At 71.1% G+C, this 57,671-nt stretch carries 49 protein-coding genes and 1 pseudogene (1 of these 50 running past the window's edge); 16 read left to right on the top strand and 34 right to left on the bottom strand.

The window, feature by feature from the left end:
* Positions 1–687, top strand: a 687-nt coding sequence (locus tag PLJ28_RS03565) for a 2-oxo acid dehydrogenase subunit E2 (RefSeq protein ID WP_324589885.1), incomplete at its 5' end; no start/stop codon positions are given.
* Between the two features lie 3 nt (positions 688–690).
* Entirely contained in the window at positions 691–1,053 is a 363-nt protein-coding gene (locus PLJ28_RS03570; RefSeq protein WP_298044796.1) for a hypothetical protein, read from the top strand.
* Positions 1,054–1,150: 97 nt separating this feature from the next.
* Here PLJ28_RS03570 and PLJ28_RS03575 read toward each other — a convergent pair whose 3' ends face one another.
* Complete coding sequence (locus PLJ28_RS03575; protein ID WP_298044797.1) at positions 1,151–2,653, bottom strand: serine/threonine-protein kinase; 1,503 nt, start codon at positions 2,651–2,653, stop codon at positions 1,151–1,153.
* Positions 2,654–2,800: 147 nt separating this feature from the next.
* Between PLJ28_RS03575 and lipB the strand changes: the two genes are divergently transcribed.
* The 3 genes from lipB to PLJ28_RS03590 are packed head-to-tail and all read left to right on the top strand — an operon-like array spanning position 2,801 to position 5,380.
* Positions 2,801–3,544, top strand: a complete 744-nt coding sequence (gene lipB, locus PLJ28_RS03580) for a lipoyl(octanoyl) transferase LipB (protein ID WP_298044798.1) — start codon at positions 2,801–2,803, stop codon at positions 3,542–3,544.
* Positions 3,541–4,545 carry a lipoyl synthase gene (gene lipA, locus PLJ28_RS03585; RefSeq protein ID WP_183526510.1) on the top strand — a complete coding sequence of 335 codons (1,005 nt, stop codon included), beginning with the start codon at positions 3,541–3,543 and terminating at the stop codon, positions 4,543–4,545. Before lipB ends, lipA begins: the two co-directional genes overlap by 4 nt.
* Before the next feature lie 13 nt (positions 4,546–4,558).
* Positions 4,559–5,380 carry a DUF4191 domain-containing protein gene (locus tag PLJ28_RS03590; RefSeq protein WP_298044800.1) on the top strand — a complete coding sequence of 274 codons (822 nt, stop codon included), beginning with the start codon at positions 4,559–4,561 and terminating at the stop codon, positions 5,378–5,380.
* Positions 5,381–5,493: 113 nt separating this feature from the next.
* Here PLJ28_RS03590 and PLJ28_RS03595 read toward each other — a convergent pair whose 3' ends face one another.
* Positions 5,494–6,051, bottom strand: a complete 558-nt coding sequence (locus tag PLJ28_RS03595) for an RDD family protein (protein ID WP_298044801.1) — start codon at positions 6,049–6,051, stop codon at positions 5,494–5,496.
* Between the two features lie 173 nt (positions 6,052–6,224).
* Between PLJ28_RS03595 and glnA the strand changes: the two genes are divergently transcribed.
* Positions 6,225–7,649: a type I glutamate--ammonia ligase gene (gene glnA, locus PLJ28_RS03600; RefSeq protein WP_298044803.1), complete on the top strand. Its 1,425-nt coding sequence runs from the start codon at positions 6,225–6,227 to the stop codon at positions 7,647–7,649.
* Positions 7,650–7,855: 206 nt separating this feature from the next.
* Positions 7,856–8,842, top strand: a complete 987-nt coding sequence (locus tag PLJ28_RS03605) for an LLM class flavin-dependent oxidoreductase (protein ID WP_298044804.1) — start codon at positions 7,856–7,858, stop codon at positions 8,840–8,842.
* Positions 8,843–8,868: 26 nt separating this feature from the next.
* Here the strand turns inward: PLJ28_RS03605 and PLJ28_RS03610 are convergent, their stop codons facing one another.
* Together PLJ28_RS03610 and PLJ28_RS03615 are read right to left on the bottom strand one after the other, a co-directional pair.
* On the bottom strand, positions 8,869–12,018 hold the full coding sequence (locus PLJ28_RS03610) for a bifunctional [glutamine synthetase] adenylyltransferase/[glutamine synthetase]-adenylyl-L-tyrosine phosphorylase (RefSeq protein ID WP_324589886.1): 3,150 nt from the start codon (positions 12,016–12,018) through the stop codon (positions 8,869–8,871).
* 6 nt (positions 12,019–12,024) lie between these two features.
* On the bottom strand, positions 12,025–13,365 hold the full coding sequence (locus PLJ28_RS03615) for a glutamine synthetase family protein (RefSeq protein ID WP_010143363.1): 1,341 nt from the start codon (positions 13,363–13,365) through the stop codon (positions 12,025–12,027).
* Between the two features lie 121 nt (positions 13,366–13,486).
* Here PLJ28_RS03615 and panB point away from each other — a divergent pair, with 121 nt between their 5' ends.
* Positions 13,487–14,329: a 3-methyl-2-oxobutanoate hydroxymethyltransferase gene (gene panB / locus PLJ28_RS03620; protein ID WP_183526525.1), complete on the top strand. Its 843-nt coding sequence runs from the start codon at positions 13,487–13,489 to the stop codon at positions 14,327–14,329.
* Between the two features lie 85 nt (positions 14,330–14,414).
* Here panB and PLJ28_RS03625 read toward each other — a convergent pair whose 3' ends face one another.
* On the bottom strand, positions 14,415–14,618 hold the full coding sequence (locus tag PLJ28_RS03625; protein WP_183526528.1) for an SPOR domain-containing protein: 204 nt from the start codon (positions 14,616–14,618) through the stop codon (positions 14,415–14,417).
* Between the two features lie 77 nt (positions 14,619–14,695).
* On the opposite strand from PLJ28_RS03625, the gene map reads away from it, so the two are divergent.
* Positions 14,696–15,652 (top strand): type I methionyl aminopeptidase, encoded by a 957-nt coding sequence (gene map / locus PLJ28_RS03630; RefSeq protein WP_255459442.1) that lies wholly within the window; start codon positions 14,696–14,698, stop codon positions 15,650–15,652.
* Between the two features lie 35 nt (positions 15,653–15,687).
* Positions 15,688–16,479: pseudogene (gene ppgK, locus PLJ28_RS03635) on the top strand (polyphosphate--glucose phosphotransferase); the annotation flags it as partial.
* Between the two features lie 545 nt (positions 16,480–17,024).
* Here ppgK and nrdR read toward each other — a convergent pair.
* The 24 genes from nrdR to dinB all read right to left on the bottom strand — a co-directional run bounded on the left by nrdR (position 17,025) and on the right by dinB (position 45,353).
* Positions 17,025–17,519: a transcriptional regulator NrdR gene (gene nrdR, locus PLJ28_RS03640; RefSeq protein ID WP_029139032.1), complete on the bottom strand. Its 495-nt coding sequence runs from the start codon at positions 17,517–17,519 to the stop codon at positions 17,025–17,027.
* Positions 17,520–17,697: 178 nt separating this feature from the next.
* Positions 17,698–21,291, bottom strand: a complete 3,594-nt coding sequence (dnaE, locus tag PLJ28_RS03645; RefSeq protein ID WP_183526537.1) for a DNA polymerase III subunit alpha — start codon at positions 21,289–21,291, stop codon at positions 17,698–17,700.
* Positions 21,292–21,354: 63 nt separating this feature from the next.
* On the bottom strand, positions 21,355–22,302 hold the full coding sequence (locus PLJ28_RS03650) for an RluA family pseudouridine synthase (RefSeq protein ID WP_183528406.1): 948 nt from the start codon (positions 22,300–22,302) through the stop codon (positions 21,355–21,357).
* A 16-nt stretch (positions 22,303–22,318) separates the two neighbouring features.
* Positions 22,319–22,897: a signal peptidase II gene (gene lspA, locus PLJ28_RS03655; RefSeq protein WP_010143373.1), complete on the bottom strand. Its 579-nt coding sequence runs from the start codon at positions 22,895–22,897 to the stop codon at positions 22,319–22,321.
* A 152-nt stretch (positions 22,898–23,049) separates the two neighbouring features.
* Positions 23,050–23,844, bottom strand: a complete 795-nt coding sequence (locus tag PLJ28_RS03660) for a DivIVA domain-containing protein (protein WP_183526540.1) — start codon at positions 23,842–23,844, stop codon at positions 23,050–23,052.
* A gap of 168 nt (positions 23,845–24,012) precedes the next feature.
* The gene (locus PLJ28_RS03665) at positions 24,013–24,315 is read right to left on the bottom strand and encodes a YggT family protein (RefSeq protein ID WP_183526543.1); all 303 of its coding nucleotides are present in this window, start codon (positions 24,313–24,315) and stop codon (positions 24,013–24,015) included.
* Positions 24,316–24,369: 54 nt separating this feature from the next.
* The gene (locus tag PLJ28_RS03670; RefSeq protein ID WP_183526546.1) at positions 24,370–24,951 is read right to left on the bottom strand and encodes a cell division protein SepF; all 582 of its coding nucleotides are present in this window, start codon (positions 24,949–24,951) and stop codon (positions 24,370–24,372) included.
* Positions 24,952–25,031: 80 nt separating this feature from the next.
* Entirely contained in the window at positions 25,032–25,856 is an 825-nt protein-coding gene (locus PLJ28_RS03675) for a YggS family pyridoxal phosphate enzyme (protein WP_324589887.1), read from the bottom strand.
* Complete coding sequence (locus PLJ28_RS03680; RefSeq protein WP_298044813.1) at positions 25,853–26,620, bottom strand: purine nucleoside phosphorylase YfiH/LACC1 family protein; 768 nt, start codon at positions 26,618–26,620, stop codon at positions 25,853–25,855. The genes PLJ28_RS03675 and PLJ28_RS03680 overlap by 4 nt, the downstream gene beginning before the upstream one ends.
* Positions 26,621–26,634: 14 nt before the next feature.
* A complete protein-coding gene (gene ftsZ, locus PLJ28_RS03685) occupies positions 26,635–27,834 on the bottom strand; it encodes a cell division protein FtsZ (RefSeq protein WP_010143379.1) in 1,200 nt (399 codons plus the stop codon).
* Between the two features lie 227 nt (positions 27,835–28,061).
* On the bottom strand, positions 28,062–28,868 hold the full coding sequence (locus PLJ28_RS03690; protein ID WP_183526554.1) for a cell division protein FtsQ/DivIB: 807 nt from the start codon (positions 28,866–28,868) through the stop codon (positions 28,062–28,064).
* A complete protein-coding gene (murC, locus tag PLJ28_RS03695) occupies positions 28,855–30,378 on the bottom strand; it encodes a UDP-N-acetylmuramate--L-alanine ligase (RefSeq protein ID WP_324589888.1) in 1,524 nt (507 codons plus the stop codon). Before murC ends, PLJ28_RS03690 begins: the two co-directional genes overlap by 14 nt.
* The gene (gene murG, locus PLJ28_RS03700) at positions 30,375–31,496 is read right to left on the bottom strand and encodes an undecaprenyldiphospho-muramoylpentapeptide beta-N-acetylglucosaminyltransferase (protein ID WP_183526560.1); all 1,122 of its coding nucleotides are present in this window, start codon (positions 31,494–31,496) and stop codon (positions 30,375–30,377) included. The genes murC and murG overlap by 4 nt, the downstream gene beginning before the upstream one ends.
* A complete protein-coding gene (ftsW, locus tag PLJ28_RS03705; RefSeq protein WP_183528408.1) occupies positions 31,496–32,680 on the bottom strand; it encodes a putative lipid II flippase FtsW in 1,185 nt (394 codons plus the stop codon). The genes murG and ftsW overlap by 1 nt, the downstream gene beginning before the upstream one ends.
* Before the next feature lie 227 nt (positions 32,681–32,907).
* A complete protein-coding gene (gene murD / locus PLJ28_RS03710; RefSeq protein WP_183526563.1) occupies positions 32,908–34,440 on the bottom strand; it encodes a UDP-N-acetylmuramoyl-L-alanine--D-glutamate ligase in 1,533 nt (510 codons plus the stop codon).
* Positions 34,437–35,540 carry a phospho-N-acetylmuramoyl-pentapeptide-transferase gene (mraY, locus tag PLJ28_RS03715; RefSeq protein ID WP_183526565.1) on the bottom strand — a complete coding sequence of 368 codons (1,104 nt, stop codon included), beginning with the start codon at positions 35,538–35,540 and terminating at the stop codon, positions 34,437–34,439. The genes murD and mraY overlap by 4 nt, the downstream gene beginning before the upstream one ends.
* A complete protein-coding gene (locus PLJ28_RS03720; protein ID WP_298044817.1) occupies positions 35,537–37,051 on the bottom strand; it encodes a UDP-N-acetylmuramoyl-tripeptide--D-alanyl-D-alanine ligase in 1,515 nt (504 codons plus the stop codon). Before PLJ28_RS03720 ends, mraY begins: the two co-directional genes overlap by 4 nt.
* On the bottom strand, positions 37,048–38,781 hold the full coding sequence (locus PLJ28_RS03725; protein ID WP_183526570.1) for a Mur ligase family protein: 1,734 nt from the start codon (positions 38,779–38,781) through the stop codon (positions 37,048–37,050). The genes PLJ28_RS03720 and PLJ28_RS03725 overlap by 4 nt, the downstream gene beginning before the upstream one ends.
* Positions 38,782–38,788: 7 nt before the next feature.
* Complete coding sequence (locus PLJ28_RS03730; protein WP_183526573.1) at positions 38,789–40,582, bottom strand: peptidoglycan D,D-transpeptidase FtsI family protein; 1,794 nt, start codon at positions 40,580–40,582, stop codon at positions 38,789–38,791.
* 102 nt (positions 40,583–40,684) lie between these two features.
* Entirely contained in the window at positions 40,685–41,491 is an 807-nt protein-coding gene (gene ftsL, locus PLJ28_RS03735) for a cell division protein FtsL (RefSeq protein WP_183526577.1), read from the bottom strand.
* A complete protein-coding gene (rsmH, locus tag PLJ28_RS03740; protein WP_183526580.1) occupies positions 41,488–42,438 on the bottom strand; it encodes a 16S rRNA (cytosine(1402)-N(4))-methyltransferase RsmH in 951 nt (316 codons plus the stop codon). Before rsmH ends, ftsL begins: the two co-directional genes overlap by 4 nt.
* A gap of 343 nt (positions 42,439–42,781) precedes the next feature.
* Positions 42,782–43,213 (bottom strand): division/cell wall cluster transcriptional repressor MraZ, encoded by a 432-nt coding sequence (gene mraZ / locus PLJ28_RS03745; protein WP_010143394.1) that lies wholly within the window; start codon positions 43,211–43,213, stop codon positions 42,782–42,784.
* Between the two features lie 402 nt (positions 43,214–43,615).
* On the bottom strand, positions 43,616–43,984 hold the full coding sequence (locus PLJ28_RS03750; protein WP_183526584.1) for an SCO2097 family morphological protein: 369 nt from the start codon (positions 43,982–43,984) through the stop codon (positions 43,616–43,618).
* A 112-nt stretch (positions 43,985–44,096) separates the two neighbouring features.
* A complete protein-coding gene (dinB, locus tag PLJ28_RS03755) occupies positions 44,097–45,353 on the bottom strand; it encodes a DNA polymerase IV (protein WP_183526601.1) in 1,257 nt (418 codons plus the stop codon).
* Between the two features lie 120 nt (positions 45,354–45,473).
* On the opposite strand from dinB, the gene PLJ28_RS03760 reads away from it, so the two are divergent.
* Positions 45,474–46,505: a polyprenyl synthetase family protein gene (locus tag PLJ28_RS03760; protein WP_221243627.1), complete on the top strand. Its 1,032-nt coding sequence runs from the start codon at positions 45,474–45,476 to the stop codon at positions 46,503–46,505.
* Between the two features lie 9 nt (positions 46,506–46,514).
* Here PLJ28_RS03760 and PLJ28_RS03765 read toward each other — a convergent pair whose 3' ends face one another.
* The gene (locus PLJ28_RS03765) at positions 46,515–46,904 is read right to left on the bottom strand and encodes an Rv2175c family DNA-binding protein (RefSeq protein ID WP_298044821.1); all 390 of its coding nucleotides are present in this window, start codon (positions 46,902–46,904) and stop codon (positions 46,515–46,517) included.
* Positions 46,905–47,152: 248 nt separating this feature from the next.
* Here PLJ28_RS03765 and PLJ28_RS03770 point away from each other — a divergent pair, with 248 nt between their 5' ends.
* Complete coding sequence (locus PLJ28_RS03770; RefSeq protein ID WP_324589889.1) at positions 47,153–48,430, top strand: LysM peptidoglycan-binding domain-containing protein; 1,278 nt, start codon at positions 47,153–47,155, stop codon at positions 48,428–48,430.
* A gap of 43 nt (positions 48,431–48,473) precedes the next feature.
* Entirely contained in the window at positions 48,474–50,594 is a 2,121-nt protein-coding gene (locus PLJ28_RS03775; RefSeq protein WP_183526611.1) for a protein kinase domain-containing protein, read from the top strand.
* Positions 50,595–50,653: 59 nt separating this feature from the next.
* On the opposite strand, the gene PLJ28_RS03780 is transcribed toward PLJ28_RS03775, so the two are convergent.
* Both PLJ28_RS03780 and PLJ28_RS03785 read right to left on the bottom strand, forming a co-directional pair.
* A complete protein-coding gene (locus tag PLJ28_RS03780; protein ID WP_183526615.1) occupies positions 50,654–52,057 on the bottom strand; it encodes a class II 3-deoxy-7-phosphoheptulonate synthase in 1,404 nt (467 codons plus the stop codon).
* A 99-nt stretch (positions 52,058–52,156) separates the two neighbouring features.
* Positions 52,157–52,855 carry a lysophospholipid acyltransferase family protein gene (locus PLJ28_RS03785; protein WP_183526616.1) on the bottom strand — a complete coding sequence of 233 codons (699 nt, stop codon included), beginning with the start codon at positions 52,853–52,855 and terminating at the stop codon, positions 52,157–52,159.
* 82 nt (positions 52,856–52,937) lie between these two features.
* Between PLJ28_RS03785 and PLJ28_RS03790 the strand changes: the two genes are divergently transcribed.
* Positions 52,938–53,729, top strand: a complete 792-nt coding sequence (locus PLJ28_RS03790; RefSeq protein WP_183526618.1) for an alpha/beta hydrolase — start codon at positions 52,938–52,940, stop codon at positions 53,727–53,729.
* Positions 53,722–54,219, top strand: a complete 498-nt coding sequence (locus tag PLJ28_RS03795) for a hypothetical protein (RefSeq protein WP_298044318.1) — start codon at positions 53,722–53,724, stop codon at positions 54,217–54,219. Before PLJ28_RS03790 ends, PLJ28_RS03795 begins: the two co-directional genes overlap by 8 nt.
* Positions 54,220–54,232: 13 nt before the next feature.
* Here PLJ28_RS03795 and PLJ28_RS03800 read toward each other — a convergent pair whose 3' ends face one another.
* A complete protein-coding gene (locus PLJ28_RS03800) occupies positions 54,233–55,309 on the bottom strand; it encodes an ROK family protein (protein ID WP_183526623.1) in 1,077 nt (358 codons plus the stop codon).
* Positions 55,310–55,522: 213 nt separating this feature from the next.
* Between PLJ28_RS03800 and PLJ28_RS03805 the strand changes: the two genes are divergently transcribed.
* Positions 55,523–57,346: an AMP-dependent synthetase/ligase gene (locus PLJ28_RS03805; RefSeq protein WP_183526625.1), complete on the top strand. Its 1,824-nt coding sequence runs from the start codon at positions 55,523–55,525 to the stop codon at positions 57,344–57,346.
* Here PLJ28_RS03805 and PLJ28_RS03810 read toward each other — a convergent pair.
* A protein-coding gene (locus tag PLJ28_RS03810) for a mycothione reductase (protein ID WP_183526627.1) crosses the window boundary here: on the bottom strand, positions 57,343–57,671 show its 3' end. Its footprint extends 1,093 nt past the window's final position; the window shows 329 of its 1,422 coding nt (coding positions 1,094–1,422); its start codon lies beyond the right edge, outside the window; the stop codon is at positions 57,343–57,345. The two genes, PLJ28_RS03805 and PLJ28_RS03810, sit on opposite strands and share 4 nt — an antisense overlap.

A 57,671-nucleotide genomic window follows, 5' to 3' on the forward strand; every position in this document is an offset into this window, starting at 1 on the left:
CAGACCATCGCCCGGCGCATGCGCGAGTCCCTGGACGTGTCCGCCCAGCTCACGCAGGTGCACGAGATCGACATGACCCGGATCGTGGCGCTGCGCAACCGGGCCAAGGGCAGCTTCCAGCAGAAGAACGGCGTGAAGCTGACCTTCCTGCCGTTCATCACCCAGGCGGTGGCGGAGGCGCTGAAGCAGCACCCGAAGCTCAACGCGGAGTACAACGCGGAGACCTCGGAGATCACCTACCACGACTCCGAGGACATCGCGATCGCCGTGGACACCGACAAGGGCCTGTTCGTCCCGGTGATCTCGGATGCCGGTGCGCTGAACCTCTCCGGTCTCGCCAGCAAGATCGCCGACCTGGCCGATCGCACCCGGAGCAACAAGATCTCACCCGACGAGTTGTCCGGCGGCACGTTCTCCATCACCAACTTCGGTTCGGTGGGAGCGCTGTTCGACACCCCGATCATCAACCAGCCGAACGTGGCCATCCTGGGCGTCGGCACCATCGTGAAGCGCCCCATGGTCATCACCGACCAGGACGGCAACGATGTCATCGCCATCCGCCACATGATGTACCTGTCCCTGACCTACGACCACCGCCTGGTGGACGGCGCGGACGCCGGACGGTTCCTGCAGACGATCAAGGCACGCCTTGAGGAGGGCGAGTTCGCCCACGAGCTGGGGCTGTAGGGGGTGGAGGTCCTCACCGCGATCATCGTCGCCATCCACATCATCTCCGCGGCGGCCATCGTCGGCGGCTGGCTGGCCCACTTCAAGAACCCGACCATCACGACGTCGCAGTGGTGGGGTTCACTGGGCATGATCGTCTCCGGCCTGCTGCTGTTCGGGTTCGCCGAGATGGGTGACGGTCCCGTCGACCGGATCAAGCTCACCGTGAAGCTGGTCATCGGCCTGGCCGTGTTCGTCGCCGCCCTGCTGGGCCGCCGCAAGGAGAACAGGGGTGAGCCGGTGCCCACCGGTCTGGCCCATGCCGTGGGTGGCCTCGGACTGATCAACATCCTCGTGGCCGTGCTGTGGCAGGACTACTCCGTCTGACCACCCGTCGTGCGTTCGCTGCGCCCGTCGCAGCGGACGCACCACCTCGACCAGGGCGCCTGTCCGGGATCTCCCGGGCAGGCGCCCTCGTCGTCGGTCACCGCTCCGGGCCCCGTCCCTCGACGATCCGCTCGACGCGCCAGCCGGGGCCCGTCCGGACCAGTTCGGCCGTGAACCGTTCCTCGGTGGAGCGCGTCACCTCGTCGACGGTCCGTCCGGCGGTCGTCACCGTCCGGTAGGGACTGATCGTCAGCGTCAGGGGTACCCGGGCCTCGTCCGGGCCGGTGCGGTCGACCGGCCCGGAGACGGCCGTCCGCAGCGCCAGGTCCTCATACCGCAGGCCGCGGCTGTCCAATTCGTCGAGCAGCCTCAGGTCCGCCTCGTAGGCCGGTGAGTCCGGCAGGCTGTAGGCGCGGACATCCTCCCGGTCCAGCGAGGCCAGAGCCCGCGCCCGGGCCGGTCCCAGGGTGCGCGCCGCCTCCGCCACGTCGCTCGTACCCCCGCCGTCCCGAGGGCCCGTCGTGCCGGAGGGGCCGGTGATCGAGGGGCCGGGGGGCGAGGGGGACGGCGTCCCCCTCAGGCCAGTCGTCGCGGGATCGCTGGCCGCTGCCCCGGCGGGGCCGGGCGTCGGGGCGGACACCGGGGGATCTGCCCCGATCCCGACCACGCCGGTGGCCAGGACACCGCCGGCCACCGCCAGCGCCGCGCCGGTACCCGCGGCCCACAGGACGGGCCGTCGCCGCCGTCGTGCGGGCTCGGTGCGATGGCGCGTGGGCAGCTCCATGGCCACGTCCGGGCTGGCCGACGGGTACAGGTCCACCGGTTCGGCGGTGGCCCAGCGATAGCAGGCCAGGGCGAAACGTTCGGCGCTGGGCCTGACCCCCGGGTCCTCGGCCAGCCCTGCCTCCAGGAGCGAGACGACCTCGTCCGGGATGTCCGGGACCACCAGCGGCAGCGGGGCGCGGGACGAGGTGCGGGCCGGGGCCCGTCCGGTCAGGGCATACCATCCGACGGCCGCCAGCGAGTAGACGTCCGCGGCCGGGTCGAGCCCACCGTGCCCGTCGTCGGGACCGTCCGCGATCTCCGGGGCGCAGAAACCCGGAGTGCCGGTCCGGACAGATGCCCCGCCCAGCAACCGGGACGACCCGAGGTCCGAGACCGCCGGACGTCCCTGGACGGTGAAGAGGATGTTTCCCGGCGAGAGGTCACCGTGGACCACACCGAGCCCGTGCAGGGCCTGGAGGGCCTGCGCCACGGGCACCAGGACGGTCACCACCTGGCCCACCGGCAACGGGCCCGCGGCCCGGACCAGGGAACCCAGGGAACCGCCGGCGTGGTACTCGCTCAGCAGTCCCGGTCCCCGGTCGGTGGACACGACCCCCAGCGGTCGCACCACGTGCTCGTGCCTCAGCTCGCCCAGCGCCCGCAACTCGACGTCGAGCGAGGCCGCGGGCGCCTCGGCCGATCGGTCCGGGAGCTTCAGGGCGGCCTGCCCGCCCCGGCCGTCCTCCACCAGCCAGACCGTCGAGCTGCCTCCACGGCCCAGTTCACGCCGCACCTGCCACCCCGGGACCGTGGGGGTGTCCCCTGGTGTGCCCATGCTGTCCGGTCCCCTTCCCGTTCCATCCGCCCCGCCGTCCGGTGCGCTTCCGTGCACTCCCGTGCGCCGTCCTTCCATCGTGCCGCGTTACCCCGCATGGCGTGGCGGGTTATCCACAGGTCCGGGGTGCGAGGCTAGAGTGGACGCATGTCCGCGTCGACCTACCCGCCGTTCCGCGTCCTGGGCCTGTCCCCGGACACCGTTGACTACCAACGGGCGTGGGACCTGCAACAGTCGTTGCACGCCGACGTCGTGGACGGTTCCTCGGCCGGCGCCGTGCTGCTGCTGGAACACACCGCGGTCTACACCGCCGGCAAGCGCACCGAGCCCGCGGACATGCCCGATGACGGCTCGTCCGTGGTCCACGTGGACCGCGGTGGCAAGCTGACCTGGCACGGCCCCGGCCAACTGGTCTGCTACCCCGTGGTCCGGCTCGCCGACCCCTCCGCCGTCCGGGAGTACGTCTGGTTCCTGGAGGAGGTCCTCATCCGGACGCTGGCCGGTTACGGACTGACGGGTGAACGGGTCGACGGCCGGTCCGGGGTGTGGATCCGGGGCGGGACCGACGCCGACGGCAGGCCCCTGCCCGATCGCAAGATCGCGGCCATCGGGCTGCGGGTCAACCACGGGGTCTCCATGCACGGGTTCGCCCTGAACTGCGACAACGACCTGACCCCCTACGACCACATCATCGCCTGCGGCATCACCGACGCAGGATCCACCACCATCGCGGCCGAGACCGGACAGGACGTGTCCCCCGCCGACGTCGTGACCGCCGTGATGGAGCACTTCACCGCCCTGGCCCCGGAGCACCTCGCCCCCGTGTCCTCGGCCCTCCTCGCCGCGGGCGAGGGAATCGACTCCCCCCTGCTGGAAGGAACATCCAAGTGAGCGCATCCCCCGACGGCCGCCGACTGCTGCGCGTCGAGGCCCGGAACTCCGAGGTCCCCGTGGAACGCAAGCCCGACTGGATCAAGGCGAAGGTCGAGATCGGGCCGGAGTACATCCAGCTCAAGAACAAGGTCAAGTCCTCCGGCCTGCACACCGTGTGTGAGGAGGCCGGCTGCCCGAACATCTTCGAGTGCTGGGAGGACCGGGAGGCCACCTTCCTGATCGGCGGTGACGTCTGCACCCGTCGCTGTGACTTCTGCGACATCGCCACCGGCCGCCCCAACCCGCTGGACCTGGACGAGCCCCGCCGGGTGGCGGAGAACATCCGCGAGATGAACCTGCGCTACACCACGGTCACCGGCGTGGCCCGGGACGACCAGAAGGACGGTGCGGCCTGGCTCTACGCCGAGACGATCCGGAAGATCCACGAGCTGAACCCGAACACGGGCGTGGAGATCCTGCCCCCGGACTTCGGGGCCGACCCGGACCTCGTCCAGGTCGTCTTCGACGCCCGGCCGGAGGTCTTCGCCCACAACCTGGAGACGGTGCCGCGGATCTTCAAGCGCATCCGCCCGGCGTTCACCTACGAGAAGTCCCTGCGCGTGCTGACCATGGCCAAGGCGGACGGGCTCCTCACCAAGTCCAACCTCATCCTGGGCATGGGTGAGGAGGACCACGAGATCGACCAGGCGCTGCTGGACCTGCACGAGGCCGGTTGCGACATCATCACGATCACCCAGTACGTGCGTCCCTCGAAGCTGCATCACCCGATCGACCGCTGGGTCAAGCCGCAGGAATTCGTGCACTGGTCCGACCGGGCCGAGGAGATCGGCTTCGCCGGCGTCATGGCCGGTCCCCTGGTCCGGTCCTCCTACCGGGCCGGCCGGCTGTACGCCTCTGCCATGCGCAAGCTCGGACGGCCCATGCCCGAGCACCTCGCCCACATCGAGGACAACGGCAGCACGCGGCAGGAGGCCGCAACCCTCCTTGCCGGCCGGTAGACTTAGCGCCACTATGGCCAAGAGCACAGATCCCGCAGCATCCTCGTCCTCGACCCGTGACGCCCTGAAGGCGGTCAAGGCCGCCCAGCGTGAGCGCCGCCTCCAGGAGCGCGCCAGCGCCAAGGCGAACAAGGCCGAGAACAGGGCCCGGAAGAAGGCCACCAAGAAGCCCGGCGTCTTCAAGCAGATGGGCGAGGTCTTCTCCATGACCCGCGCCCACGACCCCAAGGTCGTGCTGTGGATGTCGCTGGCCTTCGTCGGTGCCCTCGTCATCGGCCTCATCGTCGGCCTGCTCCTGAACAACTGGATCACGTGGCTGCTCATCGCCATCCCGTTCGGCCTGCTGGCCGCCGTCATCATCATGAACCGGATGGCCGAGCGCGCCGCCTTCGCCCGCATCGACGGCCGCCCCGGCGCCGCCGGCGCGGCCCTGTCCACCCTGCGCCGCGGCTGGATCATCCCCGAACAGCCCGTGGCGGTGAGCCCCAAGACCCAGGACGCGGTCTTCCGCGCGGTGGGCCGTCCCGGCGTCGTGCTCATCACCGAGGGTCCGACCAACCGCGTGCGTCCCCTGGTGGAGAAGGAGCGGCGCAACATGCAGCGCTTCCTGCCCAACGTGCCGATCCAGGTCCTCGCGACCGGACACGGTGAGGGCCAGGTCGAGCTCCAGGACCTGGCCAAGACCCTCAAGCGCATGAAGAAGACCCTGACCAAGCAGGAGGTCCAGGCCGTGGACAAGCGCCTGGCGGCGCTGGGTTCCGCGAAGATGCCGATCCCGAAGGGCATCGATCCCTACCGTGCCCGGCCGGACCGCAAGTCGATGCGCGGCCGATAAGGCCTCCTGACCCGAAGCGACGGACCCCGGATCTCGAGCGTCCTGGAACCCGCACGTCCGGGTTCCAGGAATCTCAGGACCCGGGTCCCCTCGTCCCCGGATCCCGGGGAACCTCACATCCGGATCTGGACGGTTCCGGCGGCCCGGTCGTGCAGTCCACGGCCGTCGCCGTCGATCACCAGCGGCGGGACGATCAGGCAGAGCAGCACCGTGCGCAGCAGGGCCTTGGGCAGGCCGGTCATGGCCCCGCCGACGCGGACGACCTGGATCCGGACCAGGCGCTTGCCGATCGTGGTGCCCAGGAGGCCGACGCCCAGCACCTGCAGGACGACGAACAGGCCCAGCGTCACGAGGCTGTGCCCCTGGAACCACACGGCGGACAGCACGGCGGGGATGAACCAGTCGATGACCAGGGCCAGCACCCGCCGGCCCCATCCGGCCATCGCCGTCGGTCCCTCCTCGGCCAGTCCGAGGCGTTCCCCGGGCCACTTGCCCAGCTGTCCGGACCGTTCGGTCCCCCCGACCCACCCGGCCATGTCCCGCCGGGTGATGAGGCGCTCGTCGGCGGGCTCCGCAGCGGGTCGCGGACGGTCGTCGCGGGGCTTCCCGGACGTCCCCGTCGAGGAGGCGCCTGCGCCGGCGGAGGACCTGTTCTTCTTGGATCGAGCCACCGTCCCACTCTACCGAGTCGGCCCGTCCGCGTCCGCCTGCCACCGCGGTGACGGCCACCGCGGACCCAGGCCGCGGTGGCCGTGTTACACGCCCGAAACACGACCGTCACCGATGATTCACGGCATGCCGATAGGGTGAACCCATTCGCAACGATCCACCGAGGAGCGCCCGCATGTTCACTTCCGTCCAGGAAGCCCTGCAGTTCATCCAGGAAGAGGACATCGTCTTCATCGATGTCCGCTTCACCGACCTGCCCGGGGTCCAGCAGCACTTCAACCTGCCGGCCAAGGCCGTGGACGAGGACTTCTTCACCGATGGCCAGCTCTTCGACGGCTCGTCGATCCGTGGCTTCCAGGGCATCGCCGAGTCCGACATGCAGCTGATCCCGGACGTGGCCACCGCCTACGTCGACCCCTTCCGGGTCGAGAAGACCCTGGTGATGAACTTCTCCATCGTCAACCCCCGGACGGGTGAGCCGTACCACCGCGACCCGCGCGGTGTCGCCCAGCGCGCCGAGGAGTACCTGGCCTCCACCGGCATCGCCGACACGGCGAACTTCGCCTCCGAGGCCGAGTTCTTCATCTTCGAGGACGTCCGGTACCAGTCCACGCCCAACCACAGCTTCTACTCGGTCGATTCCGACGAGGCCTGGTGGAACTCCGGTCGCGCCGAGGAGGGTGGCAACCTATCCCACAAGACCGGTGTCAAGGGCGGTTACTTCCCCGTCTCGCCGGTCGACAAGCAGGCCGACCTGCGCGATGCGATCTGCGTGGCCCTGGACGAGGTGGGCCTGGAGGTCGAGCGGTCCCACCACGAGGTCGGTGCGGCCGGCCAGGCGGAGATCAACTACCGGTTCAACACGCTGACCCACGCGGCCGACGACCTGCAGAAGTTCAAGTACGTCGTGAAGAACACCGCGGACGCCTTCGGCAAGACCGCGACCTTCATGCCGAAGCCCGTGTTCGGTGACAACGGCTCGGGCATGCACTGCCACCAGTCGCTGTGGAACGCCGGCGAGCCGCTGTTCTACGACGAGAAGGGCTATGCCAACCTCTCGGACACCGCCCGCTGGTACATCGGCGGCCTGCTGAAGCACGCCTCTGCCATCCTGGCGTTCACCAACCCGACGGTGAACTCCTACCGGCGTCTGGTGAAGGGCTTCGAGGCCCCGATCAACATGGTCTACTCCCAGGGCAACCGCTCGGCGGCCATCCGCATCCCGATCACGGGCTCCAACCCGAAGGCCAAGCGCCTCGAGTTCCGCGCCCCGGATCCGTCCAGCAACCCGTACCTGGCCTTCGCCGCCCAGCTGATGGCCGGCCTGGACGGCATCCGCAACCGGATCGAGCCGGCCGAGCCGATCGACAAGGACCTCTACGAGCTGCCCGCCGAGGAGGCCGCGACCATCCAGAAGGCACCTGCCTCGCTGGAGGAGGCCCTGCGCGCGCTCGAGGAGGACCACGAGTTCCTCCTGGCCGGTGATGTCTTCACCGAGGACCTCATCGAGGCCTGGGTCTCCTACAAGCGTGAGCACGAGATCCTGCCGCTGTCGATCCGCCCGAACCCCTACGAGTTCGAGCTCTACTACGGCGTCTAGCCTGGTCGCCGGTCGCTGAGGGCCTCGGCCCGCACAGAGTCCGCACGAGTGCCCGCCCTGTCGAGGGGCGTCTCGTGCGGGCTCTTCCGCGTTGAGGGGAGAGGTACGTCCCGGCGCCCCTGACCTCGGGTCAACGCGGACCGGGGGAATAGATTCCCCCCGGCGTCGGCTGTGCCTGAGCGATGTCCCCTCGTGAAAGGCCCCTCGTGAGCTACCCCCTGTCGATCCTCGACCTGTCCACCGTCCTGCCGGACCAGTCCGTCGCCGAGGCGGTGGCCGCCACCGTGGACCTGGCACGGGCGGCCGAGGAGCAGGGGTTCGCCCGGATCTGGTTCGCCGAGCACCACAACTTCCCCTCCATCGCCTCCTCGGCCACCTCGGTGCTGATCGCCCACGTCGCCGCGAACACCTCGAGCATCCGCCTGGGTGCCGGAGGCATCATGCTCCCCAACCACTCGCCGCTGGTGATCGCCGAGCAGTTCGGCACCCTGGCCGAGATCCACCCGGGCCGGATCGACCTGGGACTGGGGCGGGCCCCGGGCACGGACCAGCGGACCATGATGGCCCTGCGGCGCGAGCCCTCGGCGGCCGACACGTTCCCCCGGGACATCAAGGAGCTGCAGGGATACCTCAAGGGCGAGTCCATGATCCCCGGGGTGGACGCCTATCCGGGCAAGGGGACCGACGTCCCGCTGTTCGTGCTCGGCTCCTCCCAGTACGGGGCGCAGCTCGCGGCCGCCCTGGGGCTCGGGTACGCCTTCGCCTCGCACTTCGCCCCGCAGATGCTCGAACACGCCGCCCGCATCTACCGGGAGTCGTTCGAGCCGTCCGAGGACTACCCGGAACCGCACTTCATCGCCGCGCTGAACGTCATCGCCGCCGACACGGCCGAGGAGGCCCAGCGGCAGTTCGAGCTCTCCCAGCGGTTCCGCATCCGGCAGATGCTCGGCCGGGGACGGGACCTCACCGAGGAGGAGGTCACCCTGCTGATGCACTCCCCCGCCGCGGAACAGGTGCTCTCGATGACCAAGTACACGGCCGTCGGCACCGTCGAGACCGTCCGGGACTACCTGGACCGGTTCAGGGAGCGCGTCCAGGCGGACGAGCTGATCATCACCAACGCGGCCCCGGACCTCGAGGCCCGGCACCGCACCCTCCAGCTGCTCGGGGAGAACGTCATGGTCCGCGGCTGACCCGCCGGACGGGACGTCGGCACGGCTCAGGCCCCGTAGAAGTGCTTCTCGAACACCTGGCGGGCGTGCCGGGTGCACCGGAGGTAGTCCTCCTCCAGCCCGGCGGCGTTGCCGGGCTCGTAACCGCACCACCGCGCGATGGCCTCCAGGTCCTGGCGCTTGGTCGGCAGCACGTCCGAGTTCTTGCCGGACCACACCACGATCCCGGAGCGGATCCTCGAGGCCAGCTGCCACGCACGGTGCAGCACCTCACCGTCCTCCGCGGGCAGCAGGCCCTCCGTCACCAACGCCTCCAGCGCGGACATCGTCCCGGTCGTCCGCAATGACGCGCGGGTGTCCGCGTGCTGCAGCTGGAGGGTCTGGACGAGCCACTCGACGTCGGACAGCCCGCCCCGGCCGAGCTTGAGGTGCCGGGCGGGGTCCGCGCCCCGTGGCAGCCGCTCGGACTCCACCCGGGCCTTGATCCGGCGGATCTCCCGGATGGCCGTGGGACCGGGATCCCCGGCGTAGCGCACGGAGTCCGCCCATGCGATGAAGTCCCGGGCGAGTCCGGGGTCGCCGGCGACGGCCCGGGCCCTCAGCAGGGCCTGGACCTCCCAGGTGTCCGCCCAGCGCCGGTAGTACTCCTGGTAGGACTCCAGGGACCGCGCCAGCGGCCCCTTCTTGCCCTCGGGACGCAGATCGGCGTCCACGATCAGTGGCCGCTCCGCCAGCACGGGCGGGCGGCACGGCTTGGTCAGCAGGGAGCTCACCTGCTTGGCCAGCTCCACGGCCTGCCGCTGGGCCGCGTCGGGGTCGGCACCGGCCCGGGGGCGGTGGACGAACATCACGTCCAGGTCCGATCCGTAGCCGATCTCCTGGCCGCCCTGGCGGCCCATGGCGACCAGGAGCAGGTCGGTGAGTTCCCCGGCCTCGTCCTGGCGGGCCTCGGGGTGGCCGAACATCGTGTTCTCGGCCACGTGCAGGGCGCCGAGGACGGCGGCCCGGTCCGCGTCGGAGAGGGCATGCCCGACGGCGTCCTGGTCCAGCAGTCCGGCGGCGTCGGCGATCGCGGTGCGCAGGATCTCGCGCTGCCTGATCAACCGGATCTGCCGCATCGCCTCGTCACCGTCCGGGTGGCGGGCCATCTTGGCCCGGATCTCCTGCCACTGCGCCTCGAACGGCATCGGCTGCAGTTCACGGTCCCGGCCCAGCCAGGCCGCGGCCTCCGGCAGGTGCTCGAGCATGTCGCTGATGTAGGAGGAGGAGGACAGCACATGGCACAACCGCTCCGCCGCCGCGGAGGAGTCCCGGAGCATACCCAGGAACCAGGGTGAGGAACCGAGGGACTCGGACAGCCTCCGGAAGGCGAGCAGGCCGCCGTCGGGGTCCGGTCCGTTCGCCAGCCAGCCGAGCATGACCGGCAACAGCTGCCGCTGCAGGGACGCGCGCCGGGACACGCCCGTGGTGAGGGCCTCGATATGGCGCAGGGCACCCGACGGGTCCAGGTAACCCAGGGCCGAGAGCCGCTCGCCCACCGCCACCGGGGTGAGGCGGACCTCCTCGGCGGACAGGGCCGCCGTGGTGGACAGCAGCGGACGGTAGAAGATCTTCTCGTGCAGGGCCCGCACGTCCTTGCGGGTCCGCTTCCACACCGCCGTGAGGGCATCGGCGTCGGACGGGCCCGGTTCCCCCGGACCCCGGGAGGAGCGGGCCAGTACCCACCGGGCACGGGGGCGGTCCGGCATCAGGTGGGTGCGGCGCAGGTGCACCAACTGGATCCGGTGCTCCAGCAGGCGCAGGAACCGGTAGGCCGCCGCGAAGGACTGGGCGTCCTTGCGGCCGATGTAGGAGCGCCGTTCCAGGGCACGGATGGCGCTCTGGGTGTTGCGGACCCGCACGGACTCCTCGGTCTTGCCATGGACCAGCTGCAGCAGCTGGACCGTGAACTCGACGTCCCGGAGCCCGCCGGAGCCCAGCTTGATCTCACGGTCCCGGTCCTGGTGTGCGATGTTGTCCAGCACGCGGCGGCGCATGCCCTGGACGGAGGACACGAAGCCCTCCCGCTCCGAGCTCGTCCACACCAGGGGCCAGATCGCGTCGATGTACTCCTGGCCCAGCTCCGGCAACCCGGCGATCGGCCGGGCCTTGAGCAGGGCCTGGAACTCCCAGGTGTGGGCCCAGCGGCGGTAGTACTCGGCGTGGGAGTCGACCGTGCGGGACAGCGTCCCGTCCTTGCCCTCCGGACGCAGGTTGGCGTCCACCTCCCACAGTCCCGGCTCGGGCGCCGCGGCGGTGACGTACCGGGAGATCCCGGCGGCCAGGGCGGTGGCGATGGTCGCCGACCGGTGCCCGTCGGCCAGGGTCGAGGAGTGGACGAAGATCACGTCCACGTCCGAGATGTAGTTCAGCTCCCGGGCCCCGCACTTGCCCATGCCGATGACCGCCAGGCTGACGCTGCGCGCGTCGTCGCCGTACTGCTCGGCGGCGTCCGCGCGGGACACCGCCAGTCCCGCCTCGATCGCGGCGCCGGCCAGGTCGGACAACCACGCCGAGACCTTCGGCTGGATGCCCTGGGGATCCGGGTCGGTCAGGTCCTGCAGGGCCAGGGCCGTCAGCTGGCGGCGGTACGCGATGCGCAGCGCGGCAGCGGCCTCCTTGCCCCGCAGCCCGGCCACCGGCTCGGGCACCGAGGGGTCCGCCTCCACGGCCGCCAGCAGCAGGTCCCGGAGCGTGGAGGACTCGGAGTCCAGCCCCTCCGGGCCGAGCACGGGGGCCGTGGCCGCGGCCTGCGTGGGGTCGGTGAGCAGGTCGACGTGGTCCGGCCGGCGGATCAGGAACTCCCCCAGTGCCTCCGAGGAGCCCAGCAGTCGCGCCAGGGCCAGGGACCGGTCGGGGTCGTCCAGCACGCCCGCCGTCCCCGGGGCCCGGTCCAGGAGACGGACCAGGAGGATCAGGGCCTGGTCGGGATCCGGGGCGTCGGCCAGGATCCCGAGCAGCGTCTCGTGGTCGACCCGGTCGAGCTCGCTCGAGGCCAGCAGCGTGCGAGCGCGGTCGAGGTCGGTGAACCCAGTCCCGATGAGCACGCCCCGGCTGAATCCGCCGGCCTCGGCCGGGGAACCGGCCGGGACCGGTATGCCGCTGCGATTCGCGCTGCGGGCGGCAGGGGCGCTGCTTCCGGGGGTGGAGGGTCGCATCGGGCTCTACAGGATGCCGAGGTACCGCTGCAGTTCGTAGGGGGTGACCTTGATCCGGTACTCGTCCCATTCCTGGCGCTTGTTGCGCAGGTAGTTCTCGAACACCTGCTCCCCCAGCACCCCGGCGACGAACTCGGACTCCTCCATGATCCGCAGGGCATCGTGCAGGGTGCCCGGCAGCGGATCGTGCCCCAGGGCACGGCGTTCCATGGCGGTCAGGGCGTTGACGTCCTCCGCCGCCGCCTCCGGGAGTTCGTACTCCTCCTCGATCCCCTTCAACCCGGCCGCCAGCAGGACGGCGTAGGTGAGGTACGGGTTGGCGGAGGCGTCGATGCCGCGGTACTCCACGCGGGCGGACCCCGCCTTGTCCGGCTTGTACAGGGGCACCCGGACCAGGGCGGAGCGGTTGTTGTGACCCCAGGAGACGTAGGCGGGCGCCTCGCCACCGCCCCAGAGACGCTTGTAGGAGTTGACGAACTGGTGGGTGATCGCCGTGATCTCCACGCTGTGGTGCAGCAGTCCGGCGATGAACCGGCGGGCGGTGGTGGACAGGTGGAACTCCGCACCGGGCTCGAAGAAGGCGTTGGAGTCACCCTCGAAGAGGGAGAAGTGGGTGTGCATCCCGGAGCCGGCGTGGTCCCCGAAGGGCTTGGGCATGAACGTGGCGTAGTTGCCCTGTAGCTGGGCCACCTCCTTGATGACCGTGCGGAACGTCATGATGTTGTCCGCCGTCTGCAGCGCGTCCGCGTACCTCAGGTCGATCTCGTTCTGGCCCGGTCCGGACTCGTGGTGGCTGAACTCCACGGAGATCCCGATGGCCTCCAGCATGTTCACCGCGTGGCGGCGGAAGTCCGTGGCCACCCCGCCGGGCTCGTGGTCGAAGTACCCGGCCTGGTCCACCGGGACCGGTTGGCCGTCCGGCCCCGGTTCCTTCGAGGCCAGCAGGTAGAACTCGATCTCCGGGTGCGTGTAGAAGGTGAAGCCCATGTCCGCGGCCCGGGACAGCTGGCGGCGCAGCACGTTCCGGGGATCCGCCGCGGACGGTTCGCCGTCCGGGGTGAGCACGTCGCAGAACATCCGCGATGTCGGCTCCTCCTCACCGCGCCAGGGCAGGATCTGGAAGGTCGAGGGATCCGGCTGCAGCAGCATGTCGGACTCGAAGATGCGGGTGTAGCCGTCGATGGAGGACCCGTCGAAGCCCAGCCCCTCCGCGAAGGCCCCCTCCACCTCGGCGGGCGCCAGGGCCACGGACTTCAGCGTCCCGGTCACGTCGGTGAACCACAGGCGCACGAACCGCACGTCCCGGTCCTCGATGGTCCTGAGTACAAACTCCTGTTGGCGATCCATCGTTCGTGGCTGCCTCCTGTCGGATCGGGACGTTGGCTCCACTGTAGCGGTGGGAGCACTCCCGTGCGCGGTCACGCCGGACATGCCCCGAGGTCAGCGCCGGCGACACTAGACTGCGGTCATGGCTGAGAACGAGACCGCACCGTACGCCGCCAAGACCCCGGCCCGGTACCGTACCGCGCACCTGCAGCAGGCCAAGGACGAGGGTCGCCGGTTCGCCATGCTCACCGCCTACGACTTCCAGATGGCCCAGGTGTTCGACGAGGCCGGCCTTGAGACGATCCTCGTGGGCGATTCGGCCGCCAACAACGTGATGGGCCACGCCACGACGCTGCCGATCACCATGGAGGAGATGATCGTCTTCGCCGGTTCCGTGGTGCGCGGCACCACTCATGCGATGGTCATCTGCGACCTGCCGTTCGGCTCGTACGAGGTCTCCCCCGAACAGGCCACCGCCAGTGCCATCCGGCTCGTCAAGGAGGCCGGGGTGCACGCCGTGAAGATGGAGGGCGGGATCCGGTACGCGGACCACGTGGCCATGATGACCGATGCCGGCGTGCCGGTGATGGCCCACATCGGCTTCACGCCGCAGTCCGAGAACGTCCTGGGCGGGTACCGCGTCCAGGGCCGCGGCGAGGGCGCCGCCGCGTCCATGATCCGTGAGGCCACGGTGCTCCAGGACGCCGGGGCCTTCGCGGTCCTGATGGAGATGGTGCCCGCCGACGTGGCCCGCCAGGTGGACGAGGCCCTGCGCGTGCCCACCATCGGCATCGGTGCCGGTGCCGGGACCACGGGACAGGTGCTGGTGTGGCAGGACATGCTGGGCCTGCGGGCCGGGAGGATGCCCCGGTTCGTCAAGCAGTACGCGGACCTGCGCTCGATCGTCGGCGAGGCCGCGGCCGCCTACCGCCGGGACGTGCTGGAGGGCACCTTCCCGGCCGCGGAGCACGGCTTCGAGTCCTGAGGTTCCGGTGCCCCCGGGCCCCGTCCTGCACGGACCCGGCGGGGCGGTCCGCCGGGCCACGGGGCGCGGGCGGCGGACCGCGGACTCAGTCCCGGTCGTTGGTGGGGTTGTTGTCCCAGTTGGAGTCCTCGCCCTCGCGTTCGTCCCAGCGCTCGTTGTTGGCCTGCACCTGCGCGATCGCGCCCTCGGCCTCCTCGCGGGTGGTGTAGGGGCCCAGCAGCTTCGACCAGTCCGACTGGGGGCCTTCCTCGACGGTCTTGGTGACGACGTTGTACCAGTATTCGCTCATGGCACCAGCCTAGGGTCGATCCCGGCGATCCGGGCCCGTCGGGACGGCGATAGGATCGAAACATGTCCGAAGGCTCCATGACGTCCACCCGAACCGCCACCGTCCCCGCCGGGACCGCAGCCGGCCACAACGGCCCGGCCCCCGCCGGGCCGCCTGCCGGCCAGCCCGGCTCCCTGGCGCCCGTGGGCACCCTGGCCCCGGGCGTCGTCGCCCCACCGCTGGCCGTACCCGCCTCCATCGACCGCCCGGAGTACGTGGGGAAGGCCACCGCGGACGAGGGCAAGGGGTCGGACGTCTACGACGCCGAGGGCATCGAGAGGATCCGCGCCGCGGGACGGCTGGCCGCCCGGGCCATGCAGGAGACGGCGAAGCACATCACCCCCGGGGTGACCACGGCCGAACTGGACAGGGTGGCCCACGAGTACCTCATCGGCCACGGAGCCTACCCCTCCTGCCTCGGCTACAAGGGATTCCCCAAGTCCATCTGCACCTCGCTCAACGAGGTCATCTGCCACGGCATCCCGGACGACACGGTGCTCGAGGACGGGGACATCATCAACCTCGACATCACCGCCTACCTGGACGGCCACCACGGCGACCACAACATGACCTTCACCGTCGGCACCGTGGACGAGGAGTCCGCCCTGCTGGTCGAGCGCACGCACGAGGCGATGATGCGGGGCATCAAGGCCGTCAAGCCGGGCCGGGAGATCAACGTCATCGGCCGCGCCATCGAGTCCTACGCCAAGCGGTTCGGCTACGGCGTGGTGCGGGACTTCATCGGCCACGGCGTCGGGCGGGAGTTCCACTCCGGACTGGTCATCCCCCACTACGACGCCGCCCCGGCGCACAACCGGCTCATGGTCCCCGGCATGGTGTTCACCATCGAGCCCATGATCACCCTCGGCTCCATCGCGTGGGACCAGTGGGACGACGGCTGGACCGTGGTCACCCGGGACCGCAGGCGCACCGCCCAGTTCGAGCACACGCTGGTCGTCACCGACGACGGCGCGGACATCCTGACCCTGCCCTGACCACGTCCCCCGTCGACACCCCTAGGAGCACTTCCATGGCGCAGCAGAGAACCGACCCTGCCACCGGGGCACACACCGCCCTCGGGATCGACGTCGGCGGTACCGGCATGAAGGGCGGGATCGTCCAGCTCGGCGCCGGCCCGGACACCGGCCAGCTGGTCGGCAAGCGGTACCGGATCCCCACGCCGAAGCCGGCCGTCCCGGACACGGTCGCCGGGGTCCTGGCCGAGATCGCGGCCGAGCTGGACTCCCGGCCCGAGGCCCCGCCGGCGACCCTGATGGCCGGCGTGTGCTTCCCCGCCGCCATCCAGAACGGGATCTGCCGCACGGCGACGAACATCGACCGGTCCTGGATCGGCACCGACGTGGACGCGCTGTTCTCCGAGCACCTCAAGCGCCCGGTGGCCACCCTGAACGACGCCGACGCCGCCGGACTGGCCGAGGTCCGGTTCGGTGCGGGCCGGGGCGTGCCGGGCACGGTCCTCGTCCTCACCCTCGGCACCGGCATCGGGGGCGGACTGTTCAGGGACGGCGAACTGGTGCCGAACCTGGAACCGGGCACCATCGAGCTCGACGGGGCGATCGCCGAGCAGCGGGCCTCGGCGTCCGCCCGTGAGCGGGACGGACTGGACTGGCCGGAGTACGCCGAGCGGCTCCAGCGCTACTTCTCCTACGTGGAGGGCATCTTCTACCCGGACCTGATCATCGTCGGCGGCGGCATCTCCAAGCGCCCCCAGGACTACCTCCCGCTGTTGCGCCTGCGCACCCCGATCGTGCCGGCCGCACTGCAGAACAACGCCGGGATCGTGGGAGCCGCACTGTGGGCCACCGACGTGATGGCCCAGTCCCCCGCCCGGGCATCCGTGCTGCAGACCGCCCGGAGGGCGGCCGACCAGGAGATCGCACGCCGGGTGGAGGCCGACCAGGCCGGCACCGGACGGAGCGCGACGACGGGCACGGGCATGGCCGGAGGGGCCCGCCAGGCGGCGGAGCGCGCGGCCGCGGCCGAGACGGTCGCGAGCGGGACGGCGGGCAAGGCCGGGAAGACCGCCCAGGGGGTCACGGCGGACAAGCCGGGCAAACAGGGCAAGCCGGGAAAGGCATCCACGGCCGTCCAGGACAAGGCGGCCCGGTTGCGGAAGAAGGCCGACAAGGCCGCGAAGCGGGCCGCCAAGGCCGAGCGCAAAGCGGCCAAGGAGGCCCAGGCCGTCCACAAGGCCATGGAGAAGGCGATCCGCCGCTCCAGTCGGTAGCCTCCGGGCTCTGCCGGCGTCACGACCGCCCCGCTGGGCCGTGGTGGCCGATGGTGGCTCCGGCTTCCCCTCCGGAACCACCATCGGCAGTCTGATGGGCCCGTCACGGGCTCCCGCGCTCAGCGGGTGAACAACCGCGGCTGCAGGGCCCTGACCGTCTCGGGCCTGTTCCCCGCCTCGCGCAGCTCCTCCACGGCACGGGCGAAGTCGTCGAGCGAGTCGAAGTCCTGGTAGACCGACGCGAAGCGCAGGTACGCCACCTGGTCCAGCCGGCGCAGGGGGTCGAGGATCGCGAGCCCCACCTCGTGGGCGTCCACCTCGGCGTTGCCGGTGGCGCGGATGGTCTCCTCCACCTCCTGGGCGAGCATGGCCAGGTCGTCGTTGGTCACCGGCCGCCCCTGACAGGCCTTGCGGACGCCGTTGATGACCTTGGAGCGGTCGAACGGCTCCGCCACCCCGGAGCGCTTGACCACGGTCAGGGCCGTGGTCTCCATGGTGGTGAACCGCTTGCCGCAGGACTGGCACTGCCGTCGCCGGCGGATGGCGGATCCGTCGTCGAGGGACCGGGAGTCCACCACCCGGGAATCCTCATGACGACAGAAGGGACAGTGCATGGACTCCCCTTCTGCAGTCGGCGGGCCCGCCGTGGGCCGTTCGGGTGAACGCCCTCATCATAATCCCACATATGGCGTCACCACAATCGGCACATCACCACATGTAGTGTTCCGGGCGGCGGGCCGGGGCGGAAGCCGGACCGGGGCCGGCAGGTCGGCCCCTCCAGCCGGTCCGGGCTCACTCCAGACAGGCCGGGCCGAGCAGCACCTTGAGGTCACCGAACAGGGCAGGGTTGGGACTGACCCGGAAGTCCGGTCCGAGCTGCATGATCTCCATGGTCCGGTTCCCCGCCAGCCTGAGCCGCACCTCCGTGGTCCCGGGGTGGGTCTTCAGCACGTCCCCCAGGGCGGAGACCACGGTCTCGTTGGCCTTGAAGGCCGGCATGGTGATGGACACCGGTCCCGAATGCCCCCCGGACAGGTCCGGGATGGTCAGCTCCTGGGCGCTGAGGGTGATCGACCCGTCGTCGCGCCGCTGGACCCGGCCCTTGATCGCGACCACCAGGTCCTCGGCCAGCATCGTGGCGATCGGGGCGTAGGCCTGGCCGAAGAACATGACCTCCATCGAGGCACCCAGGTCCTCGACCTCGCACCGGGCGTAGGCGTTGCCGGAGCTCTTGGCGATCCGCCGCTGCAGCGAGGTGATGAGCCCGGCGATGGTGACCTGCGCACCGTCCGCTGGGCCGTCGTCGGAGATGATGTGCGAGATGGACGTGTCCGCGTGCTGGGCCAGGACACCGTCCAGCCCCTGCAGGGGATGGTCCGAGACGTAGAGGCCGAGCATCTCCCGCTCGAAGGTGAGCTTGTCCTTCTTGTCCCACTCGGGCATGTCGGGGACCTCCAGCCCCAGCCCGGCGTCGGCCGCCTCTCCACCCTCGGCCTCGAGGATGGAGAAGAAGTCGAACTGGTTGTTCGCCTCCTGGCGCTTCTGGGCCACGGTGGCGTCCACGGCCTCCTCGTGGATGGCCAGCAGCGCCCGGCGCGAGTGCCCGAGGGAGTCGAAGGCGCCGGCCTTGATCATCGACTCGATGGTGCGCTTGTTGCAGACCACCGCGGGCACCTTCTTGAAGAAGTCCGGGAACGAGCCGAAGTCCCCCTTCTCCTCGCGGGCGTCCACCATGGCGGTGACCACGTTCGAGCCCACGTTGCGCACGGCGCCCATGCCGAAGCGGATGTCCCTGCCGACCGGGGTGAAGTAGAGGGAGGACTCGTTGACGTCCGGGGGCAGCACCGTGATGCCCATGCGGCGGCACTCGTTGAGGTACATGGCCATCTTGTCCTTGTCGTCACCGACGGAGGTCAGCAGCGCGGCCATGTACTCGGCCGGGTAGTGCGCCTTGAGGTAGGCCGTCCAGTAGGACACCAGGCCGTACGCCGCGGAGTGCGCCTTGTTGAAGGCGTAGTCCGAGAACGGCAGCAGGATGTCCCACAGCGCCTTGATGGCCGCCTCGGAATACCCGTGGTCGACCATCCCCTGGTGGAAGCCGACGTACTGCTTGTCCAGCTCGGACTTCTTCTTCTTGCCCATGGCGCGGCGGAGGATGTCCGCCTGTCCGAGGCTGAAGCCGGCGACCTTCTGCGCGATGGCCATGACCTGCTCCTGATACACGATCAGGCCATAGGTGGTGTCGAGGATCTCCCTGAGGGGTTCCTCGAGCTCGGGATGGATCGGGGTGATCTCCTGCTGGCCGTTCTTGCGCAGCGCGTAGTTCGTGTGCGAGTTGGCACCCATGGGCCCCGGCCGGTACAGGGCGATGGTCGCCGAGATGTCCTCGAAGTTGTCCGGCTTCATCATCTTCAGCAGCGAGCGCATCGGCCCGCCGTCGAGCTGGAACACGCCCAGGGTGTCCCCCCGGGCGAGCAGTTCGTAGGACGCCCGGTCGTCGAACGCGAGGGACTCCAAGTCCAGGTCGAATCCCTGGTTGGCCGTGATGTTCTCGAGGGCGTCGGAGATGATCGTCAGGTTCCGCAGGCCCAGGAAGTCCATCTTGATCAGTCCGAGCCCCTCGGCGGTGGGGTAGTCGAACTGCGTGATGACCTGGCCGTCCTGCATGCGGCGCATGATCGGGATGACGTCGATGATCGGCTCCGAGGACATGATCACGCCCGCGGCGTGCACACCCCACTGGCGCTTCAGCCCCTCGACGCCCTTGGCGGTCTCGAAGACCTTCGCGGCGTCCGGGTCCGTGGCGACCAGCTCCCGGAACTCCCCCGCCTCCGAGTACCTCTTGGCGTCCTTGTCCTCGATGTCCTTGAGCGGGATGTCCTTGGCCATCACCGCCGGTGGCAACGCCTTCGTCAGCGTCTCGCCCATGGAGAACGGGAAGCCCATCACGCGCGCAGAGTCCTTGAGCGCCTGCTTGGTCTTGATGGTGCCGTAGGTGACGATCATGGCCACGCGCTCGTCACCGTACTTCTCCGTGACGTAGTCGATCACCTCGGAGCGGCGGCGATCGTCGAAGTCGACGTCGAAGTCCGGCATGGACACGCGGTCCGGGTTGAGGAATCGCTCGAAGATCAGGCCGTGCTCGAGCGGGTCGAGCTCGGTGATCTTCAGGGCGTAGGCGACCATGGAGCCGGCCCCGGAACCGCGGCCTGGCCCGACGCGGATGCCGTGGTCCTTGGCCCAGTTGATGAAGTCGGCGACCACGAGGAAGTAGCCCGGGAAGCCCATGGAGATGATGACGTCGAGCTCGTAGTCCGCCTGCTTGCGCACGTGGTCCGGTACGCCGTCGGGGTAGCGGTGCTTCAGCCCCGTGGCGACCTCCTTGGTCAGCCAGCTGGTCTCGTCCTCCCCCGGAGGGCAGGGGAACTTGGGCATGTAGTTGGCGGATGTGTCGAAGGAGACCTCGCACTGCTCGGCGATGAGCAGGGTGTTGTCACACGCCTCGGGGAACTCCGAGAACAGGTCCCGCATCTGCCGCGGGGACTTCAGGTAGAACTCCGTGCCGGTGAAGGCGAACCGGGAGCCGCCCTGGTCGTAGGTGGGTTCCAGCAGGGTGGACCCGGACTGGATGGCCAGCAGCGCCTCGTGCGGCTTGGCGTCGTGCTCATGCGTGTAGTGCAGGTCGTTGGTGGCGACCAGGGGCAGGTCCAGGTCCTTGGCCAGCCGGAGCAGGTCCGGGACCACGCGCTTCTCCAGGTCGAGACCGTGCTGCATCAGCTCGCAGTAGAAGTTGCCCTTGCCGAAGATGTCGCGGAACTCTGCCGCGGCCTCCACCGCCTCCTTGTACTGGCCCAGCCGCAGCCGGGTCTGGACCTCACCGGACGGGCATCCCGTGGTCCCGATCAACCCGGATGAGTACGTGGAGAGCAGCTCCCGGTCGATCCGGGGCCACTTGGCGTACACGGAGTCCAGGGAGGCGATCGAGCCGGCCCGGAACAGGTTGTGCATGCCGGTGTTGTCCTTGGCCAGCAGGGTCATGTGCGTGATCGCACCGCCGCCGGAGACGTCGTCCCCGCGCTGGTGCTGTTCGCCCCAGCGGACCTTGGTCTTGTCCGTGCGGTGCTGCTGACCCGGCGTCAGGTAGGCCTCGAGACCGATGATCGGCCTGATGCCCGCGTCCGTCGCCTTCTTCCAGAAGTCGAAGGCACCGAACAGGTACCCGTGGTCGGTGATGGCGATCGAGTCCATGCCGAGGCGTTCGGTCTCGACGAAGAGCTCGCTGAGCTTGGCGGCCCCGTCGAGCATCGAGTACTCGGTGTGGGTGTGCAGGTGGGCGAATCCGCCGTCCCGCGAGGCCTGTCCCGTTGCCGATGTGGTCGCCGTCATTGTCCGCTCTTCCCTACTGCCCTGCTGCGTTGCCGTACAACTGATTCGTGGTGCCGTACCACCCTAGTGGCCCCGGAGGACGTCCAGGGCGTAGGCCAGGTCATGCGGGTACGGGCTCTCGTACTCGACCCATTCCCCCGTCACGGGGTGGGAGAAGCCCAGCCGGCGGGCGTGCAGCCACTGCCGGGTCAGCCCGAGCTCGGCGGCGAGCTTCGGGTCCGCCCCGTAGGTCAGGTCCCCGGCACAGGGATGGCGCAGCGCGGCGAAGTGGACGCGGATCTGGTGGGTCCGGCCGGTCTCGAGCTGCACCTCGACCAGGGTCGCCCGGCCGAAGGCCTCCAGGGTCCGGTAGTGCGTCACCGAGTCCCGTCCTCCGTCGAGGACGGCGAACTTCCAGTCGTGACCGGGGTGACGGCCGATCGGCGCGTCGATGGTGCCGTTCAGGGGGTCCGGCAGTCCCTGCACCACGGCGTGGTAGGTCTTCTTCGGGGTCCGGTCACGGAACGCGTCCTTCAGGGCGGTGTAGGCCCGCTCGGACTTGGCCACCACCATGACACCGGAGGTGCCCACGTCCAGCCGGTGCACGATGCCCTGCCGCTCCGGTGCCCCCGACGTCGAGATCCGGTACCCGGCACCCGCCAGGCCGCCGACGACGGTCGGCCCGACCCAACCCGGCGACGGGTGGGCGGCCACGCCCACGGGCTTGTCCACGACGACATAGTCCGGGTCGTCAGCCAGGATGGTCAGGTCCTCCACGATCTCCACCTTCACCTCGAGCGGGTCGGTCTCCTCGGGCACGTCCACCACGAGTTCGGTTCCCGCGACGGCCTTCGCCGACTTCTGCACGGTCTGCGCACCGGACGCCGCGCCGGTGCGGCGCTGCGTCACCCGGCCGTCGGCACACCAGGCGCCGGCCTTGGTGCGGGACACCCCGAGGGCGCGGGCCAGGACCGCATCCACCCGCCGGCCGACGTCGGCCGGGCCGGGGACGACGACGGCCGGGCCGGGCAGGGGTCCGGGTGCGGTATCAGTCACGGTCCTCCCCCGGGGCCGCCGGGCGAGGGGCCTGGGCGGGCTCCCGCGTCCCGTCGAGCCGGCGGCCGGTGAACATCAGCAGCACGATGCCGATCATCGAGCAGACGATCAGCGAGTCGGCGATGTTGAAGATGGCGAAGTTGGGCAGGGCGATGAAGTCCACCACGTGGCCGACGCCGAAGGCCGGGGGCCGCAGCAGGCGGTCGGTGAGGTTGCCGAGCACTCCACCGAGCAGGCCGCCCAGGGCCAGGGCCCAGGCGGTCGAGCGGACCCGGAACAGCAACACCACCACGAACACCGCCACCGCGGCCTGGATGATCGTGAAGACCCAGGTGTGGTCCTCGCCGATCGAGAAGGCCGCCCCGGGGTTCCGGATGAAGTGCCAGCGCAGCAGCGGGGGCAGGACGTCGATGACCTGCCCCTCGGCCATGGTCGTCTCCACCCAGCGCTTGGTCAGCTGGTCCAGGACGTAGCCCACGGCCAGGACCAGCACGGCGATCCAGCCGCGGCGACGCCTCGGGGTTCGTTCCGCGTCCGGATGCGCCGGGACGGTCGGTTCGGTGTCGGTCACGCGGTGGGGTCTCTCGGATCGGCGGGAACGGGGGAACGGGGGGCCGCGACGGGCAGAGACGCGGGGCCGGCCACGGTCCTCCCGTGGCCGGCCCCGGATCCGGTCTGGATCTGCCGGCGTGAGCGGTGGGCCGTCGGGACGGCCCGCACCGGTCAGCTGGTGGCGGTGACCTCGTCCTGGATCGGGCCCTGGCTCTGCAGGTCGCGCAGCTGACCCTCGATGTAGGCCTTCAGCCGCGCACGGTAGTCGCGCTCGAAGCCCTTGAGCTGCTCGACCTTGCGCTCGAGCACGGACTTCTTCTCCTCCAGCTCGGCCAGCGTCTTCCGGGACTTCTCCTGGGCGTCGTTGACCAGGCCGTCGGCCTCGGACTGGGCGTCGGCGATGATCTGCTCGCGCTTGGCCTCGCCCTCGGCGACGAAGTCGTCGTGCAGCTTCTGGGCCATGGCGAGCACGCCGGCGGCCGAGGTGGCGACGGCCTCGCGGCCACTGTCCGCGGCGGGTGCGGCCGGTACGGCGGTGGTCGGCGTGTCCGCGGTCGCAGCCGGCGCGACGGCCGGCACCGCCTCGATGACCTCGTCCGAGTCCTTGGCCGCGGGCACGGAGGCGGCCGGCTTCTGGCTGGTGCCGGTGTCCTCGGTGGAGGCCGCCTCGGCGACAGGGGTGGACGGGGTGCCTGCGGCGGCCTCCTGGACGGAGGTGCCGGTGGCGACGGTCCCCTCGTCCTCCGCGTCCTCGGCGGAGACCGGGGCGGGAACGGTGGACCCGGAGGCACCGCCGGACTGGAGCTCGGCGACCTTGCGACGCAGTTCGTCGTTCTCCTGGTTCAGCCGGCGCAGCTCGACGACGATCTCGTCCAGGAAGTCATCGACCTCGTCCTGGTCGTATCCCTCGCGGAACTTGGTCGGCTGGAACCGCTTGTTCACAACGTCTTCCGGCGTCAGTGCCATGTGGTCACCCCAATACTTGTCAGGTCTGCCCGCGGAGGGGCAATGGTCGTCCCGTGGCGCCACGCCACGGCTTCTCCGCGCACGAGGGCCACACTGCAGTTCAGGCTACCACCGGTGTCCCGGCCGGGACTTCGGCACCAGCCGGCCACGGCGCAGGTCCGGCGGGGGTCAGGCGAACGAGCCGACGGCCAGGGCCCCGACCACGGACTTGAGCAGCACGACGACCACGAACAGCACGAGGAAGGCGATGTCCAGCCCGATCCCGCCCAGGTTCAGCGGGGGGATCTTGGACCGCAGCCACCGCAGCGTCGGATCCGTCACGGTGTAGACGGTCGAGGCGACCACGAGGATGAACCCCTGCGGGCGCCAGGCCCGGGCGAAGGACTGGACCACGTCGAAGACGATCCGGACCAGCAGCAGGAACTGGAAGATCGCCAGGACGAGGTAGAGGAGGGAGAAGATGAGGGTCACGGCAGCCTATTCCACACCATGTCGGGTCCGGGAGGGGTCACTCCCCGACGGGTGTCAGCTCTGGTTGAAGAAGTGGGCCTGGTCCTCGGTGCCGGAGGAATCCTCCCCGAGGACCTGGATGTGGGCCGGCGTCAGCAGGAACACCTTGTTGGTGACGCGCTCGATGGAACCGTGCAGCCCGAACACGAGGCCGGCGGAGAAGTCCACCAGCCGCTTGGCGTCGGCCTCGCCCATGTCCGTCACGTTCATGATGACCGGGATGCCGCCACGGAACGACTCCCCGATGACCTTGGCGTCGTTGTAGGAGCGGGGGTGCACGGTGGTGATCTGACGCACGGCAGGGGCATCCTCACGGGAGTGGGCGGCACGCTTGATCGGGGTCACCGGTGCGCGGTACTCCCGTTCCGCCACCGGGGCCGCTGCCACCCTGCTCGGCTGGGGGCGCTCCGGGCGGCTGTCCTCGTCCCAGTCCTCGGCGGCGTCGGCACGATCGTCATGATCCGTGCGGTCGGAGACCTCGCTCCGGTCGGCACGCTCGTGCCGACGGGACTCCGTGGCCCGCTGCTCTTCCTCGTACTGCTCGTCGCCATCGGCGAGCCCGAGGTAGATCATGGTCTTCTTCAGTGCACCAGCCATCGAAAATCCTCACCGTGTGGAAGCCGCCCGGCCTGCTGCCGGCCCTGCGGAGATCTGCCGTCCTGCGGACACTATCGAGGTTAACCCACGGGCGCACGGGGCCCGAGGACATCGGTTCCCACCCGAAGGTGTGTCGCTCCCGCGGAGATGGCCTGCTCCAGGTCCTGGCTCATTCCCGCGGAGATCCACGTGGCCTCGGGGTACGTTCCGGTCAGTGCGGCCGAGAGTTCCGCCAGCCGCGCGAAGGCAGGGGCGGGGTCCAGGCCCAGGGGGGCCACCGCCATCACGCCGCGCAACCTCAGGCCGTCGGCCGCCGCGATCCGGTCGGCCAGGGCCCCCACCGCGGCGGGGTCGACACCGCCGCGGGCGCCGATGCCGGCCGGACGGTCCTGTTCGGGCCGCGGGTCCAGGTCGACCTGGACCAGGCAGTCCAGCGGATCCCGTTCCTGCAGTCCGGATTCCGCGCGCCTGGCCTGTTCACGCCCCATCGCCGCGGAGAGGGCGTCCACGAGTGACTCCCGGTCGACCGAGTGCACCGCGGAGGCATAGCGCACCACGTACTTGGCCTTGTTGGACTGCAACTGGCCGATGAAGTGCCACCGCACCGGGGCCCCGGGACCGTCCGGGGCCTGCACCCCGGTCAGCCGCTCCGTCTCGGCCGCCTTGGCGCGGGCCTCCTGGTCCCGGTTCTCGCCGACATCCCGCACGCCGAGTGCGGCCAGCCGGGCCACGTCCTCGGCCGGATGGAACTTGGTTACGACGATCAGCGTGGGGACGTCGGAGCGTCCCGCTGCGCGCGTGGCCTCCTCGACCCGGTGGCGCACGGTGGTGAGACGGGCCGCGAGCTCCCGTCCGCGGGCGTCGTCGGCCCGGCCGGGCCCCGGCCCCTGCTCCACCCCGCTCACGCCGCACCCTCCCCGGTGCGCCAGACGACCCCGGCGAATCGGCCCTCACCCGGTGCGCGGCGGTGGGAGAACAGCCGCCCGTCCTCGAAGGTGCACCGGTCATCGCGGTGCACCGTCACGCCGAGCCGCTCCAGTACGGCGACCGCGCCCGCCGGAAGGTCCAGCGCGGGCGTTCCCCAGGAGGTGGTCGAGTCCGCGGCCGGGATCCTCGAGGCGCCGTCACGGCGCATGTCCTCGGGGACCTCGTAGCACCGGCCGCAGATGCCCGGCCCCACCCAGGCCTCGATCTCACCGGGCGCGCTCCCGGCGCCGGAACCCCGCAACCGGTCCACGGTGGCCTCCAGCACGCCGTCGAGCAGTCCGCGGCGTCCGGCATGGGCGACCGCGGTCGGCCCGGTCAGGTCCACGCCGCCCGGGGGGCGGGAGGCGAAGACGACGGGCAGGCAGTCTGCCACCATGACGGCCAGCGGGTCCTGCCCCGTCGGACTGACCAGGGCGTCGGCCTCCTCGGCGGGGCCGCTGCGTGCACCCCATCCGTTCCCGGTCGCCTCGACGACGCGCGCGGAGTGCACCTGGGTGAGGTACTCGGTGCGCCCCGGCGCCACGCCCATCTCCCGCTCCAGCCGGGTCCTGGCCTCGGACACGGGCCCAGGACGGCCGGGGTATTGCGCCGTCGTCCCACCGGAGACATGGAACGCGAGGTTGCCGGTGCCGACCCCGGTGAAGCCGATGTGCAGACCGGGAGACGGCGAGACGCGGAACACGAACGGCCCTCCGGTCACTTCAGGAAGTCGGGAACGTCCAGGTCGTCACGGCTGCCGCCGGACAGGTCGGGCTCCACGACGGTGGGTAGGTCCTGCTGGGCTGCCGGTTCGGCGCGGTAGCCGGACGGCTCCGCGGCGGGCTGGGCCGGCACGGGGACCGCCACCGGGGCGGCCGGGAGTGACTGGCTGGGCACCGGCTGCGGGGCGGCCTGCTGGCCCTGCGGGCGGGTCCCGGTGCCGTAGGCCCCCGCCGGCGCGGAGGTGGCGTCGACCCGGTCGAAGCCCGCGGCGATGACGGTGATGCGCGCCTCGTCGCCGAGGGCGTCGTCGATGACGGCACCGAAGATGATGTTGGCCTCCGGGTGCGCCACCTCCTGGACGAGGCGGGCCGCCTCGTTGATCTCGAACAGGCCGAGGTCGGAACCGCCCTGGATGGACAGCAGCACGCCGTGGGCACCGTCGATGGAGGCCTCCAGCAGCGGCGACGCGATGGCCAGCTCGGCGGCCTTGACGGCACGGTCCTCGCCCTGGGCGGAGCCGATGCCCATGAGTGCCGATCCTGCACCCTGCATGACGGACTTGACGTCGGCGAAGTCGAGGTTGATCAGGCCCGGGGTGGTGATCAGGTCGGTGATGCCCTGGACGCCGGAGAGCAGCACCTGGTCGGCGGACTTGAAGGCGTCCAGGACCGAGACGTTGCGGTCGGAGATGGACAGCAGCCGGTCGTTCGGGATCACGATCAGGGTGTCGACCTCGTCGCGCAGGGCATCGATGCCGGACTCGGCGCTGGTGGCCCGGCGCCGGCCCTCGAAGGTGAACGGACGGGTCACGACGCCGATGGTCAGGGCGCCCAGCGAGCGGGCGATGCGGGCGACGACCGGCGCGCCACCGGTACCGGTGCCGCCGCCCTCGCCGGCGGTGACGAAGACCATGTCGGCCCCGCGCAGGACCTCTTCGATCTCCTCGGCGTGGTCCTCGGCGGCCTGGCGGCCCACCTCCGGGTTCGCCCCGGCACCCAGTCCGCGAGTCAGCTCCCGCCCGACGTCCAGCTTGACGTCGGCGTCACTCATCAGCAGCGCCTGGGCATCGGTGTTGATGGCGATGAACTCCACGCCGCGGAGTCCCACGTCGATCATGCGGTTCACGGCATTGACGCCGGCGCCGCCGATGCCGACGACCTTGATGACGGCCAGGTAGTTCTGGGGTGCTGCCACGGTGTTTGTCCCTTGTTCGGTGTCTGTCTGTCTGCTGTCCGGCCTGCGCCCCGGACGCCCATCGGACGCCGCAACGCCCTCCGGGTGGCTTAACGTTCAGGTTGAAGGTTAGTGTTATGTCAACCTGTGTTCTGGGTGAAACGTTATGGTGCCGACGCGGATCGCGCAAAGACCCGCTCCCGCGTGTCGCCCTCGCGCGCCCCGAGGAGCCCTCCGGCAGGGTCCGCTCATCGCGTCACCGGGTATTCCGGGATCGAGACGTCGAACTCCTCGACCGGGTCCGCCTCGTCCTGCGGGACCTTCAGCAGGGCCCCCAGGACCTGGGCCTTCCGGTCCCCGTGCTCGGCGTTGCCCCAGAGCACGGTGCGCCCGTCCTCGAGCGTCAGGGTCACGGAGTCCACCGTCTGCGCCGAGGCGGAGTCCATCCGGTTGCGGATGGGGTCCGGCAACGAGCCCAGGACGGTCGTGATCGCGTCGAAGACCTCGGGATCGGTCAGGTCGGCGGCATCGGAGACACTGGGCAGCCGGTACCGTTCGGCCTCCTCCGCCCCCAGGGTGGCGACGGCCTGGCCCTGGGCCGAGTACAGCACCCGTTGATCCCCCTGCGGCACCTGGGCGACCGGTTGGTGCTCCACGACCTCCACGACCAGCGACGCGGGCGGTTCCGCCCGGACCCTGACCTCCTCGACCGCGGGTTCACCCGCCAGCCGCTCCGCGACGGTCCGCTGGCCCACCTGCGGCAGGGGCACTCCGTGCAGGGGCTGCACCAGCGCCTCGGCCCGTTCGCGCGGCAGCAGGTCGGTGCCCGTGACCGTGATGGTGCGGATGGCCAGCAGGGGGGAGAAGTACAGGACCGCCCCGAGCACGATCAGGAGCACCAGGCCCGCCGCGCCGACCACGCGCCACAACCGGACCCGCCGGCGCCGGGCCTGCTCGGGCGTCTCCGGGAAGGCCAGGACGTTGTCGTCATCCGCGGTCATCACGTCGGTCGTCGTGGAGGTCTCCGGGCCGGCGTCCGTCCTATCGTCCGCCATCGAGGGTTTCCTCGTCGCGATCCGCCAGCGCCGCCAGGATCGCCCCGCCCTGGGCCGTGACGTCCCCGGCGCCCATGGTGAGGATGACGTCGCCGGGACGGGCCGCGGCGACCAGGCCGGCCACGCCGGCACCGGCGTCCTCCGGGACCTCCCCGGAACCGGGCAGGAGGGTGGACAGGTGCCGGGTGATCAAGGTCGAGTCGACCCCGGCGATCGGCTCCTCCCGTGCCGCGTAGACGGGCAGGACACGCACGCCGTCGGCGGCCGAGAGCGCCTGCGCGAAGCCGTCCGCGAAGTCGCGGGTGCGCGAGAACAGGTGGGGCTGGAAGAGCACGTGGACCCGGTGCCCGCCTGCCACCGAGCGCCCGGCGGCGATGGCCGCCGCCACCTCGGTGGGGTGGTGCGCGTAGTCGTCGAAGACGCGGACGCCGGCACGCTCGCCCCGGAACTCGAACCGACGCGCGGTGCCGCGGAAGGCCTCCAGGCCGCCGGCAGCGTCCTCGGCCTCCAGGCCGGCGTAGTGGGCGGCGAGCAGGACCGCGGCGGCGTTCAGCGCGTTGTGACGGCCCGGGACCGCCAGTTCCACCTGAGTGGAGCGTCCGCCGGCCCAGCGGAAGGTGACGCGTTGCCCGGTGCCCCCGGCCGTACCGGCAAGCTCGCTGTCCGCCAGGACGAGGTCGTCGCCCCGTCCGGGCTCCGAACCGTAGGTGACGACACGGGGCACGGGCCGGCCGGCGGCCGCCTCGGCGCGGACCCACTGGGCCAGGGCCAGGGCCCCGGGGTCGTCGGCACAGGCCACCAGCACGCCGTCCGGGGGCAGCAGCAGCGCGAAGTCGCGGAAGACCTGCACCACGGCGTCGGCGGAGCCGTAGAAGTCGAGGTGGTCGGCCTCCACGTTCGTCACGATCGCGATCTGCGGCCGGTAGTTCAGCAGCGTGCCGTCGGACTCGTCGGCCTCGGCGATGAACCACTCCCCCGCGCCGGCTCGCGCGTTGGTCCCCAGGCCGGCGACGGCGGCGCCGACGGCGAAGGTCGGATCGGCGCCGGCGCGGGTGAACGTCATCGCCGCCATCGAGGACGTGGTGGTCTTGCCGTGCGTGCCGGCGACCGCGAGCACCCGGTGGCCGGCCATCGCCGCGGCCAGCCCCTGGGAACGGTGCAGGACGGGCACGCCCCGGGCGATCGCGGCGTCGTACTCGGGGTTGCCCGGGCCGGCGATCGACGAGGCCACGACGGTGTCCACGCCGGCACCACCCGCCCGCTGGGCCACCCGGTCGAGGTTCCGCGCGTCGTAGCCGACGAACACCGCGGCCCCGGCGGCCTCGAGCTCGTGCATCACCGGCAGGTCCTTGGCGTCGGTCCCGGAGATCGGCACCCCCTGCTGCTGCATGATCCGCGCGATGCCGGACACGCCGACACCGCCCAGGCCCAGGAAGTGGACCCGGCCCAGGGCGGCCAGCGACGGCGCCATGGGCCGCACCGGGGTGGTCTCGTCGGTCGGTCGGGTCATCGGGGTCCTCCTGCGGCGTTCAGGACCAGGCGCGCCATGGCCTGGTCGGCATCCCGGATCCCCAGCGCGGCGGAGGCGGCGGACATCCGCTCCAGCCGCCCGGCGTCCAGGGCCAGGGGAATGAGTTCTCGGCGGACCCAGTCCGCGGTGAAGGACTCGTCCTTCACCAGGACGGCTCCCTGCGCCGTCACCAGCCCGCGGGCGTTGAGGGCCTGCTCTCCGTTGCCGATCGGCAGCGGGACGAACACGGCGGGCAACCCCACGGCGGCCAGCTCGCAGACGGTGCCGGCACCCGAGCGGGCGACGATGAGATCGGCCGCGGCGTAGGCCTGCTCCATGCCCTCCAGGTACTCGACCTGGTGGTATCCGGGCGAGGCGACCGGGTCGCCGTCGGGCCCCAGGACCTGCTTGCCCCGGCCGGTCAGGTGCAGGACCTGCAGTCCTGCGCCGGCGAGGGCCGGGAGGGCCGCCGCGATCGTCCGGTTGACGTTGAGGGCGCCCGAGGACCCGCCGGTGACCACCACCGTGGTGGCGGAGGGGTCCAGGCCGAGGGCCCGCCGGGCCGGCTCGCGGGCCGCCTCCCGGTCGAGGGCGGAGATCTCCCGGCGCATCGGCATCCCCACGTGCAGGGCGCCCGGCAGCACCGTCTCGGGGAAGGCGGTGGCCACGGCCGCGGCGCGGCGGGCCCCGACGCGGTTGGCCAGCCCGGCGCGGACGTTGGCCTCGTGGATGACCACGGGCACCCGGCGCCGGGCGGCGGCCAGGTACACGGGGGTGGAGACGTAGCCGCCCACCCCGACCACGACGTCGGCGCGGCGCCGGTCGAGGATGTCACCCGCCTGTGCCACGGCCCGCCGGAAGCGGGAGGGCAGGCGGACCAGGTCCATGGTGGGACGGCGGGGCATCGGGACCCGGTCGATGGTGTCCAGCGCGTAACCGGCGGCCGGGACGAGACGGGTCTCCATACCGGAGGCGGTGCCCACCATGGTGCAGTGCACCGCGGTGGGATGGCCGCCCTCGGTCGCGGTCTCCTCGAGGGCCCGGGCGATGGCGAGCATGGGGCTGATGTGGCCGGCCGTACCGCCGCCGGCCAGGACCACGTTCAGGGTGTCGGGCATCAGTGCGCCTCCTTCGTGTCGGGGCGGGTGTCCACGGCGGGGCCGGTGCCGGCTCCGACGGCCCGGCCCGCCCGGTGCTGTTCGCGGGCGAAGGCCAGGACCACGCCGACGGCCGCCAGGACGAACGTCAGGGAGGATCCGCCGTAGGAGATGAACGGCAGGGGCACGCCGATGACGGGCAGCAGGCCGGTGACCATGGAGATGTTGATGAATGCCTGGCCCACGATCCAGGCCAGGATGCCGCCGGTGCAGATCCGGATGAACACGGAGTCGGTGCGCCGCGCGACCCGGAACATGCCGACGGCCAGTCCGGCGAAGAGCGTGAGCACCAGCAGGGCGCCGACGAGTCCGAGCTCCTCGCCGAGGATGGTGAAGATGAAGTCGTTCTCCGCCTCGGGGATGTAGCTCCACTTCTGCCGGGACTGGCCCAGCCCGAGTCCCCACCAGCCACCGGAGGCGAGGGCGTACAGGCCGTGCTGGGGCTGGTAGCACGGGTCGGTGGCGAAGTCGCAGTTGCCCAGCCAGGCCTGGATGCGCACCGTGCGGTTGGCCGAGACGAGGGCCATGATGATCGCGCCCACCGCGGCCACGGCTCCGGCCACCGCGAAGTAGAGCAGCCTCGTGCCGGCCAGGAACAGCACGGCTGCCACGACCAGCATGATGACCATGGCGGTTCCCAGGTCCCGGCCGATCATGACCAGGCCGAGGAGGATGGCTCCCACCGGGAAGAGCACCGGCACGACGGAGTGCTTGAGCTGGCCGATGAGCCGGCCCTTGCGTTCGAGCACGGCGGCCGCCCAGAGGGCCAGGGCCAGTTTCGCCGCCTCCGAGGGCTGTCCCGTGGCCGGTCCGACCTTGATCCAGTTGCGGTTGCCGTTGACCTCGTGGCCCAGGGGCGTCAGGACGAGCATCAGCAGCACGATGGCGATGACCAGCGCCGGCCAGGCCAGCCGGCGCAGTCTGTCCGTGCTCAGCCGGGAGAGGAAGACCATCACACCCAGCCCGACGGCGGCGAAGACGGCCTGGCGGATGAACAGGTCATAGGATCCGGTCGTCTCTCCGATGTTCTCCACGGAGGAGGAGGACAGCACCATGATCAGTCCGATCACGGTCAGCGCGAGCGTGCAGCCGAGGATGAGGAAATAGGATGACGCCGAGCCTTCGCCCTCCAGGAAGGACCACATCCGCCGCCACCAGTGCGCCGGGCCGCGGCCGCCACGACGCGTGCTCCCCGGCCGAGGCCCGGAGGCCGGCCCGGCGCCGCGGGCCGCGCGGCCACCGGCCGCACGGGCGGAGGGGGTACCGGAGGCGGACGGGGCCGCGCCGGTCCCCGGACGGGGACGCCGGCCCCTGGCGGGACCCCGGGTACGGCTCAGGGGCCGTTGGGGGGTGGTCACCATGGGTGGGCTCCTTAGCTGCTCAGCCCCTTGTGTTCCATGAGGCGGGCGACGGCGTCGATGAAGGCGTTTCCTCGGTCTGCGTAGGACGTGAACTGGTCCATGGACGCCGCCGCGGGCGCCATGAGCACGACGTCCCCGGGCCGGGCCACGGCATCGGCCTCCCGGACCGCGGCGTCCATGGCCCGGTGGCCGTCCGAGGGATCCCCTCCAGTGTCGCGTACCGCCGTCGACAGGACCGGGACGTCGGGTGCGTGTCGCTGTACGGCACCTGCCAGTTCGCTGGGATCCGCCCCGATGAGCACCACGGCGCGCAGGCGGTGGGCGTGGCGGGAGACCAGGTCGTCGTAGGTCACGCCCTTGGGCAGTCCGCCGGCGATCCACACCACGTCGGTGAAGGCGGCGAGTGAGGCGTCCGCGGCGTGGGGGTTGGTCGCCTTGGAGTCGTTGATCCACAGCACGTCGTCCGCCTTGGCCACGAGCTGGATGCGGTGCTCCCCCGGTCGGTAGGCACGCAGCCCGTCCCGGACGGCCTCCGGCGGCACGCCGATGGCCCGCACGAGGGCGGCGGCCGCCAGGGCGTTGGCCACCTGGTGCCGGGGCGCGATGGGCCCGAGGTCCTCGAGGTGTCCGAGTTCCAGGGCCTGATGGGCCCGTTCGTCCAGGAAGGCCCGGTCCACGAGGATGCCGTCGACCACGCCGACCATGGACAGTCCGGGCGTGTCCGTGGTGAAGGACACCGCTCGGCACCCCTCCTGGACGTCGGCCTGCTCGACCATCCGCATGGTCTCGGGCTGGGCCTCGTTGAAGATGCACGCCTCGCGGGTGTGCTCGTAGATCCGGGCCTTGTCCGCGCAGTACGCCGCGAAGGACCCGTGCCAGTCCACGTGGTCCTCCGCCACGTTCAGCACGGCAGAGGCGGCCGGCTCGATGTGGTGGGTCCAGTGCAACTGGAAGCTGGAGAGCTCCACGGCGATCACGTCCCAGCCCTCCGGATCCCGGATCGCGTCCAGGATGGGGGTGCCCACGTTCCCGCAGGCCACCGCCCGCAGGCCGGCCGCGAGCAGCATGGACTCGACCATGCCCACCGTGGTGGTCTTGCCGTTGGTCCCGGTGACCACGAGCCAGTCGGCCGTCTTGCGTCCCGCGCGTTCGCGGACCCGCCAGGCCAGTTCGACGTCGCCCCAGACCGGGACGCCGGCATCCGCGGCCGCGGCCAGCAGCGGCTGGTCCGGGCGCCATCCCGGGGAGGTGACCACGAGCTCGGCGGGAGACCCGCCGACGTCGGGAAGGGACCGCGCGTGGTCCTCGCCCAGCAGGACCTCCCGGACCCCGACGATCCTCAGGGTGTCCGCCCGGGCACGGTTCTCCGGGCTGTCCCGGCCGTCCACGACCACGACGTCGGCCCCGAGCTCGGCCAGGGTGTCGGCTGCGGAGAACCCGGACAGGCCGAGGCCGGCCACGACCACCCGCAGTCCGGACCAGTCCGCGTCCCACGTGGTCAGGTCGTCGAGCCGGGGATGACCGGCGGTGCTCCCGGCCGTCATCGGACCAGCACCCACTCGCCGTAGAAGAGGGATACGCCGAGGACCACGCAGAGCAGGCCGATCAGCCAGAACCGCACGACCACCGTGACCTCCGCCCAGCCCTTGAGCTCGAAGTGGTGCTGCAGCGGCGCCATGAGGAACACGCGCTTGCCACCGGAGAGCTTGAAGTAGCCGACCTGGATGATCACGGACAGGGTGATGAGGACCATCAGCCCGGCCAGGATGATGACGAGCAGTTCGGTGCGGGACAGGATGGCGAACCCGGCCAGGGCCCCACCGAGGGCCAGCGATCCCGTGTCCCCCATGAAGATCTTCGCCGGCGAGGTGTTCCACCACAGGAAGCCCATGAGCGAGCCGGTGAGGATCGCCGCGAGCATGGCGAGGTCCAGCGGGTCACGGACCTCGTAGCAGCCCGGCGTCGCCCCGGACGTGGAGCACGCCTGGTTGGACTGGAAGATGGTGATCAGCATGTAGGCGGCGGTGATCATGGCGGTGGCGCCGGTGGCCAGGCCGTCCAGGCCGTCGGTCAGGTTCACCGCGTTGGTGGTGGCCGTGGTGATCAGGTTGGACCAGACCACGAACAGGATCAGACCCATGACCGGGCCGGCGAAGGCCAGGTCGATCGGCAGGTCACGCACGAAGGAGATGGACGTCGAGGCGGGGGTCAGCCCGCGCCCGTCCGGGAAGTTCAGGGCGAGGACCGCGAAGGCGGTGCCCACCACGCCCTGCAGGACGATCTTCGCCCAGGGCGTCAGTCCGAGGGAGCGCTGGTTGGAGATCTTGCTGAAGTCGTCCAGGAACCCGACCAGTCCCATGCCGGCCATGAGGAACAGCAGGGTCATCGCCGAGGCGGTGGGCCCGGCGTTCTCCAGTCCGAGGCCGCCCAGGATCCAGTGCGTCAGGAAGTAGGCCACCACGGTGACCACCACGAACACGGCCCCGCCCATGGTCGGGGTGCCGCGCTTGGTCTTGTGGGTGGTCGGTCCGTCATCGCGGATGAACTGTCCGTATCCCTTCCTGACCAGGAAGCGGATGAACAGGGGGGTCCCCACGAGCGTCAGGACCAGCCCGAGCAGACCACCGATCAACAGGCCTATCACTGGCGCTGCTCCTTCCGGCTTCCGGCTCCCGGCTCCGGGCTGGCCGGGGCCAATGCTAGTCGATCCCCGAGGTCCCCCAGGCCGGCGCCGTTGGAGGACTTGAACAGCACCACGTCCCCGGGCGCCAGTCGACGCCGGAGCAGTTCCTCGGCCTCGTCGACGTCCTCGGCGAAGTCGATCTCGTCCCCCCAGGAGCCCTCGTTGACGGCGGAGGTGTAGAGCGGTCGGGCACCGCGGCCGACCACCACGAGCTGGTCGATGTTCAACCGGACCACGGCCGTGCCGATCGCGGTGTGCTCGGCGATGCGGGCGTCGCCCAGTTCGAGCATCTCCCCCAGCACGGCCCACGTCCGGCGCCCCGTGGAACGGCCGATCATCGCCAGCGTCTTCAGGGCGGCCCGCATGGACTCCGGGTTGGCGTTGTACGCGTCATTGATGATCGTCACCCCGTCCGGCCGGTCGGTGCGCTCCATCCGCCGGCGGCTCGTGGCTCCCGCCCCGTCGAGGGCGGCGGCGATCCTGCCGGCCGGCAGCCCTGCGGCATGGGCGGCCGCTGCGGCGGCGGCGATGTTCGTGGCGTGGTGCCTGCCGATCAGTCCGGAGACCACGTGATGGGCCTCGGCTGCGGTGCCCGCACCCAGTCGCAGGTCGAACTCGGGGTGCTGCCCCTCGGTGGTGGTCAGGTTCGCGGCCAGGGCGGAGAAGTCGGCGGTGCCGTCGGCCACGTCCGCGTCGACCAGCGGGAAGCTGCCGTCCTCGGTGGAGAACCAGGCCAGCCGGGCGGAGGTCCGGTCCACCATCGCGGCCACCCGGGCGTCGTCACGGTTCAGGACGGCCACGCCGTCCGCCGGCAGCGCCTCCACCAGTTCGCCCTTGGTCCGGGCGATGTTCTCCACGCCGCCGAACTTGCCGGCGTGGGCGCTGCCGACCATCAGGACCACACCGATGTCCGGGCGGACCATGTCCGCCAGGTACTCGATGTTGCCGATCCCGTCGGCACCCATCTCGACCACCAGGTAGCGGGTGTCCAGGCCGGCCCGGAACACGGTCAGCGGGACGCCCACCTCCCCGTTGTAGGAGCCCTGCGGGGCCACGGTGGGACCGTCGGTGCCCAGGATGCCCGCCAGCAGGTCCTTCGTGGTGGTCTTGCCCGCCGACCCGGTGATGCCGATGACGGTGGTCGGCGAGTGCTCGCGGATTCGGGCGACGATGAACGCCGCCAGCCGTCCCATGGCCAGGACCACGTCGTCGACGATGACGGCCGGGTCGGCCTGTCCCCCGGCGTCGGCGGTCTCGCGCTCGGCGAGCACGAGGGTGGCGCCGGCGGACCGTGCCGCCGGGATGAAGTCGTGCCCGTCGGCCTGCTCGCCCGGCTTGGCGATGAACAGGGTCCCCGGAGTGACCTCGCGGGAGTCGGTGGTGGCTGCGCTGACCAGCAGGTCAGGGGACGCCGAGGCGGTGAGGACGCCCCCGGTGGCCCCGGCGATGGCGGAGGCGGTGAGTTCGATCATGACCCGTCAACTTTACGTGCAGCCTCGGGGGAAACCGGGGAGGGACCGTGGCCGTGCCGGGCCAGGGCGTCCCGCAGCTCGACGCGATCGTCGAGCGGGATGTCCACTCCGTCCATGTCCTGCACGGTCTCATGGCCGCGGCCGGCGAGCAGGACGGTGTCGGCCGGTGTGGCCAAGGACACGGCCAGCTCGATCGCGTCCTGGCGTGGCGCCGACTCGTGCACCTGGACGGTGCGGCCGGCCGCGGCCGCCGTCCGCACGCCCTCGTGGACCCCCTGCAGGACCTCGGTCCTGATCCCGGCCGGGGGCTCGGTGTGCGGGTCGTCGTCCGTGACGATCACGACATCGGCCCACTCCGCGGCGATCCGGCCCATGCCCGGGCGCTTGGCCCGGTCCCGGTCACCGGTCGCCCCGAAGACCAGGATCGTCCGCCCGGTGTCGTTTCCGGTGGCGCGCCGTGCCTCGCGGACCGATTCGAGGGCGCGGACCATCCCGTCGGGGTTGTGCGCGAAGTCGACGATCGCGTCCGGGGCGCGGCCGACGACCTCCATGCGCCCGGGCACGGCGGTGGCGAAGGGGCCCTCCCCCACGGGTGCGTCGAGCACCGCGGCGATCCGGTCCCAGTCCGCCGGCGGCCGGGACTCCAACACCATCACGGCGGCCAGGGCCGCATTGGCGACGTTGAACCGCCCGGGCAGTCCGGTGGAGCCGGTGACGTCCCGCCCGGAGGCGGCGTGCCGCAGCGTGAACCGGTGGCCCATGCCCTCCGCGACGAGGTCCGTGACGGTCCAGTCGCCGCTCAGAGGGCGGCCCCCGTGGTCGGCCGCGGGGCCCAGGGCCACGGTCACGACCGGACAACCGGCCTGTGCGGCCATCCTGGTCCCCCACGTCTGCCCGTCGGCGTCGGGCGCATCCGGTCCGCCGTCGAGGGTGATCACGGCACGGTCCGTGCGGCCGGCGTCGAACAGTCCGGCCTTGGCCCGGAAGTAGTCGTCCATGGAACCGTGCAGGTCCAGGTGGTCCTGGGTGAGGTTGGTGAACCCGGCCACCGCGTAGTGCAGTCCCGCGATGCGCCGGTAGCTGACCGAGTGCGAGGACACCTCCATCACCGCCGAGGAGACGTCCTCCTGGCGCATCAGGGCCATCAGGGCGTGCAACTGGGTGGACTCCGGGGTGGTCAGGGTGCTGGGGACCACGCGCTGGCCGGCCCGGATCTCGATCGTCCCGATCATGCCGGTGGTCTCCCCGAGTGCGCCCAGCAGCGCCGTCAGGAAGTAGTTCGTGGTGGTCTTGCCGTTCGTCCCGGTGATCCCGTACAACCGGGGCCCGGCCCCGATGTTGCCGTACACGGCCGCGGCGGCCGGCCCGACGGCGTCGCGCACGTCCTCCACGATGAGCACCGGGATGCCGGCGGCGGAGGCGGCGGCGCAGAGCCGGGCGCCCTGTCGGTCCGTCAGGATGCCCCGGGCACCGGCGGCGACGACCGTCCCGGCGAACTCCGCGCCGTGCCGGGAGGCCCCCGGGACGCCGGCGTAGAGGTCGCCCGGCCGGACCATCCTCGAGTCCATGGTGACACCGGTGGGACCGGGACGGTCCGCGGTGCTGCCGACGACGTCGGCGGGCTGGCCCGCGCGGTCCAGTCCGGCGAGCAGCTCATCCCAGCGCATCGGCTCGATCTCGGCGGGTCGGAAGGCCGCGTCCTGCGCGGCGGGAGAAAGTGGTGTGGTCATCCGGGGTCTACCAGGGTCGTTTCTGGGGCTCGTCGGTGAAGACATCGTAGTGTTGCGGTGCCGCGTCCGAGGGCGGGACGCTGTACTGGTTCAACAGGTAGGACAGGACCTCGGCGGCCGTGTCCTCGACCTCCCAGTTCCGCCAGTTCCCCTGCGGGCGGTGGACGGAGACGGCCACGACGAACCGGGGGTCGTCCAGCGGGGCCACGCCGGTGAAGGAGGTCGTGTAGCCGTTGTAGCCACCGACGCCAGCGGCCTCGCCCGTACCGGTCTTGCCACCCACGCGGTACCCGGGGATCTTGGCCGGCCCGGCGGTCCCCACCTGGACGACGCCCTCCATCATCCGCAGCATCTCCTCCGCCGTCTCCTCGGAGTAGATCCGGGTGCCCTCGGGGTCCGGCTGCACGTGTTCCGAGCCGTCGGGGTCGATGTAGGCGTCGATCAGCTGGGGGCGACGCTGGACCCCGCCGTTGGCGATGGTCTGGAAGACCTGCGCCATGTGCAGCGTGGTCTGGGTGTATCCCTGGCCGAACATCGTGGTGAGCCGCTGACGGCCGTCCCACTGCTCGGGCGGCACCAGGATGCCCTTGTTGCTGCCGGGCAGGCCGATGTCCACGTGTTCGCCGATCCCGAGCTTCTTCATGTACTCGTAGCGGGTCTGGTCGTCGACGCTCTGGGCCACCTGGACCGTGCCGGTGTTGTAGGACCGGGTGAAGATGCCGGCCGTCGTCATCTCGTAGGTGTCGTGGGGCATCGAGTCGTTGATGATCTGCCCGTCGAACTCCTGCTTGTTGGGCACCTCGTAGGCGTCGGTCGGCTCCACGCCGCCGACCTCGAGCGCGGTGGCGAAGGTGGGGACCTTGCCGGTGGAACCGGGCTCGTAGGACTGGGTCAGGGCGGTGGGCCGCCAGAAGAGGCCGTCCGTGGCCGTCGGGTCGGAGGGGTCCACCGTGGTCGAGTCGGCCATGGCCAGAAGCTCACCGGTCCTGGCGTCCATCACCACGATGTTGCCCCACAGGGCGTCGTAGGACTCCGTCTTCGCGGCGATCGCCTCCTGCGCGAACCACTGGACGTCCTGGTCGATGGTCAGCCGAACGTCCTGGCCGTCGACGGCGGGTTCCTCGGAGAACTCCGCGTTCGGGATGCGCACGCCGTCGGCGGAGATCTCGTAGGTGCGCTTGCCGGGTTCGCCGGAGAGCTGCTCGTCCTGGCTCAGCTCCAGGCCCTCGAGCGGGGTGCCGTCCCCCCCGACGAAGCCCAGGATCGAACCGGCCACCGACCCGTTGGGGTAGGTGCGTTCGGTGACGGGCTCGGCCAGCAGGCCCGGGATGCCGAGATCCAGGGCCTGGTCCTTGACCTCCGGCGTGACCCCCTTGGACACGACCTTGTACGGGCGGTCGCCGACCATGCGGGCCTCGAGCTCGGCACGGTCCATGCCCAGGATCCCGGAGAGCCGGTCGAGTGAGTCGGACAGGGACACGTCGACCATCGAGGCGCTCTCGGCGTCCCAGCGCCGGAAGTCCTTCACCAGCCGCTGGTCGGCCACCAGGTCGTAGCGGGCCACCGAGGCCGCCATCACCCGTCCCTGGGAGTCCAGGATGGATCCGCGGTCGGGCGCCACCGTCACGGAGCGCAACCGCTCCTTCATGGCGTCCTGCGCGTTGCCGGAGGCGTCCACCCCCTGGATGAAGACCAGCCGCAGGCCCAGCACCGCCAGAAGGACCAGGGCGATGACCATGCCCAGGCGCAGGCGCCTGCCGGTCACGTCCGTGGCGCTTCGGGCGTCGGATGCCTGGGCCATCTGCTGCAGTCCTTCCTGCCGGTCACCACGGCATGGCCGTCGTCCGGTCGTTCCTCAGTTCCTCGGGAGTGGTTCAGGCCGGAGGCTCTCCGGCGATGCGTCTCAGTCGGCGCTGCCGGCGGCGAACTGCGGAGCGGGAATCGTCCCCCCGTTGAGCTCCCGGGCGGCGCCGGAGGTGGCGCCCTCGGACCGGTCCTGTCCGGCCGCGACCTCCTGATCGGCCCCGGCGTCCTGACCAGCCGCCGTGTCCTGACCAGCCGCCGTGTCCTGTTCGGACTGCACGGGGGCCGGCGCCTCGGATGCCGTCGTCCCGTCCGCTTCGCTCCCCGGCTCGACGCCGGTCTCGCGGGCCTCGGCCTCAGCGGCAGCCCGCTCGCCCGGTCCGACGGGCGCGGCGATCAGGCCGGTCGGCCCGTCCTCGCCCTGGGCGGAGGTGGCGGCGCCGGTGACCCGGCCGGTGGCGAGGTCCACCGCGGCGATGTCCCCCGGCTTCACCATGCCCAGCCGGTCGGCCTCGGCAGCGAGGTTCTGCGGAGCCTCGAGGTGCTCGACCTGCTGGCGCAGCAGCTCGTTCGACTGGGTCAGGTCCAGCTGCTCGCTCTTGAGCCCGACCATGTCGTACTGCCGGTTCGAGACTGTGATGTTGACCACCAGCACGGCCAGCAGCGCAAGGGCCAGGATTCCGACGCACAGGGCGACGAAGCCCCGGCCGGTCCTCCTGACCGGTGCCGGGACGACGGCCAGCGGGGTCCGGGCCCGGTTCTCCTCGCCCGGGGTACCCGCCGGCGCGGCACGGTACTCGGGGCTGATGGTGGGTTGCCAAGGAGCAGCCTGGTCCAGCTGCGGAGCGGTGCTCTCGCGGGCGTGGACGGGCTGCTGCATGGCAGTGCGCTGCTGCGTTGCGGTCATGCTGTGCTCCTTGATGGTCTGATCTTCTCAATAGCGCGCACTTTTGCTGAGGAGGCGCGAGGGTTTTCTTCGATTTCTTTTTCCGTGGGTTTGTCCACGCCCCTAGTCAGGACGCGGACCACCGGTGCGTGGTCCTCCAGTTCGACCGGGAACCCGGGAGGAGCCGTGGAGGTGGACTGTGCCGTGATGGCCTTCTTGGTGATCCGGTCCTCGAGCGAGTGATAGCTCATGACCACGAGCCGCCCGCCCACCGACAGGGCACGCATCGCCGCCGGCAGCATCGCCTCGAGCACGTCGAGCTCCTCGTTGACCTCGATCCGGAGGGCCTGGAACGTGCGCTTGGCGGGATGCCCACCGCTGCGGCCGGCCGCGGCGGGGACGGCCGAACGGATGACCTCCACGAGCCGGCCGGTGGTCTCGAAGGGCGCCTCCTGGCGGGCACGGACGATGGCCGAGGCGATCCTGCCGGCGAACTTCTCCTCGCCCCAGGACCGGATGATCCGGCGCAGGCGGTCCTCGTCGTACTCGTTCACGACGTCGGCGGCGGTGATCCCCCCGGTCGTGTCCATGCGCATGTCCAGCGGCGCGTCGTAGGAGTAGGCGAAACCGCGCTCACGCTCGTCCAGCTGGTACGAGGAGACGCCCAGGTCGAAGAGCATGGCATCGGCCTCGGCGACACCGGCCGAGGCCAGTGCCTCGGCCACACCGTCATAGGTCCCGTGCCAGGTCCGCAACCGGTCACCGGCCCAGGCCAGGCGCTCGGTCGCCAGGCGCAGGGCCTCGGTGTCCCGGTCGATCCCCACGACGACGGCATCCGGGTGTCGCCGGAGGATCGCCTCGGCGTGTCCCCCCATGCCCAGGGTGCCGTCCAGCGCGACGGGGCGGCGCCCGGCGTCGCGGGCAGCGTCGAGTCCCGGGGAGAGCAGGTCCAGGACGCGGTCGCGCATGACGGGAATGTGCCGGTCCTGTGCCGGTCTCTGCTCTTCACCCAAGCCGTGAGTCCCTTTCCACGCTCGACCTCGTCCGGTTCCGCTGGTCCCCGTCCGGCTCGCGACGGCAGAGGACCCCATTAAGTGACAGGCGGACCCTTGGATCAGATCCCCATCCGCACGTCTTCCGTGCCTGGCCCGGGGGAAGTCGGGTCAGGGCCGGAATCGCTCACCGGTTCCGTGCCCGGCCCGGGGGAAGTCGGGTCAGGTCCGGCCTGGGGCGGCTGGAGGTCTCATGCAAGAATCCGCGCTGTTCGGTTGTGTGCGACCCCTGCCGCCGAAGGACGGAGGGGCCGGCCGGTCAGAAGATCCCCGGGAGGACTTCCTCATCGGTCTCCGAGAAGGCGTTCTCCTGGTCCTCCAAGTAGGAGTTCCAGGCCTCGGCATCCCAGATCTCGGCTCGCGTACCGGCTCCGATGACCGCCACGTCCCGGTCCAGTCCCGCATAACTGCGCAGCGGTCCTGGGATGGTGATCCGCCCCTGCTTGTCCGGAACCTCGTCAGAGGCCCCTGACAGGAAGACACGGATGTAGTCCCTGGCCTGGCGTGAGGACAGCGGAGCCGACCTCATCTGCTCGTGAACCCTCTCGAACTCGCGAGCACTGAAGACGTAGATGCACCGTTCCTGTCCCCGGGTGAGGACCAGACCGTCGGCTAGCTCCTCGCGGAACTTCGCCGGGAGGATCAGACGGGCCTTCTCGTCCAGCCGAGGCGTGTAGGTCCCCAAGAACATGGAGCACCGCCTTTGCCGTCCGAAAGGGCCGCTTGAGCCTCCCTCAACACCACCATCCTCTGATGCCCTCCACTTTACCCCACTACCCTCCACCGTCAAGCCACGCGCCGCCCCCACCACCGCGCGAAATGGCCTCTGACCTGCGCTGATGTGGCGTGGGGTTCACCCAGAGTCGTCGCGGGGCGAACGTCGGCCACCCCCGCTCCAGGGCCACTCAGGGGCCGGTGATCCCGCCGGAATGACCGGGGTGGAGGGATGTGGGGCGGCCCGGTGGAGGGATGTGGGGCGGCCCGGTGGAGGGATGTGGGGCGGCCCGGTGGAGGAAGGCAGGACAACGAGAGGACCCCGCCGCGATGCGGCGGGGTCCCGGGGTGGATCAGTCGTGACGGGCTGCTGCCACCGTCACGGGTCCTGATGGCGGCGCTGCTCCCAGCGCTGCTCGAGTCCGTCCATGAAGGCAGAGTTCTTCTTGGCCGATGCCGTCCCGGACGCCCGGCCCGTTGAACCGGCCTTGGTCCGCGCCGTGCCGACGTAGACGCCCACGGCCATCAGGACGAAGCCGATGATGCCCAGCCAGATCGCCTGCTGGGAGATTCCCCAGAGCATGACTCCGAGGCCGACCGCCGCAGCCACCGCTCCGGCGACCAGTCGCGAGGTCGAGAACCGAGAGGTCCCCGTCTCACTCATGCTCGTGGCAAAGTGCGGGTCCTCGGCGTTCAGCTGTTGCTCCAGCTGCTCCAGGAGCTTCTGCTCCCGCTCAGACAACGGCATCGCTGCCTCCTCCTCCAGCCACGAATTTCGTAGTACTAGCATAGGGCCCGGGCCGCACGCCACGCCATATCGGCAACGCCGGTCGACCCGCTCGGACCGGACTTTTCCGCGATCAGCGTAGGCGCGGGCGCCGGGGTGCCGGTCGGCCGTCCACGAGGGTCGCCGGCCGCAGTGCCGCGGAGGGGAATTTGCGCCGGATGTCGTCCGCGACGCGGTCCGCCTCGGACCAGTCCGCCTCTGACCCCTCGTCCTCCCAGGGAAGAGCGTCCTGCACGGCGTCGCCGGCGCCGCTGAGGCGCTCGGCGCGAAGGCCCACCAGCCGGGCCGGGTGCCGCCGTGCATCCAGCAGTTCCGCCAGCAGCTCCTCGGCCGCCTCGGCCAGGGGTCCGGCCGAGTCCACCGGCACCGCCAGGGAGCGGGACCTGTTCCGCACGGTCAGGTCAGGAGCCTTGAGCTTGACGGAGATCGCCCCGGCACGGACCCCGGCCCGGCGGAGCCGGAAGGCGCATTCGTGGGAGAGCGCCACGAGGATCCTGTGCAACTCCTCCCGGTCCGTCACGTCCACGTCGAACGTCCGCTCCACCCCCAGGGACTTGGCCTCCCGTTCGGGCACCACCGCCCGGTGGTCGATACCGCGGGCCAGATCGACCAGGGCCGGCCCATTGGACCCGAGCCAGCGTTGCATGCGTCGGGGCGACTGGGCGGCGATGTCACCGACGGTCTCCAGGCCGGCCTCGACGAGCCTGCGCTGCAGCACGGGGCCCACACCCCAGAGCGCCGAGACCGGCAGCGGGTCCAGGAACGCCCGGGTCTGCGCACCGGGAACCACGCCGAGCCCGTCCGGCTTGGCGCGGGTCGAGGCGATCTTGGCCACGGACTTGGTGGTGGCCGCACCCACGGTGCACGGCAACCCCGTCCGTTCCCGGACGCGCTCACGGATCAGGGCGCCGATCCGGGCCGGCGGGCCGAGCCGGCGTCGGGCCCCGGAGACATCGAGGAAGGCCTCGTCGATACTGAGCTGCTCCATCACCGGGGTGAACGATCCCAGGATGTCCATCACCTGACGGGACGCGGCGGTGTACCCCTCGTGCCGTGGTTCCACCACCGCGACCCCCGGGCAGAGCGCGAGGGCGTGCGCCAGCGGCATCGCCGAGCGCACGCCACTGCGCCGTGCCTCGTACGAGGCGGAGAGCACCACGGAACGCCCGCCCCGGTGGGCCACGAGGGCTGGCCGGCCCCTGAGCTCCGGGCGTTCGAGCAACTCGACGGAGAGGAAGAAGGCGTCCATGTCCACGTGGAGGATGACGGCATCCCAGGATGGATCCTGGGCCGCCGGCGGTGGTCCCCCGGCGGAATAGCGTTCATCCATGGCTCCAGCCTAGGCCGATGTCCCGACGGTAGGCTGGAGGACGTGCCATCCTCAGCCCCCGCATCCCCCTGTCAGGACCGCCTCCCGGAGGAGGCCTTCGTCGAGGCGGTGGACCGCCGGATGTCCGCACTGCTCGCCGACTACCGGCGCAGCGCCGAGGAGATCTCGACGTCGGCCGCCCCCCTGGTCGAGGCCATCGCCGGCCTGGTGCGCGGCGGCAAGCGCGTGCGGGCCATCCTCGCCTGGTGGGGATGGCGCGGCGCCGGTGGCGCCGTGGACGACCAGCGGATCATCGACGCCGCGGTGGGCCTGGAGCTGTTCCAGGCCGCGGCGCTGATCCACGACGACATCCTCGACCGGTCCGATACGCGCCGCGGGGAACCCAGCATCCACCGGGCCTTCGCCGCCCGTCACCAGCAGGCGGGATGGCGTCAGGACCCCGAGCACTTCGGGACGTCCGCCGCGATCCTGACCGGGGACCTGTGCCTGGCCCTGAGCGAGGAGGTGTTCGCCCACGCGGCGGATGCCACGGAATCGCCGGCCGCCGGAAGGACCATGTTCAACCGGATGCGCTTCGAGGTGATGGCCGGCCAGTACCTCGATGTCCTCGACGAGGTCGAGGTGCCCGGACAGGATCCTGCTGAGGCACTGGCCCGTGCGCGCACCGTCCTGCGGTACAAGTCCGCCCGGTACTCGGTGGTGCACCCACTCAACCTCGGCGGGGTGCTGGCGGACACGGACGGCGCACCCCTGACCTACTACGAGGCGTTCTCCCTCCCCCTGGGTGAGGCCTTCCAGCTGCAGGACGACCTGCTGGGCGTGTTCGGCGATCCCGAGGTCACCGGGAAACCGGCCGGGGACGACCTGAGGGAGGGCAAGCGCACCGAGCTGGTGGCCCACGCCCTCTCCCTGCTGCCTCCGGGCCAGGCGAAGATCCTGGAGAATTCGTTGGGTGATCCGGACCTCACGCCCGAGTCAGTGGCGCGGCTCCAGTCGCTGCTGACCGAGTGCGGGGCCAGGGCCCGGGTCGAGGACGAGGTCGCCACGCTGGGCGACCAGGCCCTGCGCGCCCTGGACGAGATGACGGTGGACCATGCGGTGCGGGACGGGCTCGCCCGTCTGGCGCACCGCATCCTGCGGCATGGCCGCTAGGACGGCCCGCTACCAGGCCAGCGCCTGCGCGCGGCGCCGGATCTCGGTCTTGCGCCCCTCGCGCAGCGCGTCCACCGGACGGCCGGGAAGCGAGTCGTCGGCGGTGAACAACCAGCGGATGGCCTGGTCCTCGCTGAAGCCCGCGTCCTTCAGCACGGAGACGGTCCCCCGCAGCGCCTCCAGGGGGCCGTCCTCCTGCACGAACAGGGCGGGCACGGCCCGATAGGCGTTCTCCCCGATGCGGGAGGCCAGCAGGCGGCCGTCATTGACCATGTTGTGCACCCGGGTCACGGGGATGCCCCAGCGCTCGGCCAGGTCAGGGAAGGGAACCCACTCTCCGACCAGGTCTTCCAGGGGCTGTTCCGATGACGGGTTCTTGTGGTGGTCCGTTGTAGTCACCGCTCCAGAGTAGCGATCGGCGGGAATTCTCTGAAAGCCCTTGACATGCGCCGCGGGGCAGCCTGAGGCCACGGAGGACGACACGCCATGGTTACCTTATCGTTACGGTAATGATTACCTTTCGATAAACATCGTCCGGTACGTTGTCGTACGTCACATTCTGATCACAGGCACCATCAGCCAAGGATTGTCACACCAGTCACACTGCCCGCGACATGTCCTTCGGTGCCCCACCGCAGAGGAAATCCATGCCTGAACGCCCGACCGGTACACCGCGCCTGCTGAGGTCCGCCGTGGCCACGTCCACCCTGCCCCTGCTGGTGCTGGGATCAGCGGCCCTGGCGGCCCCCGCGGCTGCCGACGCGCCCCGACAGGCGCTGGCGCCCCGGTCGGCCACGTCCGTCAACATCGAGACGGCCCAGGTGCGACTGTCCTCCACGACGCTGGCCTCCAGCCTGCCGGCAGCATTCGTCGCTCCGACCGGGGCCACCCAGGCGTCCAGGACGGCGGCCACCCACACGGTGAAGGCCGGGGACACCCTCTACGGCATCGCCACCCGCCACGGGATCAGCCTCTCCACCCTGCTCAAGGCCAACGGGCTGTCCTCCGCCGCGATCATCCACCCCGGCCAGACCCTCAAGCTCTCCGGCACCGCCGGCCAGCAGTCCTCCACCTCCCGGGCCTCGGCCGGGACCTACACGGTCAAGGCCGGGGACACCCTGTCCGGCATCGCCACCCGCAACGGCATCGGCCTCTCCACCCTGCTCAAGGCCAACGGGCTGTCCTCCGCCGCGATCATCCACCCCGGCCAGACCCTCAAGCTCTCCGGCACCGCCGGCCAGCAGTCCTCCACCTCCCGGGCCTCGGCCGGGACCTACACGGTCAAGGCCGGGGACACCCTGTCCGGCATCGCCACCCGCAACGGCATCGGCCTCTCCACCCTGCTCAAGGCCAACGGGCTGTCCTCCGCCGCGATCATCCACCCCGGCCAGACCCTCAAGCTCTCCAGCGCGGCCGGCCAGGGGGCGGCACCCGGCAACGACCTCGTGCCGAGCACATTCCTCCACTACACCTACCCGGACCATGTGGTGTCCTCGGCCAACGCGAACAAGCGCGCCCTGCTGGGCGCCGGTGTTCCCTCACGGTCCCAGATGCAGGCGATCATCGCCGACACGGCGCGGCGGATGGGCGTGGACCCGAGCCTCGCGCTGGCGCACTCCTTCGCGGAGTCCAGCTTCAACCATGCCGCCGTCTCCCCCGCCAACGCCATCGGCGCCATGCAGGTCATCCCGTCCTCGGGCACCTGGGCCTCCGAGCTGGTGGGGCGCAAGCTCAACCTGCTGGACCCCTACGACAACGCCACCGCGGGTGTCGCCATCATCCGCCAGCTGCAGCGCAACGCCCCGTCGGTGGACATCGGCATCGCGGCGTACTACCAGGGGCTGGGCGGGGTGACGCGCAACGGCATGTACCCGGACACCAAGCGGTACGTGTCCAAGGTCAAGGGGTACATGCAGCGGTTCTGACCCCCGCGTCCCCGGTGCGTCCGGTCTCCCGGTCTACCCTGTAATGGTGAAGGAACGCCGCACCGACCCCCTGAACGGGACCGTTATCGAGGGACGGTACGAGATACGGTCCCGCCTGGCCCGGGGCGGGATGTCCACGGTGTACCTGGCGGTCGACCGGCGCCTGGACCGCGAGGTCGCCCTGAAGGTGCTGTATCCGCACCTGGCCGAGAACCCTGCGCTGGTGGAACGGTTCGAGCTCGAGGCCAAGACGGCGGCCAGGCTGTCCCACCCCCACGTCGTCAACGTCCTGGACCAGGGCGTGGACGAACGCCCCGACGGGGACCTCGCCTATCTGGTGATGGAGTACGTCCCCGGGTACACGCTCCGGACCGTGCTGCAGCGCCGCCGGGCGATGACCCCCCGGGTGGCCCTGGCCTACCTGGAGGCGATCGTGGACGGGCTCGCGGCAGCCCACCGGGCCGGACTGGTCCACCGGGACATGAAGCCGGAGAACGTCCTGGTGTCCCGCGACGGGCAGATCAAGGTGGCCGACTTCGGCCTCGCCCGGGCGACCACCGACTTCACGGGCATCGGTGCGGCCCTCGTGGGCACCGTGGCCTACATCTCCCCGGAGCTGGTGAGCGGATCCCCCGCCGACGAACGCAGCGACATCTACGCGGTCGGCATCATGGCCTACGAGATGCTCACCGGGCGGCAGCCGTTCGTCGGCTCCTCCCCCATCCAGGTCGCCTATCAGCACGTCAACAACGAGGTCCCGCCGCCCTCCGGCCGTATCCCCGGACTCGCGGACGCCCTCGACCGGTTCGTGTTGTGGTGCACCGCCCAGAACCCGCGGGACCGGCCGGCAGACGCCGGGGTCCTGCTCACCGAGATCCGGCACCTGCGCTCGACGATGGCGGACGCGGACCTCGATTTCGAGCCACCGGTCATCGCGGCCGGCATCGCCGGGGAAGGGTCCACGGAGGCGTTCGGGCGGGTCGGCGCGGATCCCGACGACGAGGCCCGGGCGGGGGGTCAGGCCACCGAGGCCTTCGGCGCCGTGCCCCCCGCGGTCAACGCGGGGGCTCCCGCCATGGACGACGCGTACCGGGACGCGGGATACGGGGTGGACGGGGGCCACGACGAGGACACGGACGAGGTCCCCGGGGATGCCACGGACGTGATCGGTGACGCCGGTGCCACGGAGGGCCTGGACCCGGGAGTCACCACGGTCCTTCCCGCACCGGGCACCCAACGCACCTCGGTCCTGCCCAGCCTGCCACCGGACCCGGGTCGCCGCCCCGGCGGTTCCGGGCACCCGGGCGCCGGTGCACCGACGGACCCGCCCCAGGATCGTGGCACCGTCCCCGGCCCACTGCTTCCCCGCTCCTCGGGCAGGTCCCCCAGGCCGCCCTCCACGCGGCAGCAGCGACGCCAGGCGATCCGGCGTGCCCGCACCCCCACTGAGGACCTGGGGCGGCGGAGCGGGACGCGGATGTGGATCTGGGCGGCGGTCGTGCTCATCCTGACCGCGGTCCTGGTCCTGGCCGGCTGGTTCTTCGGTTCAGGGCCGGGCGCCCTGGTGGTCGTCCCTGACGTGGAGGGGCACAGCAAGGCCGCGGCGGTGGAGGAGCTGCAGCAGACCGGGGTCGGTTACTCGCTGGCCAGCGTCCACCATGACGTGGTGGCCGAGGACAGCGTGATCTCCACGGATCCGGGTCCCGGTACCGAGCTGCGCAGGTTCAACACCGTGCTGGTCACCGTGTCTCTGGGACCGGAACTGTTCGACGTGCCGGACGTCACCGGCCTGGCACGCGAGGAGGCCGCACGGGCACTCGACGGGGCGGGTTTGAGCCTGGGCCGGGTCTCCACGGAGCACTCGGACACCGTGGACAAGGGGCTGGTGATCCGCCAGGAACCGGACGCCGGGGCGAGCCTGCGCGGCGGACGTCCGGTCGCCGTCGTGGTGTCGGACGGGCCGGCCTCCGTCACGGTGCCCGACGTCACCGGCCAGCCCACGGGACGTGCCCGCGGAATCCTCGAGGACGCCGGCTTCACCGTGGAGGAGACGCGGATCCTCGGGGAACTCTTCGGAGACCGGGAGGGCACTGTCCGCAGTCAGACCCCCGAGCCCGGCAGCCAGGCCCCTTCGGGCTCGACCGTGCGCATCGTCATCCTCTGAGGCGGCTGCGCCGGGGCGTCACGCGCGGACGCCCCGGCGGAGGGCAGCCGTCCGCCCGTTCAGACCCCGCGGCCGGACCGGGACAGTGCCTCCGTGACCAGGAAGGCCATCTCCAGGGACTGCTGGTGGTTCAGCCGGGGGTCCACGAGGGACTCGTAGCGATCGGCGAACGCGGACTCGTCGATCGGGTCGGAGCCACCGAGGCATTCGGCCACGTCGTCACCCGTCATCTCCACGTGCAGCCCGCCCGGGTAGGTTCCGGCGTCACGGTGGACCTCGAAGAAGCCGCGCACCTCGTTCATGACGTCGTCGAAGCGGCGGGTCTTGTAGCCGTTCGCCGCGGTCACGGTGTTGCCGTGCATCGGGTCGGTGACCCACAGCGGCGTGGCGTCCGAGTCCCGGACCGCCTCGACCAGCGGGGGCAGGTTCTCCCGGATCCTCTCCGCGCCCATGCGCGTGATGAACGTCAACCGTCCCGGCTCCCGCTCGGGATCCAGCTTGTCGATGAGTGCGAGGGCGTCCGCGGGCTTCGTGGTGGGCCCGAGCTTGACCCCGATCGGGTTGCGCACCTTGGAGAGGAACTCGACGTGGGCGCCGTCCAGGTCACGGGTCCGCTCGCCGATCCACAGGAAGTGCCCCGAGGTGGCGTACGGCAGTCCCGAGCGCGAGTCGATGCGGGTCAACGGACGTTCGTAGTCCAGCAGCAGGGCCTCGTGGGCGGTGAAGAAGTCGGTGCGGCGCAGGGCCTCGAAATCAGCGCCGGCGGCATCCATGAACCGGACGGCACGGTCGATCTCCTGGGCGAGTTCCTCGTAGCGGGAGTACGCCGGGTTCCGCATGAACCCCTGGTTCCAGGCGTGCACGGACCGGAGGTCCGCGAAGCCGCCCTGCGTGAAGGCGCGGACCAGGTTCAGGGTCGAGGCGGAGGTGTTGTAGGCCTGCACCATCCGTCGGGGATCGTGCCGGCGCGACTCGGGCGTGAAGTCGAAGCCGTTGACGATCTCACCACGGAAGGACGGCAGGGTCACGCCGTCGCGGGTCTCGGTGTCCGAGGAACGCGGCTTGGCGAACTGGCCGGCCATCCGGCCCATCTTCACCACCGGCAGGGAGGCGCCGTAGGTCAGAACCACGGCCATCTGCAGGATGGTCTTCACGCGGGCACTGATCTTGTTGGCCGTGGCGCCGGCGAAGGTCTCGGCGCAGTCACCACCCTGGAGCAGGAATGCCTCACCCCGTGCTGCCGCGGCCAACTGGGTCCGCAGCACGTCGACCTCACCGGCGAACACCAGCGGAGGGGCGGAGGACAGTTCCGTCATCACCTCGGCGAAGGCGTCCCGGTCCTCCCAGGTGGGCTGCTGGGTGATCGGCTTCTCCCGCCACGTGTCCAGGCCGGGATAGTCGGCGGCCCCGTTGGACTGGGCTGAGCCGAAGGCCGGGGTATCGGTGCGGGGATCAGAAATCATGCTCCAAGGGTACGGAACGGTTGCCGTTCCCACGTCCACGTGACGATCTCCTACCCCTTCGCCGGCGCGCGGCTCCCGGATGCCGGCCCGGTGGCACGCTCAACCGGCGTCGCGGCCGTCCGCCGGGGGCGCGTTCTTCACCGTGGCGGCGTACACGTCCACGTACTCCTGTCCCGACAGGCGCCGGATGGCCTCCATGATCTGGTCGGTGACCTGACGCTCCACGAAGCGGTCGCCGGCGCGGTCGTAGTACTCCGAGAAGTCGAGCGGGGGGCCGAAGATCATGCCCACGCGGCGGATGTTCGGAATGGTCCTGCCGATCGGCTGGACCTTGTCCGTGCCGATCATCGCGATGGGCACGACGGGGACCCGCGCCTTCAGGGCCAGCTTCGCCACGCCGAGCTTGCCCCGGTACAACCGGCCGTCCGGGCTGCGGGTGCCCTCCGGGTAGATCCCGAGCAGCTTCCCCTCCTGCAGCACCTCGAGCCCGGAGCGCAGGGAGTCCAGTGAGGCCTGGCCGCCGGCACGGTCCATCGGCAGCTGATGGGTGGCCTCGAAGAACTTCCGGGTCAGCCACCCCCTGACACCCTTGCCCGTGAAGTACTCCATCTTCGCCAGGAAGTGGACCTGCCGGCCGAGTTGGGACGGCATGAAGATCGAGTCGGAGACCGAGAGGTGGTTGCTGGCCAGGATCGCCCCACCCTCCTCGGGGACGTTGCCCAGGCCCTTCACCCAGGGCCGGAACACGAGGTTCGTCACGGGGGCCACCACGAAGGTCTTGGCGAACCAGTAGAACACGATGGTCTTCCTCTCAGGTGGTGGCGTGGACCGTTCCCAGTCTAGGGAGCGATCGCGGGGGGCGGGACGCTACGCTGGGGACATGATCGCCCACCAGCGGGCGCTGTCCCTCCACGGCGCCGACGACGGCCCCCTGGCCGCGTCCGCCGGGTCCGGGTCGACGGGGGTCGCCCTGTTCCACGGGTTCACCTCGGGTCCCGTCTCCGTGACCGGTTGGGCCCGCGCCCTGGCGTCGGCGGGTGCCTCCGTGGAGGTCCCGCTGTTGCCCGGCCACGGGACCCGGTGGCAGGACCTCCGGGTCGTCACGGCCGAGGAGTGGCGGGCCACCGCGCGGGACACGGTCGACCGCCTGTTCGCCCGGCACGACCGCGTGGTCGTCGCCGGTCTGTCCATGGGCGGCGCGCTCGCGCTCGATGCGGCCGCGCACCGGTCCGTGTCCGGCGTCGTCGTGGTGAATCCCGGGCTGCGCTTCGCCTCCCCGGCCGCTCCCCTGGCGAGGGTGCTCAAGTACGCCGTCCGCAGCGTGGCACCGATCGCCAACGACGCCGCGCGCCCCGGGGTGGACGAACAGGCCTACCCGCGCACCCCGGTGGCCGCCGTCCAGCAGGTCGGCGCCCTCCAGGCCGCCGCCCGGGCCGGACTGCCGGCGATCACGGCACCGGTCCTGGCGTTCCGGTCCACGACTGACCGCGTGGTGCCCCACTCCTCCATGGCCGCCCTCGCTCGCGGCCTGGCCCCCGGGCTGCTGACCGTCAGGCCGCTGTACAACAGCTTCCACGTGGCCACCCTGGACTGGGACGCGGGGGTCATCGAGGACGAGTCGGTCAGGTTCATCGCCGGGTTGGCATGTGGACGGGCCGACGTCCGTGGCTGAGCCCCTGGACCGCGACCACGAGGGCAGCGACCCCGAGCACCGGGACCCGGACGAGGTCGACCGCCGGTGGCAGGAGATCATCGCCGGGCTGGGCCCCCTGGACGCCGGTGCCCGGGATACCGCGTGGCCGGAGCCCACCGCGGCGGGATCGGCCGGACCGGATCCGGACGCACCGGACCGCGAGGAGCCCCCGGCCCCCGGCCGGGCGTGGGGTCCACGCGACTTCCCGGAGGACGAGGACGACGGGGACTTCATCCCGCCCGAGCCCCCCGCGCTCGGCTCCGGCAACCCGGTCGTCGTGCTGAGCTTGATCGGGGTGGCCGGCGCGCCCGCGGCCCTGTTGCTCGCGGCGATCCTCTGGCCCTCGGTGCCCGGACTCGTGCTCGCGGTGCTGATCGCCTCGTTCGTGGCGGGCGCCGTGGGACTGTTCTTCGCACTCCCCCGGGACGCGGACCGGGACGGCCCCGGCGGCGACGGTGCGCAGGTCTGATCCGCGCGACCGGTCACCGGGCGGCGGTGGCCGACTCCCTCACGGACCAACCGGAGCGCTCCAGCGCCAGGCCCGCCGCGCCGAGCCAGCCGGCCCGGTTGCCCAGGCTGGCGACCATGACGGACGGGACCGGACGCCGTCGCCCGCCGGGGATGTGGCGGGCCAGTTCCGCCCGGGCCGGCTCGAGAAGGAGGTCACCGGCGACCGCCACTCCGCCGCCGATGACGAACCGGGAGGGGTCCAGCACGGCGGCCAGCGTGGCCAGGCCACGGCCCAGCCACCGGCCCGTCTCCTGCACGGCCCGCACGGCGCGCGGGTCCGCGGACAGGGCGTCGTCGAGGACCGACCGGGCGGAGGGACGTCCGGCGCGGGCAGCCAGGGCCTCGGCGGAGACGAGCAGTTCCCAGCATCCGGTGTTCCCGCAGGGGCACGGCAGCCCCGAGGGGTCCACGGTCATGTGCCCGAACTCCCCGGCCATGCCGTGCGCGCCGACGTCCACCACCCCCTCCTGGACCAGCGCGCCCCCGATGCCGGTGCCGATGGCGACCATGACCATCCGGTCCGGCCCGCGGACCGGGTCCGGACCCGCCGGCGGGGCAGCCGGGTCCCCCAGCCGCGCCTCCGCCCAGGCCGCCGCGTCCGCGTCATTGACGACCGCGGGCCAGGGGACGGTATCGCGGGACGGGCGGGCGGCTGCCTGAGCACTGGAAGGCCGTCCCGTCGCCTCCGACAGGGCAGCGCCCAGGTCCTGGGGCAGGGGCCGCTGGCGCCACCCCATCAGGTGCGGGCTGAAGACGGCGGTGCCGCTGCGCGGGTCGATCCAGGCGGCGGCGGAGACCCCCCACGGCACGGGCAGACCCGGCCAGCTGGCGTCCAGGGCCCCGAACAGCTCCAGCGCCGTGCGGGCGCACAGGGCGCTCAGGCCGGCCCCGTCCGCCTCGAGGTGGTGAGCGACCCGGATCTCCGTGAGCGCGGGCACCAGTCTGCCCCGGCCGTCCAGCAGGACCGCGCCGGCCTTGACCGCCCCGCCTCCGACGTCGAGCCCGATGGCCGCGGCGACGGGAGCCCCCGGGTGTGCAGATCCGCCCATCGTGCCGGCCACCGCCTTCCGGACCGTCGGTCCCACCGTTCCTGCTGACAACCGAAGTTACCCATGAGTAGAATATTTCCTGTGGCGCAGGACACACCGGTCCGACCCCTCCGGTAGGGTCAGAGGACACGGGGACCCCCGCCCCGGAGGGCCTGCACCCGGGACCACCACTCTGCCACGCAGGCGGCTACCGTCGATCACCAGGAGCGAACGTTGAAGGAATACACCTCCCCTCCCGTCGTGGACGTCCCCCGGGACATGAACATCACGGACCTGGTGGAGCAGCAGGTCCTGGCCGATCCGCGGCGCCCCCTGTTCGCCCGGCAGACCGCCCCGGCGCAGTGGACCGACGTCAGCGCGGAGGAGTTCCGCGAGGATGTCCGCACCCTCGCACGCGGCCTGGCCGCCGCCGGGCTGGAGCCGGGCGACCGGGTGGGGATCATGGCCCCCACCCGCTACGAGTGGACCCTGATGGACGTGGCCATCTGGTACGCCGGCGCCGTCACCGTCCCGATCTACGAGACGTCCTCCCCCAGCCAGGTCGCCTGGATCATCTCCGACGCCAACGTGCGGGCGGTGGTCTGTGACACGTCGCGGCACCAGGGCGTGGTGGACACCGCCATCCGCCAGGAGCAGCTGGATCCGCTGGTCTCCAGCTGGCTGATCGAGGACGACGGTCTCGACGAACTGCGCGCGCTGGCCGAGCGCGGACCGGACGAGACCACCATGGAGTCCCGCCGTTCCGCCGCCACCCTGTCCGACCTGGCGACCATCATCTACACCTCGGGCACGACCGGCAAGCCGAAGGGTTGCGAACTGACCCACGGCAACTTCGCCGAGCTGAGCCTGCAGACCCTCGGGACGAACCTGGGCGAGGTCGTCAACCCGCAGGCCAGCACCGTGATGTTCATCCCCTTGGCCCACGTGTTCGCCCGTTTCATCTCCGTGCTGGCGCTGGCGGCGGGCACCAAGGTGGGCCACACCTCCGACCTCAAGCAACTGGTCCCCGACCTGCAGTCCTTCCGGCCCACCTTCCTGCTGGCCGTGCCCCGGGTCTTCGAGAAGGTCTACAACTCCGCGCAGCTCAAGGCGGAGACCGGGGGCAAGGGCAAGGTCTTCGCGGCCGGCGCCCAGGCCGCCATCGACTACTCCACGGCGAAGAGTGCCGGCAGGGTGCCCCTGGTGCTGCGCGTCAAGCACGCGGTGTTCGAGAAGCTGCTCTACGGCAAGATCCGCGAGGCCATGGGCGGGCAGGTCACCCACGCGGTGTCCGGCGGCGGCCCACTGGGTGCACGCCTGGGCCACTTCTTCCACGGCATCGGCGTCAACATCATGGAGGGCTACGGCCTGACCGAGACCACGGCACCGGTCACGGTCAACGTCCCGCACGGGGTGAAGATCGGCACCGTCGGCCCTCCGATCCCGGGCAACGGGGTGCGCATCGCCGAGGACGGCGAGATCCTGGCCAGGGGTGTCTGCGTGATGCGCGGCTATCACAACCGTCCGGACCTGACCGAGAAGGATTTGGTGGACGGCTGGCTGCACACCGGGGACATCGGGGACCTGGACGACGAGGGGTACCTCACCATCACCGGTCGGAAGAAGGACATCATCGTCACGGCGTCCGGGAAGAACGTGGTGCCGGCGCTGCTGGAGGACCAGATCCGGGCCGACGCGGTGGTCTCCCAGTGCGTCGTGGTGGGTGACCAGCGGCCGTTCGTCTCCGCCCTCGTCACCCTGGACGCGGACATCCTGCCGCGCTGGCTGGGCCAGCACGGTGTCCCGGCGGACACGCCGATGGACCAGCTCGCCACGCACCCCGTGGTCCTCGACCACGTCCAGTCGGTGATCGACAGGGCCAACGAGACGGTGTCCAAGGCGGAGTCGATCCGGGCGTTCCGGATCGTCCCCGTGGACTTCTCCATCGAGTCCGGCCAGATGACGCCGTCCCTGAAGATCAAGCGCAACGTGGTCCTGGAGGACTTCGAGTCCCTCGTCGAGGAGATCTACGGGGCGCCGAAGCCGGTCTCGTCCTAGAGGCGGCCGCTGTCCGGGACGTCGAGTCCGAGCAGCGCGTTCTCCACGACCTCCGTGAGTGCCGGGTGGATCCAGTACTGGCCGCGGGCCATCGCGTGGGCGTCCAGGCCCATGCTCATGGCCTGCACCAGGGGCTGGATGAGATTCGGCGCGTCCCGTCCGATCAGGTGGGCCCCGAGGAGCAGGCCCGTCTGGCGGTCGGCGATGACCTTGCACAGGGAGGTGCCGTCCTCCATGGCCCAGCCGTACGCCACGTCGCCGTAGTTCTGCTCCTTGACGGTGATCCTCTCCGCGCCGTACTGCTCGACGGCCTCCGCCTCGGTGA

The organism is Citricoccus sp. (genome assembly GCF_035445025.1).
GTDB lineage: Bacteria > Actinomycetota > Actinomycetes > Actinomycetales > Micrococcaceae > Citricoccus.

What these genes read in the sequence shown, in the direction of transcription:
- PLJ28_RS03575 (WP_298044797.1), bottom strand. Translation starts at nt 2,653, where the DNA reads ATGGGCACACCAGGGGACACCCCCACGGTCCCGGGGTGGCAGGTGCGG.
- lipB (WP_298044798.1), top strand. Translation starts at nt 2,801, where the DNA reads ATGTCCGCGTCGACCTACCCGCCGTTCCGCGTCCTGGGCCTGTCCCCG.
- PLJ28_RS03590 (WP_298044800.1), top strand. Translation starts at nt 4,559, where the DNA reads ATGGCCAAGAGCACAGATCCCGCAGCATCCTCGTCCTCGACCCGTGAC.
- glnA (WP_298044803.1), top strand. Translation starts at nt 6,225, where the DNA reads ATGTTCACTTCCGTCCAGGAAGCCCTGCAGTTCATCCAGGAAGAGGAC.
- PLJ28_RS03610 (WP_324589886.1), bottom strand. Translation starts at nt 12,018, where the DNA reads ATGCGACCCTCCACCCCCGGAAGCAGCGCCCCTGCCGCCCGCAGCGCG.
- PLJ28_RS03615 (WP_010143363.1), bottom strand. Translation starts at nt 13,365, where the DNA reads ATGGATCGCCAACAGGAGTTTGTACTCAGGACCATCGAGGACCGGGAC.
- panB (WP_183526525.1), top strand. Translation starts at nt 13,487, where the DNA reads ATGGCTGAGAACGAGACCGCACCGTACGCCGCCAAGACCCCGGCCCGG.
- PLJ28_RS03625 (WP_183526528.1), bottom strand. Translation starts at nt 14,618, where the DNA reads ATGAGCGAATACTGGTACAACGTCGTCACCAAGACCGTCGAGGAAGGC.
- map (WP_255459442.1), top strand. Translation starts at nt 14,696, where the DNA reads ATGACGTCCACCCGAACCGCCACCGTCCCCGCCGGGACCGCAGCCGGC.
- nrdR (WP_029139032.1), bottom strand. Translation starts at nt 17,519, where the DNA reads ATGCACTGTCCCTTCTGTCGTCATGAGGATTCCCGGGTGGTGGACTCC.
- dnaE (WP_183526537.1), bottom strand. Translation starts at nt 21,291, where the DNA reads ATGACGGCGACCACATCGGCAACGGGACAGGCCTCGCGGGACGGCGGA.
- PLJ28_RS03660 (WP_183526540.1), bottom strand. Translation starts at nt 23,844, where the DNA reads ATGGCACTGACGCCGGAAGACGTTGTGAACAAGCGGTTCCAGCCGACC.
- PLJ28_RS03670 (WP_183526546.1), bottom strand. Translation starts at nt 24,951, where the DNA reads ATGGCTGGTGCACTGAAGAAGACCATGATCTACCTCGGGCTCGCCGAT.
- PLJ28_RS03690 (WP_183526554.1), bottom strand. Translation starts at nt 28,868, where the DNA reads ATGGCGGACGATAGGACGGACGCCGGCCCGGAGACCTCCACGACGACC.
- murC (WP_324589888.1), bottom strand. Translation starts at nt 30,378, where the DNA reads ATGACCCGACCGACCGACGAGACCACCCCGGTGCGGCCCATGGCGCCG.
- murG (WP_183526560.1), bottom strand. Translation starts at nt 31,496, where the DNA reads ATGCCCGACACCCTGAACGTGGTCCTGGCCGGCGGCGGTACGGCCGGC.
- ftsW (WP_183528408.1), bottom strand. Translation starts at nt 32,680, where the DNA reads ATGTGGTCCTTCCTGGAGGGCGAAGGCTCGGCGTCATCCTATTTCCTC.
- murD (WP_183526563.1), bottom strand. Translation starts at nt 34,440, where the DNA reads ATGACGGCCGGGAGCACCGCCGGTCATCCCCGGCTCGACGACCTGACC.
- PLJ28_RS03720 (WP_298044817.1), bottom strand. Translation starts at nt 37,051, where the DNA reads ATGATCGAACTCACCGCCTCCGCCATCGCCGGGGCCACCGGGGGCGTC.
- PLJ28_RS03725 (WP_183526570.1), bottom strand. Translation starts at nt 38,781, where the DNA reads ATGACCACACCACTTTCTCCCGCCGCGCAGGACGCGGCCTTCCGACCC.
- PLJ28_RS03730 (WP_183526573.1), bottom strand. Translation starts at nt 40,582, where the DNA reads ATGGCCCAGGCATCCGACGCCCGAAGCGCCACGGACGTGACCGGCAGG.
- ftsL (WP_183526577.1), bottom strand. Translation starts at nt 41,491, where the DNA reads ATGACCGCAACGCAGCAGCGCACTGCCATGCAGCAGCCCGTCCACGCC.
- rsmH (WP_183526580.1), bottom strand. Translation starts at nt 42,438, where the DNA reads ATGCGCGACCGCGTCCTGGACCTGCTCTCCCCGGGACTCGACGCTGCC.
- mraZ (WP_010143394.1), bottom strand. Translation starts at nt 43,213, where the DNA reads ATGTTCTTGGGGACCTACACGCCTCGGCTGGACGAGAAGGCCCGTCTG.
- PLJ28_RS03750 (WP_183526584.1), bottom strand. Translation starts at nt 43,984, where the DNA reads ATGCCGTTGTCTGAGCGGGAGCAGAAGCTCCTGGAGCAGCTGGAGCAA.
- dinB (WP_183526601.1), bottom strand. Translation starts at nt 45,353, where the DNA reads ATGGATGAACGCTATTCCGCCGGGGGACCACCGCCGGCGGCCCAGGAT.
- PLJ28_RS03760 (WP_221243627.1), top strand. Translation starts at nt 45,474, where the DNA reads ATGTCCGCACTGCTCGCCGACTACCGGCGCAGCGCCGAGGAGATCTCG.
- PLJ28_RS03770 (WP_324589889.1), top strand. Translation starts at nt 47,153, where the DNA reads ATGCCTGAACGCCCGACCGGTACACCGCGCCTGCTGAGGTCCGCCGTG.
- PLJ28_RS03775 (WP_183526611.1), top strand. Translation starts at nt 48,474, where the DNA reads ATGGTGAAGGAACGCCGCACCGACCCCCTGAACGGGACCGTTATCGAG.
- PLJ28_RS03780 (WP_183526615.1), bottom strand. Translation starts at nt 52,057, where the DNA reads ATGATTTCTGATCCCCGCACCGATACCCCGGCCTTCGGCTCAGCCCAG.
- PLJ28_RS03790 (WP_183526618.1), top strand. Translation starts at nt 52,938, where the DNA reads ATGATCGCCCACCAGCGGGCGCTGTCCCTCCACGGCGCCGACGACGGC.
- PLJ28_RS03800 (WP_183526623.1), bottom strand. Translation starts at nt 55,309, where the DNA reads ATGGGCGGATCTGCACACCCGGGGGCTCCCGTCGCCGCGGCCATCGGG.